This is a genomic window from Azospirillum ramasamyi, assembly GCF_003233655.1.
Lineage (GTDB): Bacteria > Pseudomonadota > Alphaproteobacteria > Azospirillales > Azospirillaceae > Azospirillum > Azospirillum ramasamyi.
In genome coordinates this window covers 892,319-949,989 of record NZ_CP029829.1, presented here as the reverse complement: position 1 = coordinate 949,989, position 57,671 = coordinate 892,319, and the positions used below count along the sequence as shown (strand labels likewise).

The window sequence follows — 57,671 nt, the reverse complement described above, 5'->3', positions numbered from 1 at the left end:
CGGGATCGTCTGGACGCTGGAGAACCCGAATCGGGGCTTGGTGGAACCGGACGAGGTCGACTTCCGCCGGGTGCTGGAGATCGCCTCGCCCTATCTGGGCGAGGTGGTCGGAGCCTATGGCGACTGGACTCCTCTGCAGGACCGCAACACCCTGTTCCCGGAGGATATCGACGAGAACGATCCCTGGCAGTTCAAGAACTTCCGGGTCATTTGATGCAGGTTGCATGAAGTTCCGCGGCTCCTGCCGCCGCTCCGGCGGCGGGGGCTGCGGCGTTGCTGCCACAGGGCGGACGGCGACACGGTGACATTGCCCGCGGCAGGGTCTTGAAACCGTTGACTTGGGCTTTCGCTTCCCCCAATCGTTCCGCCATGCCCAAGCACGTCTCCCGGCGCGCCCGCGCCAAAGTTCCGACCGCCGCCAATCCCATCCTGCGCTCCGGCATCGTCGGGCTGATGGTGGCGTGCGGGGTCGCCGTCGTGGATCTGGCCCTCACCGACACGGCGAGCGCCCAGTCGCCGTCCACCCCGCTTCCCGGAACGAAGCCGGCGACACCCCAGGCCGCTGCCCAGGCTACCGCCCAGACGGCCCCCCAGCCCGCCACCGGGCAGGGAACCGCGGATGGAAATGCGGGCGGAAGCACCAATGGCGCGGCGCAGAATCAGGAACCGGTGCTGCTCACCGCCGATCAGGTCACCTTCGACGAGGAGAACAGCCTCGTCACCGCCAGCGGCAATGTCGAGCTGGCGCAGGGCAAGCGCAGCGTCCGCGCCGACAAGATCTCCTACAACCAGAAGACCAAGGTCGTCACCGCCACCGGCAATATCCGTCTGGTGGAGCCGTCGGGCGACATCGTCTTCGCCGACTATGCCGAACTGACCGACGATCTGAAGGACGTGTTCATCGAGAACATCCGCGTCCTTATGACCGACAACGGCCGCATGGCCGGCACCGAGGGCGAACGGCGCGAGGGCCGGCTGACGCGCGTCAACCGCGGCGTCTACAGCCCCTGCGACCTCTGCAAGGAGGATCCGTCCCGGCCGCCGCTGTGGCAGATCCGTGCCGTGCGCATCGTGCACGACAACGAGGAGCACGAGGTCCGCTATCGCGACGCGACGATGGAGATCTTCGGGATTCCCGTCGCCTACACGCCCTACCTGTCGCATCCCGACCCCTCGGTCGACCGCAAGAGCGGCTTCCTGACGTCGTCCTTCGGCAACAGCTCCAACCTGGGCGCTTTCGTCAAGACCCATTACTACTGGGACATCGGGCCGGACCAGGACGCCACCTTCGACCTGAACTACTACACGCAGCAGGGTCCGCTGCTGGGCGGCCAATACCGGAAGCGCTTCGAAAACGGCCGGCTGGAGCTGGAGGGCGCCATCACCCGCGGCGACGGCGGCAACAGCACCACGGCGCCGAAGGAAAAGCGCAACCGCGGCTATATCGCCGCGCGCGGCCTGTTCGACATCAACGATATCTGGCGCGCCGGCTTCGACGTCAAGCGCGCGAGCGACCCGACCTTCCTGCGGCGCTATTACGATTTCCGCGAGGATTATCTGACCAGCAAGGCCTTCGTGGAGGGCTTCCGCGGCCGGAACTATGCGGCGGTCACCGGCTACAGCTTCCAGGACATGCGCTACGGGAACCCCATCCCCGAGCCGGTCGTCCTGCCTTATGCGCAGTACAACGCGCTGGGCGAGCCGGGAAGCCTGTTCGGCGGCCGCTGGTCGCTGGACACCAGCCTGCTGAATGTTGCGCGCCTCCAGGGTGCCGGCCCCGATACCCAGCGCTTCGTCGTGCAGCCGGGTTGGGAGCGCAACATCGTTTCCAATGCCGGCTTCGTCACCACCCTGTCGGGCAGCGTCCTGGTCGCCGGCTACGCGGCGCAGCAGTTCAACAACAACGACCCGACGGTCCGCGGGGACGACAACGTCAGCCGTTTCCGCTTCTTCCCGCAGGCGCAGGCGACCGTCCGTTATCCACTCGTCCGCTATGGCGAAAGCTCCTCCCAGCTGATCGAGCCGATCGGGCAGCTGACCGTCGCGCCGAAACTGCCGAACGGCCGGCTGTTCCCGAACGAGGACAGCCTGGACATCGAGTTCGACGATGTGAACCTGCTTCAGCCCAACCGCTTCACCGGCATCGACCGGCTGGACGACGGCATGCGCATCACCTACGGCCTGCGCACCGCGATCTACGGCAACACCCAGGGGTCGGCCAGCCTGTTCCTGGGCCAGAGCCGCCGCCTGACCGAGACCGGCGCGGGCTTCACCGGCGGCTCGGGCCTGGAGGACAGCGTGTCCGACTATGTCGGCCGCCTGGACCTGCAGCCGGCGGACTGGCTGGACGTGAATTACAGCTTCCGCATCGACCATGAATCGCTCCGGCCGCGCCGCCATTCGCTGAACGCCTCGGCCGGCGTGCCTCTGCTGCGGCTGTCCACCTCCTACACCTATGTCGACCAGACCACGTCGCGCAGCGCGGTGAACCGCAATCGGGTGGAGCAGGCGTCGTTCGGCGTGTCGTCGCAGTTCACCGACCATTGGAACCTCGGCGTCAGCCACACCCAGGCGATGGAACCGCAGCCCGGTCCGCGCTCCAGCCTGGCGGTCCTGTCCTATGCCGACGAATGCCTGATCTTCCAAACCATCGCGCGGCGCGACTACACGGTCAGCACCACCGGCGAGCAGGACGGCAACACCATCTTCTTCCGTCTGGTCTTCAAGAATGTCGGCGAGTTCAAGAGCCCGGGCCTGAACGCCAGCTTCCTGGGCGGCAGTTCGGCCAACCAGTAAATTCAACGGGCCACAGCCGGAAGCCACAAGTCATCACGGCAGATCGGACGGCCAAGGGGTTGCATCCCTTGGCCGTTGCCGTTAGCCATAGCGCCCGACGTAGACAGCCCGCCGTGACCGATATCATGACCCTGGGACGTTACGACTACGAACGACGGTACCGCCGGCGCATGCGGGCCGGCGTGATCAAATTCCTGCTGCTTGCCGCACTGGTTCTCGGTGTCGGGCTCTTCTCCTACCAGATGGGAATCGAGCAGCTGAAGGGCCGCGACGTGACCCTGAGGGAGGAGATCGCCACCCTGTCCCGCCAGAAGGCGGAACTGGAGCTGCTGGCCACGCAGATGCAGAACGCCGCCCGCACCGCGGAGGCGCGTGCCGCCGAGCTGGAAGACCGCCTCCAGCGGGAGGTGCCGACCGGCGACCTCGCCAAGCTGACACAGCTGGTGTCGGAACGGCTGAAGAGCGGGCTGGACGCCAACCGCCTGTCCTTCGTCATCTCCCAGGCGCAGGTTCAGCGCAGCTGCCAGCCGGCCGAAACCAAGCGCTTCACGCTCAGCACTCCGCTGCTGAAGGGTGGGACGCGCGGCGTGACCTTCGGCAACGGCGCCGTGAGCGTCACCGGCGAAGGCCAGTCCGCCCAAAACGCGCAGGGCAACGCCGAAAGCTGGTTCGATCCCGGACAGCCGGTGACCATCCGCATCACCGGCATCGGCGGCAAGACCGCGACGGTCAGCGGCGTGCTGCCGCTGCACCAGTCGCTTGTGGTCGACAACACCGAATACCGCTTCACCATCGCCCCCGCCCAGCGCTCCTTCGTGGAGGTCACGGCGGACCGCTGCGCCTATCCCTGATACCGCCGCGACGGCGGCGGAGGCGGCGGCGGCGGCGCGCATCTTGGCGCGATAAAGCCTGCGTGGCGTTTGAACGCAATACGGCAGGTCAATTCATTGGCCTGCCGGTATGAGGCGGAACCGTGAACCCGCGCGGCGGTCCGCCCGCCGCATGGATCTCCCACATGGCGAGGTAGGCGGCCTCGATGGAGCGGGCGAAACGGTCGGTGTCGAACAGCGGCGCGGACGCACGCGCGTCCTCCAGCCGCCGTTTCAGCGCGGCCAGTTCCGCCGGCGTTTCGGCCAGACGCCGCGCCGTCGCCTCATAGGCATCCCAATCCGGCACCGCCAGTTCCGGCAGCCCGACGGCCCGCAGCAGGCTGGCGGCGACCCGCCCGGCGAAGGATCGGCCCGGCACCGTCAGCACCGGCAACCCGGCCCACAGCGCGTCGCTCGCGGTCGTGTGGGCGCCGACCGGGCTCGAATCGAGGAAAAGATCGGCCAGCCGGTGCCGCGCCAGATGGGCGGGGCCGGGCAGCCGGGGGGCGAAGACCAGCCGCTCCGCCGCGGTCCCACGCTCGACGGCGGCGCGGCGCAGGTTGACGGCGGCCTCCGCCGGTCCCTCAAGCAGCCAGAGCACCGATCCCGGCACCCGCCGCAGAATGCGGCACCAGCGGCCGAACAGCTCCGGGCCGATCTTGTAGGGCGCGTTGAAGGCGCAGAACACCACGCACTCCCCCGGCAGGCCGCAATCGGCACGGCTGGGCAGCGGCCCGATCGCGCGCTTGCGGTCGTTGGGCTGGTAGCTGTCGGGCAGATGGACGATGCGCTCGCTGTAGAAGCGCTGATGGTCGTCCGGCGCCACCGCAGGATCGGCGATGACGTAGTCGATGGCTGGACTGCCCGTCGTTCCCGGATAGCCCAGCCATTGCGCCTGAACCGGCGCCGGCCGGCGGGCGGCGATGCCGGGCCGGGCGCCCTGGGTATGCCCCTTCAAATCCACCAGTATGTCGATTTCCGCCCGGTGGATCGCCTGCGCCGCCGCATCGTCGGTCATGGCCGACAGATCGAGGAAGCGGTCGAACCCCGTGGTCAGCCGCCGGCGCAACGGCCCGCCATCGTCTGGACCATAGGAGCAGCCGACGATCTCGAAACGCCCGCGGTCGTGCCGCTCGATCAGTTCGGCGATCAGCAGCGCGGTGGCGTGCTCGTGGAAGTCGGCGGAAAGGTAGCCGATGCGCAGCTTTGCGCCGCGGATGGTGCGAGCCGGGAAGGCCGGTGCGACGCCGCGGGTCTTCCAGGCGGCATAGCGTTCGGCGCAGGCCCGCTCCAGCTCCGGCCCCGCCCCTTCGCCGAGGAAGATCCAGGGATGGACCTGCCGGGTCCGCCCCTCCCGCACCAGCCCGGCAAGCCGGGCTGACAGCGCCTCCAGCCCATCCCAGCGGCAGAGATGCCGGCGCTGCTGCACCAGCTGCGCCAGCACCCCGCCGGGATCCGGCAGGCCGATGCGCAGGGCGCGCTCGAATCCCGTCAGGCTGGCGGCATCGTCCTTCGCTCCGCCGCGCTGCCCCCGCTCCTTCAAGGTCAGGGCGAGGTTCGCCTGCCCCTCCGCCAGATCGGGCCTGAGGCACAGGCAGGCCCGGAACCCGGCGACGGCGCGGTCCAGGTCGCCGCGGTCGCGGTGCAGAGCCGCCAGGGCAAGCCGCGCCGGCGCCAGCATCGGGTCGAGCGACAGCGCCCGGCGCAGCGCCGCCTCCGCCTCCTCCAACCGGCCGAGTTCACGCAGCAGGACGCCCTGGTTGCAGGGCGCCGGTGCGAAGCGCGGCATCAGCCGTGCGGCCTCGCCATAGGCCGACGCGGCCTCCGCCGGGCGGTCAAGCGCCTGCAGGGTGACGCCCCAGTTGAAATGGTTGCCGCCGAAATCCGGCAGCCAGGCGAGCGCCTTGCGGTGATGGACCTCGGCCTCCGCCAGCCGGCCCTGACGGCGCAGCGCCTCGCCGAAGTTGGAGCGGGCGACCGCCTCCTCCGGCGTGCCGCCCTGCCCTGCCGCATCGAGCGCGGCGAACAACGCCGCCAGCAGCGCGCCGTCGCCGGGCTTGCCGGCCAGACGGCGGCGCAGGTCGGCGACGGTGGCCGCGTCGGTCACTTCCGCTGCCACTGGCCGGCGGCGTTCATCACGAATTGGCCGGCGGGGGTGCGCTCGATCAGCTGCTGGCCGGCGACCGCCTGAACCTTGTCGAGCGCCGTGCCGTTGCCCTTGGCGATCTCGCGGTAACGGGCGAGCCGCTGGGCGTTCACCTGCTCCGCCAGCGCCTGGGCCGATGCGGGGGCGCCGGGGACGGCGCCGACCAGCCCGTCCGGACGCTCGCCGATCTGGCCGGCGGCCTTGGCGGCGGCCAGCGCATCCTGCGCGAAGGCAAGCTGCGGCAGGGCAAAGGCCAGCAGCCCCGCGGCCATGGCGGACAGGGCCAGCCGGTTGAAGCGGCGGCGGGCGATGGGTTGGGTCGTCATCACTTCTTCCCCTTGGCGGGAGAGGGCACGGAGTCCGTCGGCAAGCCGAACAGGGCGGGGTCGTTGCGGATGGCGTCGTCGACGTCGCGTTCCAGCTTGACCCGCACCTCCTGCTCGATGCGGACATTCAGGTTGATCTCGATGGGCTTTTCGGGCGCTTCGATCTTGACCGTGGGGGTGCAGGCTGCCGCCGCGATTGGCAACAGCAGGGCGGCCATCAGGCGGGCGGATGCGAATTTGGTTATCATGGTGGCGATCAGGGGTCCTTCTGGTCGAAGCCGGTCATGCGGTCCCGCAGCGTGTCGGGGATCCGGTAGACGTCGAGGTTCTGGCGCAGAATCCGGTCGAGCGCGCCGGACAGCTTAAGGTTAAGCGCAACCGGATGGCCATCGTAGAATGACGGGTTGGCGCCGCGCAGCGACAAACCGGCGCTGAGTTCGCCGCCGGCCTGCCCGTCGATGGTGATCCGCAGGCTGTCGTACCGAAAATCGGTCAGCGCCCCCATCAGCATGGCGGTGGGGCTTCCCTCCTCACCCTTCAGCGCGGCGGGCGGGTTGGCGGGATCGTAGCGCAGGGTACCGGGGGCGGCGGATTCCAGCACGCCGCCGTTCAGCGTCACCATGTCGTCGGCGAAAACCACCGGCAGGGTGCCGGCCAGCTTGCCGCTCGCCTCCAACCCATCGACGGCGATCAACTCCAGTAGCTTGGCCGCGTCGATTCCGTCGGCATGCAGGGTGACGCTTCCCTTGGGCGCGGCGGGCGCCAGCTTGAACGGATCGGCGCGCAGCGTGCCGCCGGCCCAGCGCCATTCCGCGCGGCCCACGTCCAGCCGCCCGTCGCGCCCATAGCCGAACAGCAGTGTGCCGTCGGTCAACGGAATGCCGACATCGAGCAGGCCGACGGACAGCTTCTGCCCGGCCGGGATCACCGGCGGAGACAGGCTCGACAGGGTGACCGTACCGGCCACGCCGGCGACCGTCACCGGCCCGGCGACGCCGGCCACCCCCTTCACCGTCGCCTGCCCCGTCGTGGTCATGCCCTTGGCGTCCCAGGCGACCGTCGCCTTTCCCGACAGGGTGCCGGAGGCCTTCTCGAGAAAAGTCGCCGCCAGCGGTGAAACGGCGGCCAGTCCCGGCCCGTCCGGGGCAAGCGCGACCGGCTTCGCCACCACCTCCACCCGGCCGGCGCCGGCGGTCTGGTCATGGCTGCCGGCCAGCGTGACGGACAGCAGGCCCTTCGCATCCTTCGCCGTGCCGTCGATGGCCCAAGGCCCCTCCCCCTCCTGGACGGCGCGGAGGATGACGGCGAGCGGCACGACCGGAGCCGGCCTGGCGGTGTTGGTCAGCGTGGCGACGGTGGCGTCGGCGTGACGCCCGTTCCCGTCCTGCCCCAGCCGCAGCACCAGCCGGTCGGCACGCAGGCCGCCGGCCGGCACGTCGAGCCGCGGAACCCTCACCTCCGCGGCGATGGTCATCGCCGACGGCGACCAGCGCAGCAGAGGTCCATCCGGCACGGCGCAGACCGTCGCCTCCTGCGGGAAGACCAGCGTCTGGCCGTTGATCGTCAGCTTATCCACAAGGGCGGGCAGGCAGCCGTCGGGGGTGACGGTCAGCGTCCCGCCATCCATCCCCACCCGCAGCGCGCCGGACAGCGCGACGCGGCCGGACAGCGGCAGGTCCAGCGTCTGGGCCGCGGCCTCCAGCGGCCCGCTGCCCGCGGTGAACTCCAGCCGCAGCCCGTCCCAGCCATCGGCGATCCGCAATCCGGTGACGGCAACCTCGGCTCCGGCGAACCCTGACTCGTGCAGCAATTCGGTCGCGATGCCGCCGATCAGGGCGGGACCGGCCAGAATGGCACCGCCAAGGCCGACGACGCCCAGCGTCACCGCAACCGCCGCCGTTCCCGCTATCGCCCGTCCCAGCCTCACCCGCCGTCCCCTCCCCGCTCCTGCGATCCGAATGGCTTGCCACGTCCTTGCCGCGATGAACACCCGGACAAGCGTCCGTCATCCGTGACTTTTTGGCGGATCGCCGCCGCCCGCCAGCGCGGCTTTGCATTCCGCCGCTTTTCCCCTATGGTCCGTGACGCGAATTTAGGCTCATCGGAGTATTTCGCATGAAGCGGTGGACCCGCGCGTTGCTGGCGGCGCTGTTCGCCACAATCTTCACTGTCTCGTTCTTTACAGTCTCGCAAGGGGAGGCGAAGGCCTTGGATCCGGAAAACACCATCTACCTCGACCTCAAGGACGGTCGCGTGGTGATCGAACTGCGGCCCGACCTGGCGCCGAACCACGTCGCCCGCATCAAGGAACTGACCCGCCAGGGCTTCTACGACGGCGTCGTCTTCCACCGCGTCATCGACGGCTTCATGGCCCAGACCGGCGACCCGACCGGCACCGGCATGGGCGGCTCCGGCAAGAAGCTGAAGGCCGAGTTCTCCACCGCCCCGCACATCCGCGGAACCCTGTCGATGGCCCGCGCGCAGGACCCGGACAGCGCCGACAGCCAGTTCTTCATCTGCTTCGCGCCGTCCAGCTTCCTTGATCGCCAGTACACGGTCTGGGGCCGCGTGGTCGAGGGCATGGAATTCGTGGACATGATCAAGAAGGGCAACCAGTCCCGCAACGGTCAGGTCACCGACCCGGACAAGATCATCAAGATGCAGGTCGCTGCCGACGTCAAGTAACGGCATAGCTCCGGCTGGCTGGAAACGGGGGATCGGTGCGCCGGTCCCCTTTTTCATGCCCGATTCACGCCGCTGCCAGCCACATCACCGTCAGCCGCCGACCAACGCCGTGGTCATCGCGCGCAGCAGATCCTTCATCGACTGCGGCCGGTCCTGCCAGCGCATCGCCAGCCCGGACATCAGCACCTTCTCGAATCCCGGCGGCAGCGCCGCCCCCAGTTCCGACAGCCTCGGCACCTTGTCGTTCATGAAGCGGGCGGTGGCGTCCGGCGGGGTGCGGCCGGTCAGCGCCAGATAGATCGTGGCGCACAGCGCATACACGTCCGACCAGGGCCCCTGGCGCCCCTCGTTCGAATACTGCTCCGGCGGAGCATAGCCTGGCTTCAGGATGACGGTCAGCCCGGCGCCCGGCCGGGCCGTCTGCCGCGCGGCGCCGAAGTCCAGCAGCTTGCGGTCGCCGCCGTTGGTCAGGAAGATGTTGTCCGGACTGACGTCGCGATGGATCAGCCCCTGGTCGTGGATGGCCTGCAGCGCCTTGGCGATGGGCGTCACCACCGACAGCGTCCGCCTGACGTCGATCCGACCGCCGCAATCGGCCAGATACTTCTTCATGGTCCGGCCTTCCAGCAGCTCCATCACCAGATAGGCGGTGCCGTTCGCCTCGAAGAAATCCTGGACGCCGACGATCTCGCGCACCTCGCGCAGGCGGGCCAGCGTCCGCGCCTCCTCCAGGAATTTGGTGAGGCCTTCGGCGAAGGTTTCGGCATGCTCGTCGGAGAAGGGAGAGACGGCGGCGCCGTTGGGAAGCCGCGCGATCAGGTTGGCCGGATAATATTCCTTGATCGCCACCTTCACCCGCAGCCGGTCGTCCCAGCCCAGATAGGTGGCGCCGAACCCGCCCTGCCCCAGCACCCGGCCTGCGCGGTAACGGCCATGCAGAAGCGTGCCGGGCGCCAGATGCACCCCCGGCCGGTTGTCCGACTTCGCCGGAAAGCCGCAGCCGGCGCAGGGACCGGGCCTCATCCGGGCGGTATGGCAGTTCGGGCACAGCTCTTCCGAAGCCGTCCGGGCGGCCGCGGCAGGCAGCGTGCCGGCCGGAACGGCATCCACCGTTGCCAGCGCTGCGGCGGGCATGGCGGCGATGGCCGCGGCGGCCGGATCGCAGACGGTATCGACGCTGCGCGGACCCGGCTGACGCGCCGCCGGCACCGGCATTGCCATTGGCATCGCCACAGGCATCTCCCTTGGCATCGCCACCGGGGGCGGAGCGGGCACGGTGGCAATCTGGCGCAGACGGTCGAGCAGATGCAGCAGCCGGCGCACCTCGGCCTGGGCGACGTCGCTGTCGGGCTGGGCGATCTCGGCCTGGAACTGCGGCTGGCGGACGACCTCCAGGATCTGCTGCCGCATCAGCGGCAGGGCGCCGTCCTCGCGCACCAGGCCGGAACAGGCGACCTCCGCCAGCCGGATGATGCGGCGGCGCAGAACCGGCTCCACCTGCTTCAGCCGGGCGGTAAGCTGGCCGCTCTTCACATACTCGTCGACGGAGCGTTCGGCACGGGCGGCGATCCGCTCGCAGTCGTCGGCCGGCAGCGGGGCGGAGCGGATGGCCGCCAGCGCGCGGGCGAAGTCGCGCTCCAGCAGCGCCGTGTCCGGCGTCTGCACCAGCATGTTCTCGATCAGCATCTCGTTGCCGACCGCGGCGTCCAGCGAGGCGAGGATCTCGTCCGCATGGCGTTCTCCGGCTGGGGCGGCGGCGACGCGGGTGAGATAGTGGATACGGCAGATCAGATCCGGCTGCCCTTCGCTGAGGCCGATGATGGAGCGGCGATAGGCGCTGGCCCCGCCCTGCTCCAGCCGGCGCGAATAGCGCACGGTCAGCGCATCCGCCATCGCGGCCCCGCCGACCAGCCCGTCGCGGGTCAGCAGATGCCCGGCCAACGTCTTCAGCAGTTCCGCCTCCTGATCGAAGGCGCCGCGACCCAAGGGCTGGGGCGCCTTCAGCCGCCGGCGGATGCGGTCCAGAACGGCGGCCTTCGCCATGGGCAGCTTGCCCTGCCGGAACAGGGCGTTCAGCACGCCGATGCGAGTCGGCCCCATGGCCTCCATGCCGATCCGGCCGAACAGCATGTCGCATTGGGTGGACAGCAGGGTTCCGGGCAGCAGGTTGGCGCCGAACAACTCCGCCTCCGCGGCGGCGGAGGCCAGGACATCGCCGATCACCCCGTCCACCACGGCGGCCAGCCCTTCGTCCCGGTCCCACTGGTGCAGTTCCAGCAGCCGGTCCAGCTTGCCGCCCCAGTTCCTGATCTCCACCAGTTCCAGGGCGACCGCCACCCGCAGATCGTAGCCGGCGTCGCCGGTCGGCGTGGCGGTTCCCTGCGACAGCAGCCAGTCCACCGGCCCGCGCCCGCGCGGCATGGCGGCAAAGGCGGCCTGGGCGGCGCGCGCCCTGGTCCAGCTCTCATCCACGGCGCTGCGGATGGCCTGACGGCGCTTCATCTGCTCCTGCCCCGGCGCGCGGGCCTGCACGGCGGCGACCTTGCCGATCGCGGCCTCGACCAGCGTTCCCTGTTCCAGGCAGGCTTTCAGCGGCTTGGCGAGATGGATCAGTTCGGTAGGGGTCAGGCACAGCGGGTCCAGATATGGGCGCAGCACGATGCCGATCACCGTCCGCGCCGGCAGCGCGTGGTAATCCGCCAGGACGCCGCACAGCTCCGCCTCGTCGAGCGATCCCATGGCGGCCTGCGGCGAGGGCATCGCGCGGCTGAGCGGTGAACTGGACACTCCCGACCTTTCCTGCCGATGACCTGCCAATGACGTGCCGGATACGCCCGCCGGATGCCATGGGACGATCTGCAACAACGGGGCGCCGCCCGCGTTGACATCCGTGGCTGCATGCACCCCGGCCTGCGCCACATCGTCACCGGTGGACGGTAAAGGAGGGGTGTACGATGCCCACATTTTTCGTCAAACATTCGAAAACTGTGTCAGCGTTGCGCCATTTGCGGTAGCCGTTCCTTGCGGTCTTCCCATGTGCGATAAAGCCGGAACGCTGACCTTGGGAGAAGCGCATGAGTCGGACCGGCACCATCATCGCGTTGCGGCACGGGGCCATGACGCTCACCGCGGCTCCGCACATCGGCGGTTCGCTGGCGAGTTGGAGCCTGTCGACCCCCGGCGGTCCGGTCGATCTGTTCCGCCGCGCCTCCGACCATGCACTTGCCGGCGACTTCGCCCCGGACATGGCCTGCTTCCCGCTGGTTCCCTTTTCCAACCGCATCGGCGGCGCCCGTTTCGTCTTCCAGGGGCGGGAGGTGGTGCTCGCCACCGATCCCGGATCGCCGCACCGCATCCACGGCCATGGCTGGTCCAACCCCTGGACCATCGAGGCCGCAGCCGACGATGCGCTCCGCATGGGTTTCGCCCACCGCGCCGACGACTGGCCCTGGAGCTACCGGGCGGCCCAGACCGTGGCGCTCGACGGTGAAGGGCTGACCGTCACCCTCGACCTGATCAACGAGTCCGACAGCGACATGCCGGCCGGGCTGGGGCTGCATCCCTATTTCGTCAGGTCGCCGGGCAGCATCGTCACCGCCGACCTGCGCGGCGTCTGGGACAATGACGACACCATCCTGCCGTCCCGCCGCCGCCCCCTGCCCGCCGCCTGGGATTTCCGCCACGGCGTGGTGATGGACCATGCGGCGCTGGACAACGGCTTCACCGGATGGTCCGGTACGGCGACGCTCGACCGCCCGCGGGACCGGCTGCGCCTGACCATGATCGCCGACGGGCCGGTCGGCCATCTGATCGTCTACGCCCCGCCCGGCGAGCCCTATCTGTGCCTGGAGCCGGCCACCCACATGACCGACGCGCTGAACCGCCCGCAGGAACCGGATGCCGGCGTCATCGCCCTGCCGGCGGGGGAGCGGCTGTCGATGACCGTCCGCTTCCTCGTATCACGAATCTAGAGAACCGCCCTTTGCACCGAGTTCGCGGGCCAGGCCAATGAAGGCCTTGAAGGCGGCGGAGGGATTGCGCCGTCCGGAATAGTAGAGGCAGAGCCCGGAACGCGGCGGCGTCCAGTCATCGAGCACGCGAACGAGATGTCCCGCCGCCAAATCGGCTATCACGTCCTGTTCCATGAAGAAGCCGAGACCAATGCCTTCCAGGGCGGCGATCCGTGCCAGACTGGCCTCGTCCAGGGTGACCGGTCCATCAACATCGATCTGTGCCGGTTGCCCGTCTTTCTCGAATTGCCACCGGAAAAGGGCTCCATTCGGCAGGCGGACACGAATGCATGGGTGATCAAGGAGGTCGGGCGGTACGCGCGGCCTGCCGTGCTTCCTGAAATATGCCGGCGATCCGACAACGGCATATCGCTGCGGACGCCCCAATGAAATCGCGATCATATCGCTGGGGACGAGGTCGGTCACCCGGACACCGAAGTCGAATCCGTCGGCGACGATATCCACCAGTCGCCCCTCGGTAACAAGGTCGACATGCACTTGCGGATGGCGGCGGAGAAACTCCAGCACCAGCGGCGAGAGGATTTCGCGCGCCGCTGTGGCGAAGGCGTTGATGCGCAACGTGCCTGACGGAATCGTCTGCTGCGACCGCACGGCTTCCAAGGCACCGTGAACATCCTGCAACGCCGGCCCAACCTGCTCGACGAACACCCGCCCCGCATCGGTGAGCGAGACACTCCGCGTCGTCCGGTTGAACAGACGGACGCCGAGGCCCGCTTCGAGCTTTCCGATGGCGTTGCTGAGCGCGGTCGTCGACATGCCCAGATCGAGCGCCGCGGCGCGGAACGAACCCCGGCGTGCGATGGCGATGACCGCATCCAGATCGTTCAGTTCAGCCCGACGCATTGTCCCGCCAATCAAAACACCTCATCCCGCTTTATCCCGGTTATCGAAATCTGTGTCCACATTTACTTTGATGAAAGCAAAGGACATTTCGATCAGGAGGAATGGCGCAATGATTCTCCCTTCACCGATCCTGGCCTACATCGACGCAGACAAGAGGAACGATGGGGGCGCGCTGATCGATGCCTTCTCGCCCGACGCCGTCGTCAGGGATGACGGCCAATCACATGTCGGTCGGGATGCCATCGGCGCGTGGTGGCGCATGGCCAAGGCCAGATACCGGCACAAGATCGAACCGCTGGAAGTGACTGAAATGGGCGATACCGCCAATCTCCTCGCCAAGGTGACCGGGCAATTCCCGGGCAGCCCCGCCACAATGACCTTTGCGTTTCGGATCGAGGGCAACCGGATCACCGGCCTGGAGATCAACCCATGACCCCGTTCATCAGTCTCGAAGGTAAGCGGACGCTCATCACGTCGGGCACGCGCGGCGCCGGTGCGGCCACCGTCGCGCTGTTCCGCGAACTGGGAGCCCGTGTGCTGACCGCCGCCCGATCCCGTCCCGACACGCAGGACAAGGAGATGTTCGTCTCCGCGGACCTGACGACCGCGGAGGGGTGCGCCACGCTCGCCGCGGCAGTGCGCGAACGCCTTGGTGGAGTCGATATCATCGTGCACATGCTGGGTGGCTCCTCCGCACCAGCGGGTGGATTCGCGTCGCTGAGCGACGCAGTGTGGAACACGGAACTTGATCTCAACCTTATGCCCGCCATCCGGCTGGACCGCGAGCTCGTGCCCGCGATGGTGGCGCAGGGCCGCGGTGTGGTCATCCATGTGACTTCCATACAGCACGAACTGCCGTTGCCGGAGGCCACGACAGCCTATGCCGCCGCGAAGGCCGCGCTCTCGACCTACAGCAAGAGCCTCTCCAAGGAAGTCTCGCCGAAGGGCGTGCGTGTGGTGCGCGTTTCGCCCGGCTGGATCGAAACCGAGGCGGCGGTGCGGCTGGCGGAGCGGCTCGCGAGGGAGGCCGGCACCGATTACGAAGGCGGCAAGCGAATCATCATGGACTCGCTTGGCGGCATCCCCATCGGCAGGCCATCCAAGCCGGAAGATGTCGCCAACCTGGTCGCTTTCCTCGCTTCCGACCGGGCCGGGACCATAACCGGCACCGAATACGTCATCGACGGCGGTACCGTTCCCACGGTGTAGACCTGCCTATGAGCCGGGTTTGTCGGCGCAGGCGATTCCGCTTGCACCCACCACCCGTCCTAGCGGCAGCGGACGAATTCCGCCGCGAAGGTGGCGGGCGCGGCCATGCGCAGGACCAGCCGGTCGAACCGCGCCGAATCGGCGGGCAGCAGACGCAGGGTGGCCAGCGGCGCGGGGGCCGTCTCCGTCGCCCCTTCGGCGGGCGGCAGCGGCTGCACGGGTACCTCCCGCAGCGGGTCGCCCTCGGCCGGCAGGCGGCCGGTCAGCGGGAATTGGGGCACCCGCGCATCCACGGCGGTCAGGGTCCGGTCGGCGCCGATCTCCAGATAGGAGGTGCGGCAATCGTCGATGGCGGTGCGGTGGTTCGGATCGGCCTTGGCCCAGCGCCCGGAGAAAGCCGCCAGCGTCGCCTTGCGGTTGATCGGCGGCACCGCCCTCTGCAGCTCCACGAAGCGCGGCGCGGCTGCTCCGGTGATGGCCAGAGGCAGTTCCGCGACCGGGCGGGACCGTGCCTTGCGTTCCGCCTCCAGCGCCGCGGTACGCTGACGGATGACCCGCAGCAGGCAGCCGGTGCGGGACTTGGTCGCCTTGGCATCGGCAAGATCCTCGGCGGTCACCGGGCAGGCATCGTCGCGCCGCGCCCGCCAGACGATCTGGCCGGCCTCGATCGCCGCCCGCCCGGTGGCGTCGGTGGTTGCGCCCAGCGCGGCCAGCGCCGCCTCCATCGCTGCAACGGCAGCCACCAGTCCGGCATCGCGGCACAGCAGCTGCGCCGACGGCGTCTCCGCCGCAGCGCAGTTCGCCGCCGCCTGCGCCGCTTTTTCTTCCGCTGTCTCCGCCGCCTCCGGGACCGGCGTCTCGGCCAGGGCCGGGGCCGCCGCCAGAACCACGAGCATGGAGCCGGCGGCCAGAAGGCCGCTCACCAGGGACAGCACAGGCATGGCAGAAAACCTTGGAATGGTGGGGCAGGACATCATGACGCGGGAAAGGCTTCCAGCGCCGCCTTGACCTGACGCTGGAAATCCTGGTCGGTGCGATAGCGCGTCACGACCGACTTGTCACGCTCCACGAAAAACAGCATGTCGTTGCGGCTGGGCAGCGCGCGCGGGTTCGGCTTCTCCAACAGCTCGCCGTTCCAATCGATCCGCGCCATGAAATAGACCGCACGGGCGAACAGCATGAAAAGCTTGTTGTCCGGGGCAAGCCTCTCCCGCCTCAGCAACGCGAAGTAATAATAATTCCGGCCATGGAAATAGTTCGTATAGATCGCCTGAAGCGCCGCGAATTTTTCGTCGGGGCTGTTAACCTTCTTGATCTGTTTCTCCAGTTTGAATCCCGCGAAGAAATACTCCCGCGCCTCATTCTCGAAGGAAAAGGCGCTTCCCTTGATCAGGGCCATTTGCTCGCCATACCGCTTCAGCGCGCGGGTCATCAGCAATTCGATGAACCGCCGCTCCGCCGCAAAGCCATCGGGGATGTTCGGCAGCATCTCGAACACATGGCGCAGATGATAGGGATGGCGCACGACGACGACGGGGACCGACAGCTTCTTCTTCACCGGTGCGCGCTTTTCCGCCACCAGCGTCACGGCAGGCGACAGCGAGGCCATGGTCGCCTGGATCGTGTCGTACAGCTTCCAGCGCAGCCGGGTCTCCGCCGACTGGCTGCCCAGGTTCATCCGGGCGAGGAAACGCTTGACCCGACTGCCGAACGTCTCCTTGGGCAGTTTGTGCGTCGGCAGGTTGGACACGACCAGCGGGTTGCCGAGTATGTCGGCCGGCGGGGGCAGCGGCTTGAAGTTGAAGTATTTCCCGGTGACGACACCCCGTCCGGCGCCGCCGTGGCCTGCGTCGCCCATTCCACCCATCCCCCGGTTGCCGCCCAACATCGAAGAAGCCGCCACCGACATCATCCGGACGCGAGCCCCGCCGCAGCGATACCCCATTCGCTTAGGATATAAAGGGTAACGCGAACAGAAGAAAGCCGCAGCGCACGTCCCCGGCAACTTCGTGACTTTTTCGCAACTGCGGTAGGATCGGGGCCGGGCCGCCCTGTCGGGCAGGATTTATCGGTGTTACCGTTGCAACCGCGACCCCGGACCAAACCGGAGCGCGAACATCATCGAACAGGCATGAGGCGGGGTTTTCCATGGCGATCCACGTCGCGCTGAATCACAAGACGATCTATCGCTACGACCGGCCGGTGTCCCTCGGCCCGCAGATCATCCGCCTGCGCCCGGCGCCCCATTGCCGGACGCCGATCCTCAGCTATTCGCTGAAGGTCACGCCGAAGCAGCATTTCCTGAACTGGCAGCAGGATCCGCAGTCCAACTTCCAGGCCCGCTTCGTTTTCCCGGAAAAGACGCGCGAGTTCATCGTCGAGGTCGATCTGGTCGCCGAAATCGCCGCGATCAACCCCTTCGACTTCTTCCTGGAGGAGAAGGCGAGCCACATCCCCTTCACCTACGAAGACTGGCTGCAGCGCGAACTGCGCCCCTATCTGGAGACGGAGGAGGCGGGGCCGGAACTTGCCGCCTACCTCGGGAACATCCCGAAGGACAGGACGCCGACCATCAATTTCCTGGTCGCGGTGAACCAGAAGTTGCAGCAGGACATCGGCTACGTCATCCGGATGGAGCCGGGCATCCAGACCTGCGAGGAGACGCTGACCAAGCGCACCGGGTCCTGCCGCGACTCTGCCTGGCTGCTGGTGCAGATTCTGCGCAACCTCGGCCTTGCCGCCCGATTCGTCTCCGGCTACCTGATCCAGCTGACCGCCGACCAGAAGGCGCTGGACGGCCCGTCCGGTCCGGAAAGCGACTTCACCGACCTTCATGCCTGGACGGAGGTGTTCCTGCCCGGCGCCGGCTGGGTCGGGCTGGATCCCACGTCCGGCCTGCTGGCGGGCGAGGGTCACATCCCGCTGGCCTGCACGCCCGACGCCTCCTCCGCCGCGCCCATCTCGGGCCTCGTCGACGAGGCGGAGGTGGAGTTCGGCCACGAGATGTCGGTCACCCGCATCTACGAGGCGCCCCGCGTCACCAAGCCCTATGCCGCCCGGCAATGGGCGGCGATCGAGGCGCTGGGCCACCGGGTGGACGAGGATCTGAAGGCGGAGGACGTCCGCCTGACCATGGGCGGGGAGCCGACCTTCGTCTCCATCGACGACATGGACGGCGCGGAATGGAACACCGCGGCGCTGGGTCCGCAGAAGCGGAAGATGGCCGCCGACCTGATCCACCGGCTGATGGCCCGCTTCGCTCCCGGCGGCCTGCTGCATTTCGGCCAGGGCAAATGGTATCCCGGCGAATCGCTGCCGCGCTGGGCGATGACTCTCTACTGGCGCCGCGACGGCGAGGCGCTGTGGGCCAACAGCGACCTGCTGGCGCGCGAGGATACCGATTACGGCCACACCGCCCAGGATGCCGGCGTGTTCCTGGTGGCGCTGGCGAAGCGGCTGGGCCTCGCCCCCAATCTCGTGCTCGGCGCCTATGAGGATTCCTGGCACTACCTGCGTAAGGAATCGCAGCTTCCAATCAACGTCGATCCGCTGCACAGCAAGCTGGACGACAAGGAGGAGCGCGAGCGGCTGGCCCGCGTCTTCACCCGCGGCCTCAACGAACCGGTGGGCTTCGTCCTGCCGATCAACCGCCGCATGACCCAGCAGGGCCCGGTCTGGCTGTCCAGCACATGGCCGTTGCGCCAGGAAAGGCTGGTGCTGCTTCCCGGCGACAGTCCGGTCGGCTATCGCCTGCCGCTGGGATCCCTGCCCTGGGTGTCGAAGTCCGACTATCCCTATGCCTGGGAAACCGATCCCTTCGAGGAGCGCGGCCCCCTGCCCCCCCATCCGGTCCAGCGCCGGCAGGAGATCCGCGGCGCCGTCCAGGAATCCGACCGCGGCGTCCACGCGGACAAGCGCGCCGCCCAGCGCCAGCGCATCATGGCGGAGGTGCGCGACGAGATGCCGGAGGACGGCAAGTCGGCGTGGTGGATCGTCCGCACCGCTCTGACCTGCGAGGCGCGCAACGGCCGCCTTCACCTGTTCATGCCGCCGATGAGCACGCTGGAGGATTATCTGGCGATGCTGGCGGAGATCGAGGCGACGGCGGTCGAGCTTGAGATGCCGGTGGTCATCGAGGGCTACCAGCCGCCGAAGGATCCGCGCCTGAACTCGCTGGCCGTCACTCCCGACCCCGGCGTGATCGAGGTGAACATCCACCCCGCCCACAGCTGGGACGATCTGGTGCGCAACACCATCGCTCTCTACGAGGATGCGCGCCAAAGCCGCCTGGGGGCGGAGAAGTTCATGATCGACGGGCGCCATTGCGGCACCGGCGGCGGCAACCACGTGGTGATGGGCGGCGCCACCGCGGCCGACAGCCCCTTCCTGCGCCGGCCCGACCTGCTGCGCAGCCTCATCACCTACTGGCAGAACCACCCTGCCCTGTCCTACGTCTTCTCCGGCCTGTTCATCGGCCCGACCAGCCAGGCGCCGCGCGTGGACGAGGCGCGCGACGACCAGCTCTATGAGCTGGAGATCGCCTTCAACCAGATCGACGAGGCGGCGGCCGGCGGCAACTGCCCGCCCTGGCTGGTCGACCGCGTGCTGCGCAACCTGCTGGTCGACGTGCAGGGCAACACCCACCGGGCGGAGTTCTGCATCGACAAGCTCTATTCGCCGGACAGTTCCACCGGCCGCCTCGGTCTGGTCGAGTTCCGCGCCTTCGAGATGCCGCCGCATGCGGAAATGAGCCTGACCCAGCAGCTTCTGATGCGGGCGCTGGTCGCACGATTCTGGAAACACCCCTACAAGGGCCGGCTGGTGCGCTGGGGCACCGACCTGCACGACCGCTTCATGCTGCCGCATTTCGTCCAGCAGGACATGGCCGACGTGCTGCAGGATCTGCGCGACCACGGCTATCCACTGGAAGACAGCTGGTTCGCGCCGCATTTCAACTTCCGCTTCCCGGTCTACGGCCATGTCAGCCAGCGCGGCATCACCATGGAACTGCGCATGGCGCTGGAGCCCTGGCACGTGCTGGGCGAGGAACCCGGCGGCGGCGGCACGGTGCGCTATGTCGACAGTTCGGTGGAGCGGGTGCAGGTCCGCGTCAGCGGCCTGATCGACGCCCGCCACGTCATCACCTGCAACGGCCGGCGCGTGCCGCTGATCCCGACCGGGGTGGAGGGCGAATTCGTCGGCGGCGTGCGGTACCGCGCGTGGCAGCCGCCGTCCTGCCTGCACCCGACGATTCCCGTCCACACCCCGCTGATCTTCGACATCCTCGACAGCTGGGCCGGCCGGTCGATCGGCGGCTGCACCTATCACGTCATGCATCCGGGCGGCCGCAACTACGAGACCTTCCCGGTTAACGCCAACGAGGCGGAAGGGCGCCGTCTGGCCCGCTTCTTCCCCTTCGGCCACACCCCCGGCCCGATGGACGTCCCGGCGGAGGAACGCAACCCGCAATTCCCGATGACGCTTGATCTCCGGCGGGGATAAGCCACCACCCGATGCAACCGTTCCCTCTTTCGGGGGGGGTACGGTTGCATGTCCGCCTGGTGATCAACTTTTCAGCGTCATAGCGCGATATAATTTCGCGTGAATAGATTATCAGCGGTACCCTCCTCGGTCGAAGGCCCATGCGCCACGTCACCGAAAAAGGGAACAAGAGGGATGAAAACTCCCGTATACGCGACCCTGGCCGCCACCGCGCTGCTGCTCGCCTCCTGCGCCGAAGCGCCCCAGCCACCGCGCGCCGTGCCGGTCAAGCCGCCGACCGAGGTCAACGGCCTGTGGTATCTGGACCAGGGCTGGTCGCAGGAAGCCCGCCAGTGGTACTACACCACCAGCCAGGGATCGCAGATCATGCGCTATGACTGGTTCATGGCGCTGGAGGATCCGCAGACCAAGCAGCCCTTCGTCAAGAGCATCACCCGCTACGGCTATCGCGCCAATACGTCGGCCGAGTGGAATCCCGACCTGCTGCCGGTCGGATTCGTCAAGGACGTCGATCCCAACAAGACCGAATGGTTCGGCATGACCTGCGCCGCCTGCCACACCGGCGACGTGACGGTGAACGGCAAGACCATGCGCATCGACGGCGCGGTCACCACCGGCGACCTCTACGGCTTCATCAGCGGGCTGAGCAACGCGGTCCGCGTCACCGTGACCAGCGACGACGCCTTCCAGCCCTTCGCCGCGCGCGTGCTGGGCGCCAACGCCACCGTCCAGCAGAAGCTGGCGCTGTACGACGCGCTGAAGGATTTCGACAAGTCATTCGCCGACTTCGTCGCGGCCAGCACCCCCGACACGCCCTGGGGGCCGATGCGCACGGACGCCTTCGGCATGATCTTCAACCGCGTGTCGGCGATCGACCTGAATCTGCCGAAGAACAACCGCGCGCCCAACGCCCCGGTCAGCTATCCCTACCTGTGGGACGCGCCGCACCAGCCGCGGGTGCAGTGGAACGGCCTGTTGCCGAACGCAACCGCCTTCGATGCGCTGGGCCGCAATGCCGGCGAGGTGCTGGGCGTGTTCGGCAAGGTGACGCTGAAGCCGCCGGCCAACGCCGCCCACTACTATTACAAGTCCACGGTCCGCGGCCGGAATCTGGTCGACATGGAAAACCAGCTGCGCAAGCTGCGGTCGCCGGTATGGCCGGACAGCCTCGCCGGCAACGTCGACATCGTGAAGGCCGCGGCCGGCGAGCCGATCTACAAGGAAAACTGCGAGAGCTGCCACGCGATCATTCCGCGGGGCGAGACCTACACAACGGCCCCCATCCAGATGGTGCCGTTGTTCAACTGGGCGGATCCGACGAATGCCGTCGCGGTGGTCACGGCCTTCACCACCATCTGCACCCAGGGCGTCGATGCCGCCGTGGCCGCCAAGATGATCACGGTCAACTACGATGCCGATCCGAAAATGGCGGTCGATGCACTGTGCCGCAAGGTCGACACCGGCGTCCTCGCCAAGGTCGCCATGCCGCCGCAACGTCTCGGCGGCACGCCGCTGACGAACCCGGACCTCGCCGCCAACCTGCTGTCCAACGCGGTGATCGGCGCCATCTTCGGCGATCTGGTGCGCGAACCGGGCCTGCTGGCCGATCTGCTGAAGGGCGACAACGCCCCGGCGCCGTGGCTGACCGCCAGCGCCCCCACCAACTGGTCGCCGCAATCCCGGACGAAGGCCGGCACGCTGGACACCACGCCCTTCGTGAAGCCCGGCGCCAAGCTGACCGCCGACCACCAGAAGGTGATCGCCGCCCTGACCGACCGCGGCCGGAACGAGCCGACCGTCGGCGCCGTCCCGGACGGCGGCAGCGCGGCGAAGGCCCAGGTGAAGACCCAGGCGAAAGCCGCCGCCGCTCCTGCCAAAGCCGCAGCATCGGGCACCCCTCCCTCCGACGTGGAAGCGCTGGCCGCCACCATCAAGCAGCTGATGGCATACAAGGCCCGTCCCCTGGACGGCGTTTGGGCGACGGCGCCCTACATGCACAACGGTTCGGTTCCCAACCTGTACGAGATGCTGCTGCCGGCGTCGCAGCGGTCGGCGACCTTCCGCATGGGCAGCACCTCCATCGACCCGGTCAAGGTCGGCGTGGATTCCTCGGCGGCGGGCGCCACCTTCGTCTATGACACGGCGAAGCCCGGCAACCGCAACACCGGCCACGAGTTCGGCGCCGGCCTGAGCGACGTGCAGCGCTGGCAGCTGCTGGAATACCTGAAGACACTCTGACCTTCGGCGGTTCTCCGCAACGTCCGGCAAGCCGGAGCGTCGCTTCATGCGGCGCTCCGGTATTTTGTTTCGTGGACAAGCCGTCCGACCGGCCCGCCGGCGGGCGGATCGGCACGGATTGTTTCCTCTTTCGGATTGATACGCGGTCCGCCAGCCTTGCATCGCAGCACGTGGACGTTCAGACTGTTGCTCCGTTCATAGGCAAAAAGCATCAGTCAGACCTTGTCCCAGCCCGATCAGCCTTTCCGCGCGCCGGCGTCCGTGGTCCCGTCGGGGATGCCGCCGGTTCCCTTCACACAGGGATCGCTGTTCGGCGAGGCCGATGCCATCGGCTATGGCTCCGGCCAGGTCTATGACGAGATGGTGACCGGCCAGGGCCGGCTGCGGCCGCACTGGCAGACCTTCATGAGCACGTTGGGTCCGCTCGACGCCGGACAGATGGCGGAACGGTGGGAAGAGGCGCGGCGGCTGCTGCACCAGAACGGCGTCACCTACAACATCTACGGCGATCCCAACGGGATGGAGCGCCCCTGGCCGCTCGACATGATGCCGCTGCTGCTGCCGGCGCATGAATGGAAGGCCGTCGAATCGGGGCTGATCCAGCGCGCCTCGCTGCTGAACGCCATCCTGACCGACCTGTACGGGCCGCAGACGCTGACCCGCTACGGCCGGCTGCCGCCGTCGGTGATCCATGCCGACCCCGGATTCCGCCGCGCCGTCCACGGCATCCGCGTGCCCAACGACGTCCACCTGCATTTCTACGCCGTGGATCTCGCCCGCGCGCCCGACGGGCGCTGGTGGGTGCTGTCCGACCGCACCCAGGCGCCGAGCGGCAGCGGCTATGCGCTGGAAAACCGCGCGGTCATCGCCAAGGTGCTGCCCGACAGCTTCCGCCATTGCCAGGTGGAACGGCTGACCGGCTTCTTCGACACCTTCAAGGAAACGCTGCTGTCCCTCGCCCCCCGGGGCAACGGCGCCCGCGGCCAGCCGCGCGTGGTCCTGCTGACTCCCGGCCCCTACAATGAGACCTATTTCGAGCATGTCTATCTCGCCCGCTACCTTGGGCTGACCCTGGTGGAGGGAGCGGACCTGACGGTGCGCGACCGGACGGTGTTCCTGAAGACGCTGTCCGGGCTGGAACAGGTGGACGTGATCCTGCGCCGGCTCGACGCCGACTTCGCCGATCCGCTGGAACTGCGCGCCGACAGCTCGCTGGGCGTGGCCGGGCTGATCGAGGCGGTGCGCGCCGGCAATGTGGTGATGGCGAACGCGCTGGGTTCCGGCCTGATGGAATCGATGGCGATGAAGTCGTCGCTGCCGACGCTCTGCCGCCATCTGCTGGGGGAGGAGCTGCGGCTGCCCGGCGTCGCCAGCTGGTGGTGCGGCAACGACGCCGAGCGCGCCTACGTCATCGACCATCTCGACGGTCTGGTCGTCAAGCCCGCCTTCCCCTCGCTGTCCTTCGAGCCGATCTTCGGCGCCCAGCTGTCGGCCGGCGAGCGGTCGGCCCTGATCGAGCGGATCAGGCGCCGTCCCTGGTATTTCGTGGCGCAGGAACAGATGGCGCTGTCCACCGCCCCGGTCTGGCAGGATGGCCGGCTGCAGCCCCGCCCGCTGGTGCTGCGCGTCTTCCTCTGCGCCACCCCCAGCGGCGGATATGCCGTGATGCCCGGCGGGCTGACCCGCGTGGCCAGCGAATCCGGCCGGCTGGTGGTGTCGATGCAGAGCGGCGGCGGCAGCAAGGACACCTGGATCCTGGCGCCGCGGCGTGCCGACGTCGCCTCCACCCAGCCGCGCCCGGCCCCGGCGACGGAGCCGACGGCCAGCGGCGCCCGTCCATCCGCCAACGACCTGCCCAGCCGCGTCGCCGACGGCCTGTACTGGCTCGGCCGCTATGCGGAACGGGCGGAGGGTGCGTTGCGCCTGCTGCGCGCGACGCAGAGCCGGCTGATCGACAGCAACATGCCCGGCGCCACCCTGCAGCTCCGCCCGCTGCTCGACCTGCTCAGCTCGCTCGGCATGATCCCGCCGGACATGGTGCGGGTGACGGAAAGCGGCGCCAACCGCGGCCTGCGCGAGGCGCTGTACGCCGCCGTCACCGACCCGGACCATCCCAACAGCCTGCGCGCCCAGGTTCTGCGCCTGCACCGCACCGCCTATTCGGTGCGCGACCGCCTGTCGATGGACATGTGGCGGGTGGTGTCGGCCATCGACCGACAGACCCTGCCGCCGAAAGGGCGGATGGACGCGGCAACCCTCCTGCTGCGGCTGGACGACGTGATGATCACGCTGGCCGCCTTCTCCGGCTTGGAGCAGGAGAGCATGACCCGCGGCGCCGGCTGGCGCTTCCTCGACATCGGGCGGCGCATCGAACGGTCGCTGCACATGATCGCGCTGATGCGCGGCGTCCATATCGCCGACCTGGACCGCCAGGACGAGCCGATGCAGGCGGCCACACTGGCGGTCCTGCTGGAACTGGGCGAGAGCGTGATGACCTACCGCGCCCGCCATCTGACCAGCGTCGAACGGACCCCGGTTCTCGACCTGCTGCTGGGGGAGGAGGCGAACCCCCGCGCGCTGGCCTTCCAGCTGGCGGCGCTGGACCGGCATCTGCGGGCGCTGCCCAGCCAGGGCGTGGGCACCGGCACCGATCCGACCGGCGGGGCGCTGGCCATCGTCGCCGCCGCACGCAACGGGCTGGAGCGGACCGACGCGCTCGCCTCCGTCGAGGCGCTGCGGGTGCTGCTGGACACGCTGGCGATGTCGCTGCCGGATGTGTCGAACTTCCTGGCGCACGCCTATTTCAGCCATGCCTTCGCAAGATCGGCCTGACCCGATGACTCCTCCCACTCCGCTTCCCGACAGCGGCGCTTCCACCACGCGCTACCGCGTGCGCCACGCCACCGCCTATGATTATGGCGAGGATGTGCCGATCTCCCACCACCTGCTGCACCTGACCGCCCGGCCGCACCCGCGCCAGCGCATCCGGCGCAGTCAGCTGACCATCGAGCCGGTCCCGGCGGTGCGGTCGGACCGGGTGGATTACTTCGGGAACACCGTCACCTATGTCGCCGTGCAGGAGCCGCACCGGACCTTCTCGATCGTCGCCGAAAGCGAGGTCGAGGTGTTCGAGCCGCCGGCATTGGCGCCCGAGGGCTCAGCCCCGTGGGAGCAGGTGCGCGACAGCCTGCGCGGCCTGTCCGGCCCGGATGACGGCGCGGAGATCACGCAATACTGCTTCGACAGCGCTCTGGTCGCCTCCAGCCCGGAACTGCTGGACTATGCGCGGGGCAGCTTCACCCCCGGCCGTCCGGCGGTCGCGGCGGCCATCGACCTGATGCACCGCATCAATCGGGATTTCGCCTTCGACCCCACCGCGACGACGGTCGCCACGCCGCTGGCGGCGGTGATGCGCAACCGCCGCGGCGTCTGCCAGGATTTCGCCCATATCGCCGCCGGCTGCGTCCGCGCGATGGGGCTGCCGGCCCGCTATGTCTCTGGATACCTGCGCACCCTGCCCCCGCCGGGCCAACCCCGGCTGGTGGGCGCCGACGTCAGCCATGCCTGGGCATCGGTCTGGTGCGGAGAGGCCGCCGGCTGGCTGGACATCTGCCCGACCAACGCCTGCGTCGCCAACCGCGACTTCATCACCATCGCCTGGGGCCGCGATTACGACGACGTCAGCCCGGCCCGCGGCGTTCTGGTCGGCGGCGCCGGCCACGGCCTGACCGTCAGCGTCGACGTCGAACCGCTGGAAGACTGAGCAGCGCCGCCTCTTGCCGCGTCACGCCTCCAGCGGCAGGTCGAGCATGCGGTGCAGCGTTTCACAGATGATGCGCGGGTTTACCGGCTTGCTGAGAATCTCCAGCGGCTTCCAGCGATCATGCTTCAGGTCGCTGTCCTCCGTCAGATAGCCGGTCATCACCACCACCGGCAGCGCGGCATCGCGATTGCGAATTTCGCGGATCAGGGTCTGGCCGTCCATGCGCGGCATGCGCAGGTCGGTCACCAGCGCATCCACCTGCTCACGGCCGTAGCGATCCAGCGCCTCCGCCCCATTGGCGGCGACGGTGACGCGGAAGCCCTTGAGCGACAGGAAATCCTCCAGCGCCATCGCCGCGAGAACCTCATCCTCCGCGATCAGGATGTGTAATGACTCATGCATGTGACAGCTCCCTGTCGGAGGAGGAGACCGGCTGGCTGGGCAGGGTTATGGTGAAGCGGACGCCGCGGCGCCCTCCCTCCAGATCGACGTTGCGGGCATCGATGCGGCCACCCATGCCGTCGATGATGCCGTAGCCGATCGACAGGCCGAGTCCCGCCCCCTTGCCGACCTCCTTGGTCGTGAAGAAGGGATCGAAGATCTGGGGCAGAACCGATGGGTCGATGCCGCCACCGTCGTCCGTCACCTGGATGGCGACATTCTGACCGTCGGAATCGTCGCTGACCACCACCATGATGCGTCCTCCCTCCCCGCCCGTTGCACGAAGCGCGATGATGGCATCACGCGCGTTCGAAAATAGGTTGAGGATCACCTGCTCCAATTCAAGTGGGCGACCGATCACCGGGCGATGGGCCGACGTGACGCTCTCCACGATCTCGATCCCTTCCAACTCGTACTGGTGGCGCAACAGCTCCACCGCGCTCTGGACGGAATGGGCGGGGGTGAAGGCCTGCGTGCCGCCGCCGTCCCGGCGGCCGAAGGTGCGGACATGGTCGATCAGCTTGGCCATGCGGTCGGTCTGCTCGATCACCAGGGTCAGGGAGCGTTCGGCGCGCTCCGGCTCCAGCAGATTGTCGCGCAGGCGGGACAGCATGTTCTCCGTCCACAGGCGGATGACGTTCACCGGCTGGCTCATCTCATGCGCCATGCCGGCGGCCAGCGTGCCCAAGGTCGCCAGCTTGGAAGTCTGGACCACCTCCGCCTGCAGGCGCTTGCTTTCGGTCACGTCGCGGCCGCTGCCCAGGAGCTGCACGACCCGCCCGGCAGCGTCCTTCACCGGAACCAGCATGGTGTGGAAGACGCGCTTACCGGCCGGCAAGTCCAGCGTCTCTTCGTAATCGATGGTCTTGCCGCTGTCGCGGCAGGCGGTGTAGCGGGGAATGATCAGATCGGCCACCTCCGGCGCCACGGCGTCCCGGACACGGCGGTCGCGCAACCGCTCGGGGTCCAGTCCTCCGATCCGCGCCAGCGCCGGGTTGATCGCCTCGAAGGCGAAATCACCGTCCGGCAGAACCTGGACGATGAAGAGCGCCTCGCCCAGATGGTTGAAGAAGCCGGAATAGCGCGTCTCCATCTGGCGCCGGATGGCGATTTCCTGCTCCAACGCCCGGTTGGTCGCTTCCAGCTGCTTGGGGCTGGGCAGAGCTAAAATGCGCGGCATCAGCCACCACAGGGCCGCGGCGGTCGCCAGCGACGCGAAGGCGGTGATTACCTTGATCAGCCCCTCCAGCACGTAATCGGGGTTCCACAGCGTCCAGACGGCGAGGAAATGGGTGGTGCCGCAGGCGATGATGAAGAGGGCGAACAGAAGCGCCATCCATCCGAATTCGAGATCGCGCCGGCGCAGGACGAAATAGATCAGCGCCACCGGGATGGAGAAATACGACAGGCCGATCAGCATGTCCGAGGCGACATGCAGCGCCAGGATGTCGGGCCGCCACAGCAGGCAGACGCCATGCGGCACCAAGCCGCTGGAGTCGAGAAATTCGTCCAATCCCAACGCCATGACCGCCTCTTTTCCAACCTTCTCCGTCCAACGGAGCTTATTGATTAAGTGTCGAAATCGTTAAGCGTACCCGCACACGTTCCGACACACGACCTGCCACGTCAAGCCATCCGTCCGGTTGGAAAGTCCGGTCAATAATCCACCCGGAAAAAAGAAAGCCCGCCCCCGGATTCAACCAGGGGCGGGCGATAGGAGAAGCATATTGTCCGTCAGGCCGCTGTGTGGACCTTGCGGTTCTGTTCGCGCGTCTTCAGGAAGCGCAGCGCCGGGAAATCCTCCTGCGCGCGGTTCAGGTGCCAGGCGTTGCGGGCCAGGAACACCAGGGCGCCGTCGTGATCCTCCGCCAGCGCCGAGCGGTTCAGCTCGATGAACTTCTCCAGCTGGACCTTGTCGTCGGTCTCGACCCAGCGGGCGGAGTCCAGGCCGGCGCCTTCGAAGCGGGCGGCGATGCCGTATTCCGCCTCGATGCGCGAGGCCAGCACTTCGAACTGCAGCTGGCCGACGACTCCGACGACCCAGTCGGCGCCGGTCAGCGGCTTGAACACCTGGGAGGCGCCCTCTTCGGCGAAATGCTCCAGCGCCTTGCGCAGGTGCTTGACCCGCATGGGATCGTCCGGGCGGACGCGCTGCAGCAGTTCGGGTGCGAAGCTGGGCACGCCGGTGAAGCGCAGTTCCTCACCCTCCGTCAGCGTGTCGCCGATGCGGAGGCTGCCGTGGTTGGGGATGCCCATGATGTCGCCGGGCCACGCCTCTTCAGCCACCTCGCGGTCACGGGCCAGGAACAGCACGGCGTTGTTCACCGCCATCAGCTTGCCCGAGCGGATGTGCTTCAGCTTGGCGCCGCGCTTGTAGCGGCCGGAGCAGATGCGGACGAAGGCGATGCGGTCGCGATGGTTCGGGTCCATGTTGGCCTGGACCTTGAACACGAAGCCGGTGACCTTCTCCTCGTCCGGCTGGACGGTGCGGGGATCGGCCGGCTGCGGGCGCGGCGGCGGGGCGTTCTCCGCCAGACCGGACAGCAGCTCGCGCACGCCGAAATTGTTGATGGCGGAGCCGAAATAGATCGGCGTCAGATGGCCGGCGCGATAGGCCTCCAGGTCGAAGGCCGGCATCAGGCCGCGCGCCATCTCCACCTCCTCGCGGAGCTTGGCGACGGCATGGGCGGGCAGCAGCTCGTCCAGACGGGGATCGTCCAGGCCGTTGCACTCGATGCCCTCGTCGATCTCGTCGCCCTTGCTGCGGTCCATCAGGATCAGCCGGTCGCGGATCAGGTCGTAGCAGCCGAGGAAGTCGCGGCCCATGCCGATCGGCCAGCTGGCCGGCGTGACCTCCAGCGCCAGCGCGCTCTCGATCTCCGAGATCAGGTCGAAGGGATCGCGCGCCTCGCGGTCCATCTTGTTGCAGAAGGTCATGATCGGCACGTCGCGCAGACGGCAGACTTCGAACAGCTTCAGCGTCTGCGCCTCGATGCCCTTGGCGCCGTCGATCACCATCACCGCGCTGTCGACTGCGGTCAGCGTGCGGTAGGTGTCCTCGGAGAAGTCCTCGTGGCCCGGCGTGTCGAGCAGGTTGAAGGTCCGCCCGTCGAAGTCGAAGGTCATGACGGAGGCAGTCACCGAGATGCCGCGCTCGCGCTCCACCTTCATCCAGTCCGACTTGGCGCGCCGCTGCTCGCCGCGCGCCTTGACGGCGCCGGCCATCTGGATGGCGCCGCCGAACAGCAGCAGCTTTTCCGTGAGCGTGGTCTTACCGGCGTCGGGGTGCGCGATGATGGCGAAGGTCCGACGGCGGGAGACGGCGTCCTGAAGTTCGGACATGCGCGAGGTCCCGTACAGAGGCGTGATGAGGTGCGAACGGCGAAAGGGGCCGACAGGCGAAACTCGCCCATCGGCCCCCGTCTCATTACATAGCAGTGCCGGCCCTGGGATTCCAGAGCATTGGCCGGGCTGCTTACAGAGCCAGCTCGGCGATCTGCACCGCGTTCAGGGCGGCGCCCTTCAGCAGCTGGTCGCCGCAGACGAACAGGTCGAGGCCGTGGTCGCCGAACACCAGGTTGCTGCGGATGCGGCCGACCTCGACGTCATACTGGCCGGTGGCGTTCAGCGGCATCGGGTAGGCGCCGTTGGCCGGATCGTCCACCACCTTCACGCCGGCGGCATCGGCCAGGACGGCGCGGGCGGCATCGGGCGTGACCGGCTGGATGGTTTCCAGCGTGATGGCTTCGGAATGGGCGCGGTAGGTCGGGATGCGGACGGCGGTGCAGCTGACCAGCAGGTCCGGCACCTCCATGATCTTCCGCGTCTCCCACGTCACCTTCATCTCCTCCTTCGTGTAGCCGTTCTCCTGGAAGGCGTCGATCTGGGGGATCAGGTTGAAGGGGATCGGGTGGCGGAACACGCTGTTGGTGACCGGCTTGCCGTCCAGCTGGTTGCGCGTCTGCTCCTCAAGCTCGGCCATGCCCTCGGCACCGGCACCGCTGGTGGCCTGATAGGTGGAGACGATGGCGCGCTTGATGCCGAAGGCCTTGTGCAGCGGACCGAGCGCCACGACGGCGATGGCCGTGGTGCAGTTCGGGTTGGCGACCAGACGGGAGCCCTTCGCATACGCCTCGCGGAAGACGTGGGCGTTGATTTCCGGGACGATCAGCGGAATGTCGGCGTCGTAGCGGAAGGCGGAGCTGTTGTCGATCACCAGCGCGCCGGCCGAGGCCAGATCCTTGGCATGCGCCTTGGCGAAGTCGCCCGACACCGCCAGCAGGACAACGTCATAGCCCTTCACCACCGCGGCGTCGAAAGCCTGCAGGGTCAGGGCGCCGTAGGGGGTTTCCTGCACCTTGCCGGCGGAGCGCTCGGAGGCGAACAGGCCGAGCTCGGCGACCGGGAAATTGCGGTCGTGCAGGACCTTGACCATCTCGCGGCCGACGGCGCCGGTGGCGCCGACCACGGCGACGCGGAGGGACTTGGAGGAAGCGGAGGCGTTGTTGCTGCTCATGTCGGGGTTCCGTCCTGTCTATCGCACTGTTGATCGGACCGGCCTATCGGTCGTTCGGACAGCGGACCCCGGATACGACGAGGCCCCGTCCGTTGTCCGGCGGGGCCTGCCTCGTGGAAGAAACGCTGGTCGATCCGATCAGCACGCACCACGACGCTTCCCGCCGAAGCGAGTCGCTTTTTTGGTCGCAGTGGTGGTGATGGCCTTGCGGTTCATGCTGGTCGTCATAGCCCAATGGAGTGGGCTTGTAAAGTGCCGGTTGCGGTTGCGTGACCGCTGCGCAGTGCCCCCGCCCCGACCCTCCCCCGCCGGCCACTCCCCCGCCGGGCGGGAGAGGGCCCGGCGGGGCGCAATCTCCCAGCGGAAGAGAGTTACCGGAACCCCTCGCCGTCATGGTTGGGATGCACCGGGTGTACGTCCCAGATCTCCTTCGCGTACTCGCCGACCGTACGGTCGGACGAGAACCAACCCATGTTGGCTGTGTTCAGGATGGCCTTGCGGGTCCATTCCTCCTGGTCGCGGTACAACTGCATCGCGGCGTCCTGCGCCCGGCAATAGTCGGCGAAGTCCGCGGTCACCAGGAAATGGTCGCCGCCGTCGGTCAGCGCCTGGACGATCGGGTGGTAGCGGTTGCGGTCATCCGGCGAGAAGGCGCCGGTGGAGATCATGTCGAGCGCACGCTTCAGGCTGGGGTTCGACGCGATCACCTCGCGCGGGTTGAAGCCGCCGCTGGCACGCAGGTCGTTCACCTCCTCCGCGGTCATGCCGAAGATGAAGATGTTTTCCGGCCCGACATGCTCGCGGATCTCGACGTTGGCGCCGTCCAGCGTGCCGATGGTCAGCGCGCCGTTCAACGCCAGCTTCATGTTGCCGGTGCCCGACGCCTCCATGCCGGCGGTGGAGATCTGCTCCGACAGGTCGGCGGCCGGGATGATGATCTCCGCCGCGGTGACGTTGTAGTTCGGCAGCAGCACGACTTTCAGGTTGTCGTGCACCGACGGGTCGTGGTTCACCACCTTGGCGACGTCGTTGATCAGTTTGATGATCAGCTTGGCCATGTGGTAGGACGGCGCCGCCTTGCCGGCGAACACCTTGGTCACAGGAACCCAGCTGACCGTCGGGTTGTCGCGCATCTCGTTGTACAGCGCGATGGTGTGAAGCACGTTCAGCAGCTGGCGCTTGTACTCGTGCATGCGCTTGACCTGCACGTCGAAGATGCTGTCGACCAGCACCTCCTCGCCGGTCTGGCGGGCGATATAGGCGGCAAGGCGCTTCTTGTTCTTGCGCTTGGCCCTGCGGAACTCCTCGCGGAACACCACGTCGTCGGCCTTGTCGCGCAGGGCCGCGATCTGCGACAGGTCGGAGATCCAGCCCTCGCCGATGCGGGTGGTGATCAGCTCCGACAGGGCCGGATTGGCCTGCTTCAGCCAGCGGCGCGGGGTGATGCCGTTGGTCTTGTTGTTGATGCGGTCCGGGAATTCCTCGTGGAAGTCCGCGAACACCGTCTGTTTCATCAGCTCGGTGTGCAGGGCCGACACGCCGTTGACCTTGTGCGAGCCGAGGAAGGCCAGGTTGCCCATGCGCACGCGGCGCTCGCCGCGCTCGTCGATCAGCGACAGGCGCGACAGCCTGGCATTGTCGCCTTCGGCCCGCGCCTTGGTGCGGTTCAGGAACTTGGCGTTGATCTCGTAGATGATCTGCATGTGGCGCGGCAGCACCCGCTCGATCATCCGCACCGGCCAGGCTTCCAGCGCCTCGGGCAGCAGGGTGTGGTTGGTGTAGGCGAAGGTGGCGCGGGTGATCTCCCACGCGTCGTCCCAGCGCAGGGCGTGCTGGTCGACCAGCAGGCGCATCAGCTCGGCGATGCCGATGGCCGGATGGGTGTCGTTCAGCTGGATCGCCGCCTTGTTGGGCAGGTTCTCGAAGCTGGAATGGTGCTGCAGATAGCGGCGCAGGATGTCCTGCAGCGAGGCGGAGGTGAAGAAATACTCCTGCTTCAGCCGCAGTTCCTTGCCGGTCTCCGTCGCGTCGTTGGGGTAGAGGACGCGGCTGAGATTCTCCGACAGGATCTTCTGCTCGACCGCCTTCATATAGGCGCCGTCGTTGAAGTGGCCGAAGTTGAAGTCGCGGGTGGCGCGGGCCGACCACAGGCGCAGCGTGTTGATCGTCTCGCCGCCATAGCCGACCACCGGCGTGTCGTAGGCCATGGCCAGCACGCGGTCGGCATCGACCCAGCGATAGGCGCGCTCGCCCACGCTGTCGCGGAACTCCTCGACGCGGCCATAGAACTGGACCGGGTACAGCACCTCCGGACGGGCGAACTCCCACGGGTTGCCGAACTGCAGCCACTGCTCCGGATACTCGACCTGCCAGCCGTTCTCAAAGCGCTGCTCGAACAAGCCGAACTCGTAGCGGATGCCATAGCCGTAGCCGGGCAGCGCCTGCGAGGCCATGCTGTCCAGGAAGCAGGCGGCCAGACGGCCGAGGCCGCCGTTGCCGAGCGCCGCGTCCGGCTCCGCATCGACCACATCCTCCATCGACAGGCCGAGGCGGTCGAGCGCCTGGCGGCACTCCTCCATGATACCAAGGTTCGACAGGCTGTTGGTCAGCAGACGCCCGATCAGGAACTCCAGGGACAGGTAATAAACGCGCTTGGCGTCTTCCTGGTAGTAGCTGCGCGTCGTGTCCATCCAGCGGTCTACGACGCGGTCGCGCACGGCCAGCGCCACGGTGTGGAACCAGTCGCGGCGGGTGGCGGCACGGGCATCCTTGCCGACCGAATAGACAAGCCATTCCAGGAACGACCGTTTCAGGCCGTCGACATCCAGGCTGCGGCGTTCGATGTCGCGAGATTTAAATCGAGCGTCCATGTCCTGACTTTCTGGTTGAAAGGCCAATGGGAGCGGGCGGCTGGAAGGACAGTGCTCCAAAGGGGGGCCAACATGGGGCGAAGTGTCGGCACTGTTGGTTAAACAAAGCTTTCCCCCACTAGGAGCATACTGTCTATTCACTGTGGTAAAAGGGGGTAAAGTGGCATCCCCTCCCCATATTCCCGTCAACGATGCGTCACGAAATCGCTCCTGTCCACTGCGATGCAACATGCATCGTCATCCGCCGCGCCAAAGCGGCCGACATCCCCGCGTTGCTGGCGATCGAGGAGCAGAGCTTCGCGACCGACCGGATGACGCGCCGCAACTTCCGCTATGCAATCCTGAAAGCAAAAGGTGTGGTCCTTGTGGCCGACTGCCAAGTGGGCAATTGCCAATCGGGCGGTCACCCTCCCGGCGACGGGCGCCGGCCGGTGGCCTACGGCGTGCTGGGCTTTCACGCCGGAACGTCCCTCGCCCGCCTAACCTCCTTCGCCGTGGAACCGGGCAACCGGGGCCGGGGCATCGCCCGCCGCCTGCTGTCGGCGCTGGAGGATGCCGCTGCGGCCCATGGCTGCGCCGGGTTGCGGCTGGAAGTCAGGGCGGACAATGCGGCGGCGATCGCCCTCTACACCGCCGCCGGCTACCGCCGCTTCGCGGTGTATCCCGCCTATTACGAGGACGACATGGCGGCGCTGCGCCTGGAAAAGCCCCTGCAGACGCCCTCCCCGGCGGCCTCCTGACTGTTGCGTTCCGGCACCAATCGGCGCGTTCGATGGTGGTAAGCCCCGCAAGCTGGGGCGCAGCCGGAATCTCCGCGATCTGCCACCGATGTCACTCTTTCCGAATCCTGCGGTGGAACATCCGCGGCGCACGGCGCGTTTAGCACCCGACACGATCAACGACGGGCAACAACGGGACCGCCGCAATGACGCCACCGCCGACCGGATCGTACCGAGATATCCCTGTGAGATCGCCGCAGGGGGTGTCCAAGAGAGTGCCGGCCAGAATTCCATGACGGGCAACCCGATGACGGGCCGGCATATGGCATCCCGTCGGACCGCCTGACGCCGCAGAACCAATAACAGCTTCGATCCTCAGCCATTCGAACCGGCTGCGCCCCCCTCGCGCGCCGGAACAGCAAACGCCGTCCCTGCTTTGCGCCCCGCCGCCGATAGAAGGGCGCCGCCGCTCAACCGGCCGGCCGGGGCGACCAGACCGTGGAGGAAGGAATGACCATGGCGTACTCGTTCGAAAACGAACTGATCCGCTGCATGCCGAACCTGCAGCGCTATGCCTGCAAACTGACCCGCGACGCCAACGCCGCAGAGGACCTGCTGCAGGACTGCCTGGCACGCGCCCTTTCACGGCAGCATCGTTTCGAACCGGGCACGAATATGCAGGCGTGGTTGACCACCATGCTGAAGAACCTCCATTTCAACAACCTGCAGCGCGACCGCCATGTGACGAAGGTGGAACTGTGGGACGGCGCCATGTCCGTCGATGCGGCGCAGATGTCGCGTCTGGTCTTCCGCGACGTCGACCGCGCCTTTTCCTCCCTCACCCCCAGCCAGCGCAAGGTGGTGAAACTGGTCGCCATCGAAGGCCGTCCCTATCAGGAGGCGGCGGAAACGCTGAACGTCTCCATCGGCACCATCCGGTCCCGCCTGTGCCGTGCGCGGGAACGGCTGAACAACCTGATGACCGCCTGATCCCTTCCCCTCCGCGGCCGGTCCTGTCCGGCAGCACCATGCACCCTCCGCAACCTGTTGCGGGGGGTGCATGCTTGCGGGCACAAGGTCACGCACCTGAAGGAACAATATCTCGTCTGCGCTTGCCGAGAATTTAACTAAAGCCAGCACACCTAAAGCGGGTATCGCACTATTATCAAAATGTTGCGAGTTATCTCGGAGATGTTTGGCGTTCAAAAAACCTGTAGCGATCTGCCAGACAGCCGATCTGTTAAGTCATTTTTCATATGATAAGCTTCTATACATTCACCCTCTGCGATTCGATTGAGCCTCGCATCGATCGCACCCGGAAAAAATCAGTTGGGCAAAGTGTGGGTGGTAGCAATGAATCCGTTGTCGCGAATCGGGATCGGCCCGAAGATCTATTTTGTCGTGTTTCTTCTCAGTGCGGTGGCGGTCGGATCAGCCGCCTTCATGGCCAATACGATGAACCGCGTGGACGGAAATTATTCCGACCTGATCGCCAAGGATATCGAATTCGCCCAGAAGGTCGAACGGATGCGCGGCGACGTCGCGAATCTCGGCCGCTTCATGAACAGCATGCTGCTGGTTCAGGATTTGGCAGAACTGCCTCCGCTCATAAAGACGCTAAGCGGAATCCAGGCAGGGATCGTGGAGTCCAATGCCGTCGTGACGCGTCTGGCCAAGCCGGAGTCGGCGGCTGCCGTCGCCCGGATGTCCGAAATGTTGGAATCCATCGGGCGCACCCTGCCCAGCGTTCTGGCGTTCAAGGAGAAGGGTGACCATGTCGGCGCCACCGTCCTGTATGCCATGGACTGCCGCCCGCTGGTGGTGGAGACATTCAACATCGCCGCGAAACTGGCGGACGAGGTGAATGCGGGTGTTCAGCAGTCTGCCGGCCAGCTCAGTGTTGAGGCCGATGCCGTCATTACTTGGGCGATCGGCGGAATGATCGTCGCCATTCTCCTTGTCGTCGCTACCTCGGTCGTCATCGCCGTCGTCGGCATCCGCCGCCCGATCACGGAACTGAACGACGTGATGGAGAAGTTGGCCAAGGGCGACGCGACCGTGACGGTCACCGGGGCCGATCGCGGGGACGAGGTCGGGTCGATGGCCCGCACGGTGGAGGTCTTCAAGCAGAACCTCCTCAACAACCGCCGCATGGAGCAGGAGGCCAAGGAGGCCGAAGCCCGAACCGCCGCGGAGAAGGTCCGGACGCTGAACGCCCTGGCCGACAGCTTCGAGTCGAGCGTGCAGGGCGTGGTCGGCGCGGTGTCCTCCGCCGCCACCCAACTGCAGAGCAATGCGGAGAGCATGTCGTCCACCGCCGAGGAGACGACGCGTCAGGCCGCCTCCGTCGCCGCGGCCAGCGACCAGACCCTCAGCAATGTCCAGACGGTGGCCTCCGCCGCCGAGGAACTGGCGAGTTCCATCAGCGAGATCGCCCGCCAGCTGGAATCCGCCACCCGCATGAGCCGTTCCGCGGTGGACGAGGCGCAGCGCACCAACGACACCGTGGAAAGCCTGGCTCAGGCGGCCGAACGGATCGGCAGCGTCGTGCAGCTGATCCAGGAGATCGCCAGCCAGACCAATCTTCTGGCGCTGAACGCCACCATCGAGGCGGCGCGCGCCGGTGAGGCCGGCAAGGGCTTCGCAGTCGTCGCCAGCGAGGTGAAGAGCCTCGCCAACCAGACCGCGCGGGCCACCGAGGAAATCTCCGGCCAGATCCAGGCGATCCAGAAGGAGACGCATGGTGCCGTCGGCGCAATCCGGGGCATCGCCGACACGGTCCAGCAGGTCAACCAGATCGCCACCTCCATCGCCTCCGCGGTGGAGGAGCAGACCGCCGCCACCGGCGAGATCTCCCGCAATGTCCAGCAGGCGGCCCAGGGGACGGCGGAGGTATCGCGCAGCATCACGGGCGTCAACGACGCCTCGCAGGAGGCCGGGCGGGCCGCGACCGAAGTGCTCCACGCCGCCGGCAGCCTCGGCACGCAGGCGCAGAGCCTGAGCGAGTCGGTGAACGCCTTCGTTGCCCGCATCCGCGCGGCCTGACCCAATCGCACGAAGAAAAGGCCCGCCGCGCCGGATGAGCGCGGCGGGCCTTTTTTCGCCTTGCCGGTGGGCGTTAGCCGTTGACCACCGTTCCGCCGTTCGGGTGCAGGACCTGGCCCGACATATAGGAAGAGTCGTCCGACGCCAGGAAGACGAAGGACGGCGCCACCTCGTCCGGCTGGCCGGCCCGCTTCATGGGCACGTTGCCGCCGAAATTCTCGACCTTCTCCTCGTCGAAGGTCGAAGGGATCAGCGGGGTCCAGATCGGCCCCGGCGCCACCGCGTTGACGCGGATGCCGCGGTCGGCCAGCGCCATCGACAGCGACCGGGTGAAGGCGACGATGGCGCCCTTGGTCGCCGAATAGTCCAGCAGCTGCGGGCTGCCCTTATAGGCGGTGACCGAGGTGGTGTTGATGATGCATGCGCCCTCGTGCATGTGCGGCAGGGCGGCCTTCACCATGAAGAACTGCCCGAAGATGTTGGTACGGAAGGTACGCTCCAGCTGTTCGGCGGTGATGTCCTCGATCGAGTCCTGCGGGTGCTGTTCGGCCGCGTTGTTGATCAGGATGTCGATGCGACCATACTCGCCGACCATGCTTTCCACCGCTTTGCGGCAGGTTTCCTCCTGACCGACGTCGCCGCTCAGGATGGTGCAGGGCTGGCCCTCCGCCTCGACCAGCCGGCGGGTCTCGCGGGCGTCTTCATCCTCGTTCAGGTACAGGATGCCGACCTTGGCGCCCTCGCGGGCGTACAGTACGGCGATGGCGCGGCCGATGCCGCTGTCGCCGCCGGTGATCAGCGCCACCTTGTCGCGCAGCTTGCCGCTGCCGCGGTAGCCGGGGCGGGTTTCCGACGGCTGGGGATTCATCGGCGCCTGATGGCCGGGCCGGCTGTCCTGGTGCTGCGGCGGCTGCCTGCTCTCCTGCTGAGCCACGGGCAATTCTCCTTTCACAGTACCCCTGACGGGGCGCGGATGGGTCGCGTTGCACAATCACAACAGCCCCGATTGCGTCGCGTTCCGGCTCGCCGCCGGCTGGAACAATCCGCGATACCGTCCTGTTACTTGGCCGGGCGACGCGAAAGAGGATGGCGGTGCCGGATTGCTCGCCTCGAAAGGGAGCAGTGATCGCGCCGTTTGTCGGACTGGTTATGGCCGAGGATCATGCCCATAAGAACGGGTAGACGTCCTTTCGGCCGATCTTTCCGGGAACGGTGGAGCCACCGGACGTGTCACGGTTGATCGTGTCCCAGGGGAAAAACCCCCGCGACCCATCCGGGAACGACAGAGATGAAGCGTGTGACGATGACCGATATCAACGCCTATCTGGACGGCGCCCTCGACGAGCGGGAGCGCACGGAATTCGAGAGCGTGGTCGAGAGCGATCCCGACGCGAAGGCGCTGCTCGCCCAGCATCGCCAGCACGTGGAGGAGCTTCATCGCCTGTATGACCCGGTCCTGCACGAACAGGTTCCTTCCCGCATGCTGGAGTTGCTGCGCAAGCGGAAAGGCTGATCCCTTGCGATTTTCCTCTCCGTTCCGCAGCGCCATGCGCTATGGGATGCGGTGATGCTCCCCTTTTTGGGGGCGTTTCGGACGGATGAGGCATGGCGCGCAGAAGAGCGGAGCCGAGCATCCTGCTCGGCCCCATCCTGTATTTCCGAGGTGAGCAGCGCGACCGCTGGTGGCTGTCGGCGCTGTTCGTTCTGGACGGGGAGGTCGAACCCGACGACCTGAGGGTAGACGGCGTCACCCTGCCGGTTCCTCCCCGCCACCTGACGGTCTGGCGCCGCCGCCACGTCTGGCGCTTCGATTTCGCCGTTCCCCGCGGCATGCGCGACACCAATGTCGCTTATGGCTTCCCCGACGGACCCAGTTGGACAGTGGTCGTTCCGGGCCGTCATTCATTCCCCCGCATGGCCATTCTGTACGGAAGCGGATTGACCGGCGCCACTAACGGCGGCCGGGTGGATGGCGTCCGGGCGGATGGCGGGGCGCCGCCGCCCTCCGCACTGTGGTCCGACCTCCTCGCCGGGCATGCCGCCGACCGCTACCACCTGCTGGTCCAGGCCGGAGGACAGGTCGATGGCGATGCCGTGCTGGCTGCCGCCCCGCAGGCCGCCTCTCTGTTGGGCGACACCGCCCGCCGGCTCGGTCCGCCCCTGCCAAGCGTGGCGGAGGAGTTTGCGTCAGCCGGGTTCGACCGCATGCTGCGCGGGTGGAGCGGTGCCGCGGCTGCGGCCGTGCTGGCCTCGATCCCCTCGGTGATGATGTGGGACGGCTCCGACCTCGGCCGGCTGCTGGCCGGCGCCTGGGGCGGCCGGGAGGACAGCGATTCCGCTTCGCGCAGCCTGCGCCCGCTGCTGGTGGCGGCCCGCCGGCAGGCCCAACTGTTCCAAACCGGCTCCGTCGCCGATTCTCCGCCCGATTGCCTGTGGGGGGCCGCCTGCGGAACGCTGGCGCAGGGCTTCATCATGGGAGAGGCCGGGTTGCTGGCGCTCGACCTGTGGACCGACCGCAATGCCCGCCGCATCCTGTCGGAGCGCGACTGGAGCCTGTTGCCGACCTGGCTCGACCGCTTCGCCGCTTGCCGGCACCTGATCCTGGTCAGCGGCACTCCGCTGCTGGTTCCCGCCGCAGCCGCGCTCGACCGGCTGGGAGGGGTGCTGCCGGCGTCCCTGAAGCGCCGTCTGGCGCGGGGGCTGGGCGATCACTGGACCGCGCCGGGTCGCCATGCCGAATGGGAGCGGATGCTGCGCAGCCTCGCCGATTTTTCACGGCGGACCGGCTGCCGCATCACCGTCGCCTCGCGCGGCCTGTCGGGCGCCGCCGGCCGGGGGGTGTTGCGCGGCGGCGGGCTGGAGATGTGGCAGCTCTATGCCCCCCGTTTCACCGCCCCTCCCTCCGCCGCCGCCCGGCCGGGCTGGCGTGCCCGGCTGGCGGAGCCGCTGGCGACCCGGCCGGATCACCCCCTGCCCGCCCACCGGTTCGAGATGCCGCCCTTCACCAACGGCGGCCGGCGGCTGCTGCACGGTGCGGGATGGATCGCCTGCAGCTTCGACGGCAAGGGCCAGCTTCATGCCCGCTGGTGCCTGCCCGCCGACGCCGGCCGCTACGCCCAGGCCATCTAGCGCGACACCGCAGCCAATCAGCCGTCATGCCGGCTCCTTATCCGCGCTCAACGTGCATATCCGGTTGAAAATCCTGCTTCCGCGCGTCTAGGCTGCCGCCCCCACCCCTTTTCCGCAGGCCGCCATGACCCGCCGTTTCGCCCTGACCTGGCCGCTGTCCGAGATCCATGGATGGGGGCTGGTCGGTGTTCATACCGCTCTGTACCTGGAAGCGCAGGGCATGCGCCCGCTGTTGCTCGACACTCCGGTGATGGACAGCCTGCGGCCGGAGAACAGGGCGGCGCTTCAGGCCCTGGAAGACGAGCATCGCCGCTACATGGAGGCCGCCGCCGCCTGCGGCGCCAGCACCATCTTCATCCCGGATGCCGACGTCCTGCATGGACTGGGCAACGGGTTCGCGGCCGGCGAGCCTTCCAGCCGCTTCCGCGGGCAACGCAACATCGGCGTCATCGCCTTTGAGGACACGAACTTCAGCGCCGAGGTTCTGGCACGCGCCCGCGCCTTCGACCGCATCGTGGTGCATTCCACCTACAACCGCGACCTTCTGCTGGAACAGGGCTTCGACACCGTCGGCCTCGCATTCCAGGGCGTCGACCCGACGGAGATGCGGCCGTTGCCGCCCTCGGGGCGCTTCGGCGACCGGTTCGTGGTGTTTTCAGGCGGGAAGCTGGAATACCGCAAGGGACAGGACATCGTGCTGATGGCCTTCCGCGCCTTCCAGCAGCGCCATCCGGAGGCACTGCTCGTCACCGCATGGCAAAGCCCTTGGCCGCAAACGGCCTTCACCATCGCCGAATCGCAGCTGACCCGCACCCCGCCGAACATCGGACCGGACGGACGGCTGCAGGTGGTGGAGTGGGCTGCGCATTACGGCCTGCCCGCCGGATCGGTGGTCGACCTCGGCCTCGTCGGCCGCGCCAACATCGCTGCCGTGATGGCCGATTGCCATGCCGCGGTCTTCCCCAACCGGTGCGAGGGCGCGACCAACCTCGTCGCCATGGAGGCGATGGCCTGCGGCGTCCCGGTGGTGCTGTCGGCCAACACCGGCCATCTCGACCTGATCGGTTCGGCCGGGGAGCCGCGCTGCTGGCCGCTGACGAAGCAGACCCAGCTGTTCCACAAGGGCGACCGCAAGGGCTGGAAGGAGTCTTCGGTCAACGAGCTCGTCGCTCATCTGGAAGCGATCCATGCCGACCGGGAGGAGGCGAAACGCCGCGCCGACCGCGCCCTCGCCTTCATCCAGGGCGAACGGACCTGGACGCATTTCGCCAGGTCCTTCGTCGAGGCCTGCGGCGCCTGACGGCGCCAACCCGTCATTGGCGCCGCCGTCCCCCCTTTACCCGGCGGCGCGTTCCGCCACGAACAGCAGCCCGGCGACCGGCACGCCTTTTTCCCGCCGCGGCGCGCAGGACTCCATCAGGCGCAACGCGAAGCCGGCCTCCTCCGCGTTGCGGCGGACATACGCCTCGGTGTGGGCGTAGCGGCGGGTGATGCCGAGGGCGAACTCCAGGGCCGACCCTTCCGGCAGGTGCTCCACCGTCGCGGCGAAATGGCCACCCTGCGGCAGGGCGCGGGCCGCCGCGGCGAAGACCGGAGCGAGATCGCCGATGTAGACCAGCACGTCGGCAGCGACCAGCAGGTCCCAGCCGCCGGGCGTCCGCTCCATCGCCTGCACCACGTCGCCGACGCAAAGTTCATCATAAAGGCCGCGCTTCCTAGCCTTCTCCACCATGCGCGGCGACAGGTCTACGCCGGCCAGATGCGCCGCCAGCGACTTGAAGGTGACGCCGGCCAGCCCGGTGCCGCAGCCGAGATCGAGGATCCGCAGCCCCGCCGCCGCCGGAACGACTCGGCCCACCGCCGCCCGCAGATGGTCGGGCGCCGCGTAGCCGAGCTTGCCGACGAGTTCCTGGTCGAAACGGTCGGCATAGCGGTCGAACAGGGCGCGGACATAGGCGGCGGACAGGTCGGCGCCCTCCCCGGCCTCCAGCGCCGCGATCAGCCGTTCCATCGGCGCAGCCTCGTCCCCGTCGGCGACATCCCGCGCATGGCGGAGTGCGGACAGCGCCTTCGCCGGTTCGCGCAGCGCCAGCCAGCAACGGCCCAGCGCATGGTGGACCCCCGCATCATCCTCATGGCGCCGTGCGAGCGGCTGCAGCAGTTCCACCGCCGCCAGCGCGTCACCGGCCATGGCCAACGCCTCGGCCAGCGCCAGCACGGTGTCGCGGTCGTTCGGGCGCAGGGCCACGGCCTCCCGGAACTCCTCCAGCGCCTCGTCCTGCCGGCCCAGCGCGGCCAGGCAATGGGCGAGTCCGAGTCGCACCGTGGCCGAATCGCTCCGTTCGCCTGCCAGCACTCTATATAAGGCGTGCGCCGCATCGAATTCGCCGCACTTCCGCAGGGCGTCGGCCAGCGTCAGCCGCCATGTCCGATTGGCCGGTTCCAGCGCCACGGCGCGCCGGTAGCAGGCCGCCATCCGATCCGTCAGGCCCGCCTCGCCGCAGGCGTCGGCCAGCGCCGCCCAGGCCTCCCCATTGGCGGGATCGGCGGCGGCGGCAACTTGAAACCCGTGGATGCACCCGGCAAAATCCCCGGCATAGAGCCGGTCGTAACCAAAGCGGAACAGTTGATCGAGTTCTGGAGCGGGAAACGCTCCAACTAAGGACGAGTCCGCGGGCAAGGGATGGATTCCTTTGAGGTCGAGCCTGCACGACCGGGGTGCCCCGGCCCGTGAGGCTCGGCATCCGCCTGCCGCGATCCAGTGGCGATCTGCCCATGGCGGCACCCTCGAACCCGACCCGCCCGAGTCCAGGGAAACAAGGCGGCGGAGGTTACTGCCCCAAGTTGATGCGCCGCGCAAGGGGGGAGCGAAAATGATCTGGACGTGTGATTCCGGCGACACGCGGTCGCAGTAGCCCCTTTTTCATCCCCCGTACGGACGGCAGGGTAGGACCATCGGAACACCCCTTTCGATTTCGCCGGCAAATGTGGCGATTCAAAGGCTTATGGCCGCAACCGAAGGGTCTAGATCGCCGGTGGGGCGCCTCCGCGTGACATCTGACGGCCGAAAGCTGTGGTATTACCAGGGTGCAAGGCGGTTGACGCTGGATCAGTTTTTTGGAAGTGTGGCCCCGGCGCCCGATTGGGAGGCGTCGAACATCTGGGTAGGAGGCGGTCGCCGTAAGCGACTCGGTGACCGGAACAACGGCCCCGCGCGGGGGGCCAAACAGCCGCCGTGTAACACGGGGCGACATCAGAAGGAGATTTGGGATGCGGGAACGAAATCAGCGCGGATGCGCCACAAGGGGTGGACGCTTCGCACTGGCTGCGGGACTGCTGACGGCTCCTCTGGTGGCGCTGACGATGGCGCTCCCCGCCCAGGCACAGACCGCGAGCCCGTCGCTCGCCAAGGAAAGCTGCGTCCCCCACGCGGTGGAAGCCGAACAGAAGCTCGGCATTCCCTCGGGCATGCTGGTGGCGATCGCCCTGGTCGAAAGCGGTCAGGATGGTGCGCCGCATCCCTTCGCGATGAGCGTGCAGGGCCGTCCCTACTACGCCCGCAACATCAACGATGCCGCCCGTCACCTGCGCGACCATCGCGGGCAGCCTCGCTCCAACACCTATGTCGGCTGCATGCAGCTGTCGGTCGCCTCGCACCGCGGCGAGTTCCAGCCGCTCGAGAAGATCGTCGAGCCGCGTGACAACGTGTTCTATGCCGGTCAGCTTCTGGTCCGCCTCCATGGCGAGGAAGGCAACTGGAAGACCGCGCTCGCCCGCTACAACGGCAGCTCGGGACGCCGCGCCCAGGCCTATGTCTGCAAGATCTGGCAGAGCCTGTCCGAACTGGATGCGCAGAGCGCGAAGCTGCTCGCCTCGCCCCGTTGTGAAGACACCGATCCGGTCAGCGTTGCCCCCGGCACCCGCCGCAGCTTCCGCAACGCCCAGCAGGTCGCCGCGATCAACTGATCCCCGCATCGGCAGCGGCGCCGGCATGACCGCTGGCGCGAAGCGGCGTGATCGGGTAAACCCCGACGCATGAACTACCGCCACATCTTCCACGCCGGCAACCCGGCCGACGTGATGAAGCACGCTGTCCTGGCGCTGATCCTCGATCATCTGCGCGCCAAACCGGCGCCGTTCTGCGTGCTCGACACCCATGCCGGAATCGGGCGCTACGACCTGACCTCCGAACCGGCCCGCAAGACCGCGGAAAGCGACGACGGGATCGGCCGGCTGTGGGGACGGCCGGCTCCCCACCCGGGGCTGGCTCCTTATCTGGATGCGGTGCAGGCGTTGAACCCGGACGGCGCCTTGCGCTGGTATCCCGGCTCTCCCCGGATTGCCCGCGCCGCCTTGCGCCCGCAGGATCGCATGGTCCTGGTGGAGCTGCATCCCGACGACGCCCGCAGCCTGAAGTCGGAGTTCGCCGACGACCGGGCCGTGTCCGTCCACCAATCGGACGCCTACACCGCACTGAAGGCCCATCTGCCGCCCAAGGAGAAGCGCGGACTCGTCCTGATCGATCCGCCCTTCGAACAGCCGGACGAGTTCGCCCGCATGGCGGAAGGGCTGGCTCTGGCCCACCGCCGCTGGTCCACCGGCATCTTCGCCCTGTGGTATCCCATCAAGGAGCGGGCGGCGGTCTGGCGCTTCCAGGACGCGGTGGAGAAGACCGGCATCCCCAAGGTGCTGATCGCGGAACTGACGTGGCATCCCGAGGACACCCACCTGCGCCTGAACGGCTCCGGCCTGCTGATCGTCAACCCGCCCTGGAAGCTGGACGAGACGCTGCGCGCCATGCTGCCGGCCCTGCACGACGCCCTGCCCTCGACCGGCGGCGGCGCGTCGGTGAGTTGGCTGACGCCGGAAGCATCTTAACCAGAACAATGCCGGAGGCGTCGTAACAGAGCCAACGCCGGAAGCGTCGCGAGCGAAGCATCCGGCGCATAAAAAGAACCCCGGTCCTTGCGGGCCGGGGTTCAGGTCAGGATGGAGACCGTTCCTTTTCGGATGGCGGATGTGTGGAGTCCGTCGGATGCGCATCCACGTATCCGACGGACTCCAAGCTATCGGTTTTTCCACACTCCAAAGCGAATTTGCATTCGCTTTAGATTCATATGACCTCATTCGCCGGTCGGGCTTCGGCCGCATGAGCGGCCGGGAGCGCCGTCGCGGTTCAAAGCGGATTGCAATCCCCTTTAGAAGCGGCGCTCGGTCTGCTGGGCCGCCCCTTCGAGGCGGGCATTCAGCTTGCCGATGGCGGTGCTGGCGGTGTTGGCCGACAGCTCGGAAATCTTGACGCTGCGGCTCAGCACCAGCTGCATGTTGTCCTTCAGCATCCGGCTCTGCGTCGCGTAGAAATCCGGGACCGTGCGGCTGCGCATCAGCGCGTTCATGCCTTCGGCATTGCGGCTGGCGACTTCCTGGGCCAGGCCCATCCATTCGCGCCAGGCGTTCTGCCAGCCATCGGCCAGCACGCCGCCGCACTGAACCATGACGTCCATGGTCTCGCGCGTCTGGTTGGCAACCTCACCCTGAGCTTCCTTGGACAGGCCGAGAGCGCGCTGCAACTGCTCCGAGGTGCGGCCGGCGACGTCGCTGGCCGTGCCCATCACCGTGCGGGCGGTTTCGGCGGTGCGGCGGGTCATGTCGGCACCGGCGCCCATCACCTTCTGGCCGGCTTCCGCGCCGGCGTCGGCGGCATGACGGCCGGTCTCGGCCGCCTCATCGCCCATCGAGCGGGCGGCATCGGCAGCCCGGCGGGTGGCGGCTTCCCCGGCGCGGGTCATCTCTTCCGCCGTGCCCTTCGCACGGTGGGCGGTGTCACGCGTGGTGGTCGTGGTGTCTTTATCCGTAGCCATGCGGGATGCTCCTCGAATGCGTTCGTCCGGGTGGACGCTTCTTCCCAAAACTCGCGCCGGTCATTTTGCTGCACCGCCGCACGCGTTGAGTCGTATAACACTCGACAAGCAGAACGTTCCATGGAGCAAATTAATAATCCCGCACACTTTCTTTCGAGGTATGCGGTATCTTGTAACCGTGGGGCCACTTTATCGAAAGAACTCTTTCGTCATTCGTGTTTCTTGTTTGAAATATTTCATGGTTCAGCGTTTTTCGTAAGCCTCGCCTGGATTTCTCCGGCCCGGCCACCCGGCCGCCTGCCTTGGCGGGCCTGTGCCTGCGGGGTCGCAATCGCGGCCCATGCCGCCGAGCGCAAGCTGGAAGCAACGCTCGGCGGTATCAGTCGCGCTTTTACTTGGGCAGCTTGCAGCCGCTCTCTTCGAAGGTGGCGAAGGCCTCGTTGCCGGGAATGGTGCGCAGGATTTCGTAATAGTCCCACGGTCCCTTCGATTCCGACGGCTTCTTCACCCGCGCCAGATACATGTCGTGGACCATGCGTCCGTTGGGCAGGATGGTGCCGTTCTGGGCGAACATGTCGTTGACCGGCATTTCCTTCATCTTGGCGGCGACGGTCGGCCCGTCATCCGTACCGGCGGCCTCGACGGCCTTCAGGTAATGGCGGACGGCGGAATAGCTGCCGGCCTGCACCATGGTCGGCATCTTGCCGTGGCGGTCGAAGAACTTCTTGGACCAGGCGCGGGTCTCGTCGTTGCGATCCCAGTAGAAGCCGGTGGTCAGCACCAGATCCTGGGCCACCTGCAGCCCCAGCGCATGCACGTCGGACAGGAAGATCAGCAGACCGGCCAGCTTCTGCTGTCCGCTCTGCGTCAGGCCGAATTCGGACGCCTGCTTGATCGAGGTGATGGTGTCGCCGCCGGCATTGGCCAGCCCGACGATCTTGGCGCCCGACGCCTGCGCCTGCAGCAGGAAGGAGGAGAAGTCCGCGGTGTTCAGCGGCGCCTTGACCGAGCCGACCACCTTGCCGCCGGCCTTCTTCACCTGGGCCGAGGTGTCCGCCTCCAGCTGGTGGCCGAAGGCATAGTCGGCGGTGATGAAGAACCAGCTGTCGCCGCCCTCCTTCACGATGGCCTGACCGGTGCCGACCGCCAGCGCGCGGGTGTCGTAGGGCCAGTGGAAGCCGGTGGGGGAGCAGGCGTCGCCGGTCAGGCGCGACGTGGCCGGGCCTTCCATCAGGAAGATCGTCTTCTTTTCCTTCGTCACTTCCTGAACGGCCAGGGCGACGCCGGAATTCGGCACGTCGACGATCACGTCCACCCCGTCCTGGTCGATCCACTGGCGGGCGAGGTTGGAGCCGATGTCAGGCTTGTTCTGGTGGTCGGCGGTGATGATCTGGATCGGCTTGCCCAGGATCTTGTTGCCGAACTCCTCCGCCGCCATGCGCGCGGCGATCGCCGATCCCTCGCCGCCGAGATCGGCGTAAAGGCCGGACCGGTCGTTCAGCACACCGATCTTGACCATATCGCCGGACAGCTTGCCCTGCTGGGCATCGGCCGGTCCCGTGGACAGGACACCGATCGTCAAGGCGGCCAGGGCGGCACCGGTCAGAAGACGTGCGATCATGCGTGAATTCCTCCCCTCAGCGTTGCGTTGCGCATGGTTTCGGGCGGCTTGCCGGACGGGTTCGTCAGGCGGCCTCCCCGCGCGGTCGCGCCGGCCGATGGGTCCGGTTTGCCGGAACCGTCCGGCCGTTCGCGCCGCCGCTTCCCAACCACTATGCAGGGGCATCATGTTGTAGGCGAAGCGGAATTTCAGCCTCACAAACAATTTTCATCAAGACTCGGGCGAAACACCCGCTTTTCCCATTCGGGGGTGTATGGCGGCGGCCGGCGGCGGGGCGAGTCCCTGCCGGCGCCGGTCGATCAGCCGCATGATCGGCGTCACCGTCGTGCCATGGACCAGAATCGAGAGAAGCACGATCAGCCCGGTCACCGCCCACAATGCGTACGGCACGTCGAAATCGGCGGCGTTCAGGGCATAGGCGACGTAATAGATGCTGCCCATGCCGCGGATGCCGAAGAAGCCGATGGCCAACTTCTCCCGCAACGGCATCGGCACGCCGGCCAGACCGGCCAGTCCCGCCACGGGACGCACCAGGAACAGGATCGCCACGGCCGCGCCGACCGCGCTCCAGGACAGCGCGTCGATCAGCCCATGGGCCAGCGTGCCGCCGAAAAGGACCAGCATCAGCATCATCATCAGCCGCTCGGTCTGTTCGACGAAGTCATGCAGGCGTTCGTGATACTCGTGGTCCCGCTCGGCATCGCGCAGCGCCACCGCAGCGACGAACACGGCGACGAAGCCATAGCCGTTGACCAGTTCGGTGACCCCATAGGCGATCAGGGTGACGCCGAGCGACACGAAGCCATCGCCGGTCCGCGACAGGTTCGCCCGATTCGGCACACTGAAGGTGACATAGCCGAGAAACCGTCCGACCAGCCAACCCACCCCGACCCCGGCGGCCAACCGCCAGAGGACGTCCAGCAACGCCCAATGCTCCAGCATCTCCCAGGGCGAGTTGTTGTTCAGCAGGGCGACGCCGACGGCGAGATGAACGAAGGGAAAGGCGAGGCCGTCGTTCAGTCCGGCTTCCGAGGTCAGGCTGAAGCGGATCTCGTCCTCCTCCCCCGATTTCGGCGGACCGACCTGGATGTCGGAGGCGAGGACCGGATCGGTGGGCGCCAGCGCCGCCCCCAGCAGGATCGACGCCGCCGGCGGGAAAGCCAGCCAATACCAGCCGATCAGGCCGATCATCAGGATCGACAGCGGCATGGTGATGCCCAGCAGCCGCCATGTGACGTTCCAGCGCCGCCAGCCGACGCGGCGGTCCAGCTTCAGCCCCGCTCCCATCAGTGAGATGATGACGATCAGTTCCGTCAGTCGCTCCGTCGCCTCCGGAAAGGCAAGCGGCTCAGGGTTGTCCAGCCGCAGAAGTCTGAAGGCCGCGAATCCCAGCGCCACGCAGATGATCGGCAGCGACAGCGGCAGTTCCTTCAGCACCATCGGCAGCCAAGCCACCAACAGGATCAGGAAACCAAGCCCAACCATGAAGACGATGTAGGACATGCGCCGCCTGTTCCAGAGAATGCCCCCGACGCGGTTTGCTGTCTGGACATCGTCCGGGCACGCAGGAACCTAATCCCGTCAACGCCAAAAGATGCGGGAAGGTTCAGCGACAAAAAGGAACACTGCGGAAAGGCAGCGTAGATGCCGGCTCGTCGGATTTTGCTTCCCTGCCCCGTCCCGCCGGACTTCCACGGGAAACGCCCAAAAGAACGCGAATAGCCGCAAAGGGACGGGAAGTATTGCTGGATGCCGCCCGCGGGAGCCGGAACCGCGGGCGGCAGTCGCAAAATCGGCCTTTCTTCAGGCCGCAGACGTCATCGGAAAGCCGCTGTAGTCGAGCGAAGCCGACCAGAAGCGTTCCAGCTTGCGCAGGGTCTCGTTCGCCTTGGTCAGTTCCTCGTCGCTGAAACCGGCCTTTTCCAGGGCGGCCAGATGACGCTCGAACATGACGCTGATCTTCTCGCGCAGGTCCAGGCCCTTTTCCGACAGGCGGACGCGGACGGAGCGGCGGTCGTGCGGAGAGCGCTCCTGTCCGAGATAGCCGTTCTCGACCATCTTCTTGACGTTGTAGGAGACGTTGGAGCCCAGGTAATAGCCGCGCGCGGTCAGCTCGCCGACCGTCATCTCGTCTTCACCGATATTGTAAAGGATCAGACTCTGGACATTGTTTATGTCCTGGATCCCAAGCCGGTCGAGTTCGGTCTTGAGCACTTCGAGAAAGTGGCGGTGAAGCCGCTCGATCAACAGAATGCTCTCATAATAAGGTTTGCGCACCGCGGTCTCCTTTGGCTCTAAACCGGCCGTTCCCCGCGCAAGGACGACACCGGGACCTTAAAGCGAGATTAACCGATCATTCGTCGGCAATCATCCTAATAATTCCGGAAAAAGTCCGGCACAACCCGTCTGTACAGGTCACTTTCGCCAAGTGCCACCTCATCCGAATGTTTTCTATCGGGTGAATGTAGCGGTATAACCGGAACGGAATGGCCCCGGAGACCGCGCCGGGGCCGACTCCCACAGCTATTGCGTCAGTCGCGGAACACCAGATCGCCGCCCGCGGGTTCGGCGAAATGACGCTCCACGTCGGACGGCCCGACATCGGCCAGATCGGCCGGCTTCCATTTCGGATTCTTGTCCTTGTCGACCAGGACCGCGCGGATGCCTTCGTAGAAGTCGTCCCCGGCGAGGCAGGCGAGGCTGAGGCGAAGCTCCTGCACCATGCAGGCTTCGAAATCCAGCTTGCCCCCGCGGCGCAGGGCCGCCAGCGTCACCTTCAGGCTGGTCGGCGACACCCGGCGCAGCGTGGCGATCTGCCGGGCCGCCCACTCCGTCCCCTCGGCCTCCAGCGCCTTGATGATCGCCTCGACGCTGTCGAAGCCGTAGCAGCGGTCGACCTCGGCGCGAAGCGCGGTCACCGCCGCCTCTCCCGCCTCGCCGCGATGGGTTGCCACCGCCTCGTCCGCCGGGACGCCGGCCGCCAGACCCTCGATCAGCGCGTCGATGCTGCCGCTCGGCACGAAAGCGTCGGCGGCGCCGATCGCCAGCATGTCGGCGGCCTTCAGCCGGTCGCCGGTCAGGCCCAGCCAGATGCCGACCTGCCCCGGCAGCCGCGGCAGGAAATAGGTGCCGCCGACATCGGGATAGAGGCCGATGCCCGTCTCCGGCATGGCGAACAGGGTGCGTTCGGTGACGATGCGGTGGCTGCCGTGCACCGACAGGCCGACGCCGCCGCCCATGGAGATGCCGTCGATCAGCGCGACATAGGGCTTGGACAGGCGCTTGATCAGCCGGTTCAGCACATATTCCTCGCTGAAGAAGGCGCGGACCGGTGCCGTGTCGCCGCGTCCCTCCTTCGCGGCCTTGCCGGCCTCGTACAGGCTGACGACGTCGCCGCCGGCGCAGAAGGCCTTCTCGCCCGCGCCGCGGATCACGACGGCCTTGACCTCCGGGTCGGCATTCCAGGCCCGCAGCTGCGGATCGAACAGCCTGATCATGCCCAGCGTCAGGGCGTTCAGGGCCTTCGGCCGGTTCAGCGTGACGAGGCCGATGGCGCCCCGACGTTCGAACAGAATCTCAGCAGCGTCGCTCATCGTCTTGTATTTTCTCGATTATCGTTGGAATTCGCGCGGTATCGGGCCACCCGCTCCGCCCCCCTGATGCATCCCCGATGCGACGGCGAAATACGAAGGCGAAGCTTGCGGCTACCGCAGATGATACGGGAGCCGGCGTTTCTGTCAAATCGGCCATACGGCACCGGATGTTCGCAAGCGCCGCCGCACAACCGGATAAGGAACTTCCGCGCCCCTTGGACCGTTGCGCTCACGCTCTCATCTGTTCCGCACAGCCCCCGAGGCGCAGAGCTCCCGAGATGCAAAGCCATCGGCGGTTCCACAGTCGGCAGTTCCACAGAAGGTTCGACACCATGCCGCTTCGCAATCCGGCCGGTCGGCCATGAAAGTCGGTATCATCCTGAACCAGCAGGCCGGCTCGCTGGTCGACCGCCCCTTGGACGGGGCCAAGCAGTCGATCCGTGCCGCCTTCGAACGGCGTGGCGCCGAGGTCGACCTGCACGCCGTCGACGGCGCCCAATGCACGGAGACGATCCGGCGGGTGCTGGACTCCGATGCCGAGATCGTCGTGGTCGGCGGCGGCGACGGCACGCTGCACAGCGCGGTGAAGCTGGCGCTGCCCACAGGCAAGCCGCTGGGAGTGATTCCCCTGGGTACTCTCAACCTCCTGGCCCGCGATCTTCATGTTCCACTTGAACTGGAAGCGGCGGCGGAGGCGCTGGCCGCCGGCCGGGTCCGCGTCATCGACGTCGCCGAAGTGAATGGCGAGCCCTACACCAACAGCTCGATCCTCGGCTTCTATCCCCAGGTGGTGCAGGAGCGTGAGCGCCAGCGCAAGCAGCACCGGCTGCTGAAATGGCCGGGTGCCGCGCTGGCCATGGCGAAGACGCTGTACCGGCTTCCGCTGCTGGACGTCCGCCTGGATTGGGGTGAGGGGCCGAAGCGGATGCGAACGCCGATCCTGGTCGTCTCCAACAACGTCTACGACGACGGCTTCGGTCTGGTCCTGACGCGCCAGTCGCTGGATGCGGGAAAACTTGGGGTCTACGTCGCCCGTGAACGGAACGCCTTCGCGATGCTTCGGTTGATGGGACGGCTGGTCGCCGGATCCTGGAAGCAGGACGAGGCGCTCGACACCTATGCGGTCACCAGCCTGACGGTCCACAGCCGCCGCCATCGCCTGAAGATGGTCAACGACGGCGAGATCCGGAAGCTGCACGCGCCGCTTCACTACCGGATTCGCCCGGGAGCACTGAAGGTTCTGGCACCCGGCTGAGAGAAAGGATGAAGCTGGCGTGAAACGGCTCGCTCACATTTCCGACCTGCATTTCGGACGGATCGATCCGCATGTCGTCGAAGGGCTGCTGGCCGACCTGACGGTCCAGGCCCCCGACCTGATCGTCATTTCCGGCGACTTCGTGCAGCGGGCGAAAGTGCGCCACTTCGAGGAAGCACGGGCCTTCCTGGAGAAATTGCCCTTTCCATACATGGCTGTACCGGGGAATCATGACATCCCGGTTTATAATGTGTTCAAGCGCTTCACCGACCCGTTCGGCAATTACCGGCGCTACATCACCAGCGATTTCAGCCCGCTGCATGTCGACAACGAGATCGCTGTGCTGGGCATCAACACCACCCGCCCCGTCATCATGGATTTTTCCGAAGGGCGGATGAACAAGAAGCAGATCGCGCGGGTGCGCGAGGTGTTCTGCGGCATGCCCGACACCGTGTTCAAGGTGCTGTTCACCCACCACCCCTTCCTGCCGCCGCCGGACATGCCGAAGACCCAACTGGTCGGTCGGCACAAGCTGGCCTTGCCGGCGCTGGAAAGCTGCGGCGTCGACCTGCTGCTGGCCGGCCATCTGCACAAGGCCTATTCCGGCGACATCATGAGCTTCCATACCCAGATCGCCCGCTCGATCCTGGTGGCGCAGGCCTCCACCGCGACCTCCACCCGGCTGCGGAACGAGACGAACGCCTACAACCTGATCACCGTCGACATGCCGACCGTGACCTTCGAGGTGAGGTCGTGGGAGGGTGCCGCCTTCACCGGCGGACTGGTGTCCACCTATCGCAAGCATGGGCACCGCTGGACCTTGCAGGCGCAGGACACCGGATTCCGCCCCGTGTCCAGCGATCCGGCCGCCGCCCCGTGGAATACGGCCGACCGCCTTTCAACTGGGCACGAGCGGGACAGGGCATGAGGCATTCGCAAGGCTGCCGGCCCATCCCGGGGGATGGCTGGTGCCCCCATGGCTTGAGTTCACTACGCGGCAAGGCGTAGGATCGCCGCACTCGTTCTAAGTGCATGGTCTCCCGATGCCGATCTCCCTTCCCGCCGCCTTCCCGCGCACCCGTCTGCGCCGCAACCGCGCCGACGCCTGGACCCGCCGTCTGGTCGCCGAGCACACGCTGACCGTCGACGACCTGATCTGGCCGGTCTTCGTGATCGAAGGCGAGAACCGGCGGGAGCCCGTCGCCTCCATGCCCGGCGTGGAGCGCCTGACCATCGACCTGCTGTGCGAAGCGGTGGCGACGGCCGGTTCGCTCGGCATCCCCTGCATCGCCCTGTTCCCGGTCGTCGGCTCGGATGGCAAGTCGGAAGATGCGGCGGAGGCCTACAACCCGGAAAACCTGATGAACCGCGCCATCCGCGCGGTCAAGGCGGCGGCGCCGGAAGTCGGCATCCTGGGCGACGTGGCGCTCGACCCCTATACCAGCCACGGCCATGACGGCCTGCTGCGCGACGGCTACATCCAGAATGACGAGACCGTCGAGGTCCTGATCCGACAGGCCTTGTCGCAGGCGGCGGCCGGCGTCGACATCGTCGCCCCGTCCGACATGATGGACGGCCGCATCGGCGCCATCCGCGACGCGCTGGACAAGGACGGCTACCATCTCACACGCGTCTGCTCCTACGCCGCGAAATACGCCTCCGCCTTCTACGGGCCGTTCCGCGACGCGGTGAACTCCGGCGGTTTCCTGAAGGGCGACAAGACCACCTACCAGATGAACCCCGCCAACACCGACGAGGCCCTGCGCGAGGTCGCTTGCGACCTGCAGGAAGGAGCGGACATGGTGATGGTGAAGCCGGGCCTGCCCTATCTCGACGTCATCCGCCGGGTGAAGGACCAGTTCGCGGTTCCGACCTTCGCCTATCACGTGTCGGGTGAATACGCGATGCTGCGCGCCGCCTCGGCCAATGGCTGGCTGAACTACGACAAAGCCCTGCTGGAGACCCTGATGGGCTTCAAGCGCGCCGGCTGCGACGCCATCCTGACCTATGGCGCGGTGGACGCCGCGAAACTGCTCAAGCAAGGCTGAGAGGTCGAAACCTTCTTCGAGCCGTCCCGGGGCCGCGGACCGATCCGCGGCCCTTTGTCGTCCTGGGGATCCCACTCATATCATCGAGCGTAAAGTCTGACACATCAGACTTTACGCTCGCCCTCAGACGGCGGGCGCGGCCGTCCGGCCGCTTGCCTTCGCAGGCATGGGCCTGCGGGGCCGCAGTCGCGGCCTTTACCTCCGAGCATAAGTCAGGACTTACGCTCGGCGGTATCAGCGGAAACGCCCCGTGATGACAAAGGCCACCGTCTTCCGCCCGCTCCTGCCGACCGCCGCTCCCGCAGCCGTCGGCGTCAGCCCGTCGAACCTTCGCGACCGCTGGCCGTCGCCGTGCCATAGGCCCGCACCAGCGCCGCCACCGAATCGGCGATCACCCGCTCGGGATCGGCGGTGACCGGGAGGCCCAGCATGGTCGGCCAGAACAGCACCTCCTTCAGGCCGCCCATCAACTGGGTCGCCGCCACATGCGGGTCGGGCGCATTCAGCCGCCCGCGCGCATGCTGGGCGGCGATGTAGTCGTCGAGCAGCGCATAGGCCTGCCCCTTTTTGCCGTCCAGATAGATCTGCGACAACTCGGGAAATCGCTGATGCTCGGCGATGACGAGGCGCAGCAGGCCGCGCACCTCCGGGCGGCGCATATGGACCAGCATCGACCGCAGGAAGGCGGGAAGCGCCTGTTCCGGCGGCTGGTCATGGCGCAGGGTCTGGCCGCCGTCGCTGTGGAAGCCCTCATACAGCCCGGAGACAACGGCCTGGAACAACTCCCGCTTGCCGGGGAAGTGATTGTAGACGGTGCGCTTGGACACGTTGGCGTCGGCGGCGATGGCGTCCATCGACGACGCCTCGTACCCGTGGGTCAGGAAGGCGCGGGTTGCCGCCTCCACCACCGCATCCCGCTTCGCCGAACCACGCACAGCATTCCCCTCCCGAGACATCGACATCCATTGGCGGTCAAGTAAACTGCACCGTACAGTGCAATTTAGTGCCGCAGATTCTCAGGGTAATCCGCCAGACAGCGGCACGGGAGGGGTAAAGCGATGAAGCAGCGCAACATATCCAGCGCGGACGGGTGGCACCGCCGGAAACTCACCCGGACACTGGCAAGGTTCCAATCCCCCCGCCACCGGACGGACCTTCGGTCCGCCGAGAGCGGGTGAGGAAAGTTGGAGGAATCCGCCCCGGCCAGCGCCTATCGAAAGGCCCTTACTTCGGCGTCCCCGCCCAGACCTGGAATTGCGTGGTCTCCAGCAGCATGTCGCTGTGTCCGAAGGCCGCCTTGAACAGCTTGCCCACGCCGGCCGTCCGCTGGGTCACCGCCACAAGCGTGCCGCGCAGCTTCAGATACTGCTTGGTCCCCGCCACCAGCGCGTCCAGCATGCCGAAATCCTCGTCCTTGCCGCGGTGGAGCGGCGGGTTGGACAGGATCAGGCCGAAACGTTCGCGGGTGCCCAACCCCGTCAGCCCGTCGCTCAGCACCAGTTCGGCGTCCGGCACATTCTGGCGGGCGGCATGCAGCGCCACCGCATCGATGTCCAGCAGGGTCAGAGGGGCATCCGGCTGACGTTCGCGCACGGCCCGCGCGATCACCCCGGCGCCGCAGCCGAAATCCAGCACGCGGGTGCCGGCGGCGATCTCCGGCAGCACCTTCAGCAGGCATTCGGTGCCGGCGTCAAGATGGCCGTGGGCGAACAGGCCGGGATAGGACACCAGTTCCAGCGTCCGGTCCGGCAGGGTCAGGGTGACGGTCTGCCGCCAATCCTCCAACTCGCCCTTGGCCGGCGCGTCGGTGCGGCGGGTCAGCAGCAGCCGGGCGCGGCGCTTGATGATCAGCGTTTCCGCGTCCCCGGCCAGCCCGTCGAGATGCTTGGGCGCGCTGGTCACGCCTTCGTCGTTGCCGCCGGCGATCCACAGCGGCGCACCGGGGGCGAGGCGCGAGGCCAGAGCATGCAGCGCCATCTCGAATCCGGCCCAGCCGCGCGGCAGGCGCAGCACGGCGCCGTCGAACGGTCCCTCGGCCGGCCAGGGCGTGGCCGTCCGTCCGCCGCCCTGGTTTGCGGTGGCGAGCCGGTTCCACACCACCACCTCCGCCCCGCCTTCACGCAGAGCCTCGGCAATGGCGCCGTCGCTGTCGAAGGCGACGAGGA

At 67.3% G+C, this 57,671-nt stretch carries 44 protein-coding genes (2 of these 44 running past the window's edge); 22 read left to right on the top strand and 22 right to left on the bottom strand.

Annotated elements, in window-relative coordinates:
• The 3 genes from DM194_RS04320 to DM194_RS04310 form a co-directional block, all read left to right on the top strand.
• Positions 1-214: the 3' portion of a homospermidine synthase gene (locus tag DM194_RS04320; protein WP_111066088.1), read on the top strand. It extends 1,208 nt beyond the left edge of the window; only the last 214 of its 1,422 coding nucleotides appear in the window; its start codon lies off the left edge, out of view; its stop codon occupies positions 212-214.
• Between the two features lie 155 nt (positions 215-369).
• Entirely contained in the window at positions 370-2,796 is a 2,427-nt protein-coding gene (locus DM194_RS04315) for an LPS-assembly protein LptD (protein ID WP_111066087.1), read from the top strand.
• A 113-nt stretch (positions 2,797-2,909) separates the two neighbouring features.
• Positions 2,910-3,647, top strand: a complete 738-nt coding sequence (locus tag DM194_RS04310; protein WP_246024286.1) for a hypothetical protein — start codon at positions 2,910-2,912, stop codon at positions 3,645-3,647.
• A gap of 88 nt (positions 3,648-3,735) precedes the next feature.
• On the opposite strand, the gene DM194_RS04305 is transcribed toward DM194_RS04310, so the two are convergent.
• Genes DM194_RS04305 through DM194_RS04290 form a run of 4 tightly spaced genes read right to left on the bottom strand, consistent with a single transcriptional unit; the run spans position 3,736 to position 8,064 of the window.
• Complete coding sequence (locus tag DM194_RS04305; RefSeq protein WP_111066085.1) at positions 3,736-5,772, bottom strand: O-linked N-acetylglucosamine transferase, SPINDLY family protein; 2,037 nt, start codon at positions 5,770-5,772, stop codon at positions 3,736-3,738.
• Complete coding sequence (locus DM194_RS04300; RefSeq protein ID WP_111066084.1) at positions 5,769-6,137, bottom strand: YdbL family probable chaperone protein; 369 nt, start codon at positions 6,135-6,137, stop codon at positions 5,769-5,771. The genes DM194_RS04305 and DM194_RS04300 overlap by 4 nt, the downstream gene beginning before the upstream one ends.
• Complete coding sequence (locus tag DM194_RS04295) at positions 6,137-6,385, bottom strand: YnbE family lipoprotein (RefSeq protein WP_111066083.1); 249 nt, start codon at positions 6,383-6,385, stop codon at positions 6,137-6,139. The genes DM194_RS04300 and DM194_RS04295 overlap by 1 nt, the downstream gene beginning before the upstream one ends.
• Before the next feature lie 8 nt (positions 6,386-6,393).
• A complete protein-coding gene (locus tag DM194_RS04290) occupies positions 6,394-8,064 on the bottom strand; it encodes an intermembrane phospholipid transport YdbH family protein (RefSeq protein ID WP_111066082.1) in 1,671 nt (556 codons plus the stop codon).
• A gap of 188 nt (positions 8,065-8,252) precedes the next feature.
• Between DM194_RS04290 and DM194_RS04285 the strand changes: the two genes are divergently transcribed.
• A complete protein-coding gene (locus DM194_RS04285) occupies positions 8,253-8,822 on the top strand; it encodes a peptidylprolyl isomerase (protein WP_111066081.1) in 570 nt (189 codons plus the stop codon).
• Between the two features lie 90 nt (positions 8,823-8,912).
• On the opposite strand, the gene DM194_RS04280 is transcribed toward DM194_RS04285, so the two are convergent.
• A complete protein-coding gene (locus DM194_RS04280; protein ID WP_246024285.1) occupies positions 8,913-11,609 on the bottom strand; it encodes a serine/threonine-protein kinase in 2,697 nt (898 codons plus the stop codon).
• Between the two features lie 287 nt (positions 11,610-11,896).
• On the opposite strand from DM194_RS04280, the gene DM194_RS04275 reads away from it, so the two are divergent.
• A complete protein-coding gene (locus tag DM194_RS04275; RefSeq protein WP_111066080.1) occupies positions 11,897-12,793 on the top strand; it encodes an aldose 1-epimerase in 897 nt (298 codons plus the stop codon).
• Here DM194_RS04275 and DM194_RS04270 read toward each other — a convergent pair.
• Positions 12,782-13,696, bottom strand: a complete 915-nt coding sequence (locus tag DM194_RS04270) for a LysR family transcriptional regulator (protein ID WP_111066079.1) — start codon at positions 13,694-13,696, stop codon at positions 12,782-12,784. The genes DM194_RS04275 and DM194_RS04270 overlap by 12 nt on opposite strands.
• A gap of 109 nt (positions 13,697-13,805) precedes the next feature.
• On the opposite strand from DM194_RS04270, the gene DM194_RS04265 reads away from it, so the two are divergent.
• Both DM194_RS04265 and DM194_RS04260 read left to right on the top strand, forming a co-directional pair.
• Complete coding sequence (locus DM194_RS04265) at positions 13,806-14,129, top strand: nuclear transport factor 2 family protein (protein ID WP_111066078.1); 324 nt, start codon at positions 13,806-13,808, stop codon at positions 14,127-14,129.
• Positions 14,126-14,905, top strand: a complete 780-nt coding sequence (locus tag DM194_RS04260; RefSeq protein WP_111066077.1) for an SDR family oxidoreductase — start codon at positions 14,126-14,128, stop codon at positions 14,903-14,905. Before DM194_RS04265 ends, DM194_RS04260 begins: the two co-directional genes overlap by 4 nt.
• A 59-nt stretch (positions 14,906-14,964) precedes the next feature.
• On the opposite strand, the gene DM194_RS04255 is transcribed toward DM194_RS04260, so the two are convergent.
• Both DM194_RS04255 and DM194_RS04250 read right to left on the bottom strand, forming a co-directional pair.
• The gene (locus tag DM194_RS04255; RefSeq protein WP_111066076.1) at positions 14,965-15,846 is read right to left on the bottom strand and encodes a lysozyme inhibitor LprI family protein; all 882 of its coding nucleotides are present in this window, start codon (positions 15,844-15,846) and stop codon (positions 14,965-14,967) included.
• Between the two features lie 32 nt (positions 15,847-15,878).
• Entirely contained in the window at positions 15,879-16,910 is a 1,032-nt protein-coding gene (locus DM194_RS04250) for a hypothetical protein (protein ID WP_246024284.1), read from the bottom strand.
• A gap of 143 nt (positions 16,911-17,053) precedes the next feature.
• On the opposite strand from DM194_RS04250, the gene DM194_RS04245 reads away from it, so the two are divergent.
• The 4 genes from DM194_RS04245 to DM194_RS04230 all read left to right on the top strand — a co-directional run bounded on the left by DM194_RS04245 (position 17,054) and on the right by DM194_RS04230 (position 26,408).
• Entirely contained in the window at positions 17,054-20,407 is a 3,354-nt protein-coding gene (locus tag DM194_RS04245) for a transglutaminase family protein (RefSeq protein ID WP_111066074.1), read from the top strand.
• Positions 20,408-20,581: 174 nt separating this feature from the next.
• Entirely contained in the window at positions 20,582-22,645 is a 2,064-nt protein-coding gene (locus DM194_RS04240; RefSeq protein WP_111066073.1) for a di-heme-cytochrome C peroxidase, read from the top strand.
• Between the two features lie 222 nt (positions 22,646-22,867).
• Positions 22,868-25,477 (top strand): circularly permuted type 2 ATP-grasp protein, encoded by a 2,610-nt coding sequence (locus tag DM194_RS04235; RefSeq protein WP_246024283.1) that lies wholly within the window; start codon positions 22,868-22,870, stop codon positions 25,475-25,477.
• A gap of 4 nt (positions 25,478-25,481) precedes the next feature.
• The gene (locus DM194_RS04230; protein ID WP_111066072.1) at positions 25,482-26,408 is read left to right on the top strand and encodes a transglutaminase family protein; all 927 of its coding nucleotides are present in this window, start codon (positions 25,482-25,484) and stop codon (positions 26,406-26,408) included.
• 21 nt (positions 26,409-26,429) lie between these two features.
• On the opposite strand, the gene DM194_RS04225 is transcribed toward DM194_RS04230, so the two are convergent.
• From DM194_RS04225 to DM194_RS04205, 5 genes are all read right to left on the bottom strand, one after another.
• Complete coding sequence (locus tag DM194_RS04225) at positions 26,430-26,810, bottom strand: response regulator (RefSeq protein WP_111066071.1); 381 nt, start codon at positions 26,808-26,810, stop codon at positions 26,430-26,432.
• Entirely contained in the window at positions 26,803-28,374 is a 1,572-nt protein-coding gene (locus tag DM194_RS04220) for a sensor histidine kinase (protein ID WP_111066070.1), read from the bottom strand. The genes DM194_RS04225 and DM194_RS04220 overlap by 8 nt, the downstream gene beginning before the upstream one ends.
• A 209-nt stretch (positions 28,375-28,583) precedes the next feature.
• Positions 28,584-30,191, bottom strand: a complete 1,608-nt coding sequence (locus DM194_RS04215; RefSeq protein ID WP_111066069.1) for a peptide chain release factor 3 — start codon at positions 30,189-30,191, stop codon at positions 28,584-28,586.
• A gap of 133 nt (positions 30,192-30,324) precedes the next feature.
• Entirely contained in the window at positions 30,325-31,365 is a 1,041-nt protein-coding gene (locus tag DM194_RS04210) for an aspartate-semialdehyde dehydrogenase (protein WP_111066068.1), read from the bottom strand.
• A gap of 371 nt (positions 31,366-31,736) precedes the next feature.
• Positions 31,737-34,235, bottom strand: a complete 2,499-nt coding sequence (locus DM194_RS04205; protein WP_111066067.1) for a glycogen/starch/alpha-glucan phosphorylase — start codon at positions 34,233-34,235, stop codon at positions 31,737-31,739.
• A gap of 191 nt (positions 34,236-34,426) precedes the next feature.
• On the opposite strand from DM194_RS04205, the gene DM194_RS04200 reads away from it, so the two are divergent.
• The 3 genes from DM194_RS04200 to DM194_RS04190 all read left to right on the top strand — a co-directional run bounded on the left by DM194_RS04200 (position 34,427) and on the right by DM194_RS04190 (position 37,999).
• The gene (locus DM194_RS04200; RefSeq protein ID WP_111066066.1) at positions 34,427-34,975 is read left to right on the top strand and encodes a GNAT family N-acetyltransferase; all 549 of its coding nucleotides are present in this window, start codon (positions 34,427-34,429) and stop codon (positions 34,973-34,975) included.
• 495 nt (positions 34,976-35,470) lie between these two features.
• Entirely contained in the window at positions 35,471-35,944 is a 474-nt protein-coding gene (locus tag DM194_RS04195) for a sigma-70 family RNA polymerase sigma factor (protein WP_085089358.1), read from the top strand.
• Positions 35,945-36,355: 411 nt separating this feature from the next.
• On the top strand, positions 36,356-37,999 hold the full coding sequence (locus DM194_RS04190) for a methyl-accepting chemotaxis protein (RefSeq protein ID WP_246024282.1): 1,644 nt from the start codon (positions 36,356-36,358) through the stop codon (positions 37,997-37,999).
• 73 nt (positions 38,000-38,072) lie between these two features.
• On the opposite strand, the gene DM194_RS04185 is transcribed toward DM194_RS04190, so the two are convergent.
• Positions 38,073-38,933, bottom strand: coding sequence for an SDR family oxidoreductase (locus tag DM194_RS04185; protein ID WP_111066065.1), 861 nt, complete (start codon positions 38,931-38,933; stop codon positions 38,073-38,075).
• Positions 38,934-39,302: 369 nt separating this feature from the next.
• On the opposite strand from DM194_RS04185, the gene DM194_RS04180 reads away from it, so the two are divergent.
• The 3 genes from DM194_RS04180 to DM194_RS04170 all read left to right on the top strand — a co-directional run bounded on the left by DM194_RS04180 (position 39,303) and on the right by DM194_RS04170 (position 42,428).
• The gene (locus DM194_RS04180; protein WP_246024281.1) at positions 39,303-39,512 is read left to right on the top strand and encodes an anti-sigma factor family protein; all 210 of its coding nucleotides are present in this window, start codon (positions 39,303-39,305) and stop codon (positions 39,510-39,512) included.
• Between the two features lie 92 nt (positions 39,513-39,604).
• Positions 39,605-41,128 carry a hypothetical protein gene (locus DM194_RS04175; RefSeq protein WP_111066063.1) on the top strand — a complete coding sequence of 508 codons (1,524 nt, stop codon included), beginning with the start codon at positions 39,605-39,607 and terminating at the stop codon, positions 41,126-41,128.
• Between the two features lie 124 nt (positions 41,129-41,252).
• Positions 41,253-42,428, top strand: a complete 1,176-nt coding sequence (locus DM194_RS04170) for a glycosyltransferase family 4 protein (protein WP_111066062.1) — start codon at positions 41,253-41,255, stop codon at positions 42,426-42,428.
• A gap of 36 nt (positions 42,429-42,464) precedes the next feature.
• Here the strand turns inward: DM194_RS04170 and DM194_RS04165 are convergent, their stop codons facing one another.
• On the bottom strand, positions 42,465-43,808 hold the full coding sequence (locus tag DM194_RS04165) for a tetratricopeptide repeat protein (protein WP_111066061.1): 1,344 nt from the start codon (positions 43,806-43,808) through the stop codon (positions 42,465-42,467).
• 590 nt (positions 43,809-44,398) lie between these two features.
• Here DM194_RS04165 and DM194_RS04160 point away from each other — a divergent pair.
• Together DM194_RS04160 and DM194_RS04155 are read left to right on the top strand one after the other, a co-directional pair.
• On the top strand, positions 44,399-45,094 hold the full coding sequence (locus DM194_RS04160) for a lysozyme family protein (protein WP_111066060.1): 696 nt from the start codon (positions 44,399-44,401) through the stop codon (positions 45,092-45,094).
• Between the two features lie 69 nt (positions 45,095-45,163).
• Positions 45,164-46,006: a 23S rRNA (adenine(2030)-N(6))-methyltransferase RlmJ gene (locus DM194_RS04155; protein ID WP_111066059.1), complete on the top strand. Its 843-nt coding sequence runs from the start codon at positions 45,164-45,166 to the stop codon at positions 46,004-46,006.
• Positions 46,007-46,326: 320 nt separating this feature from the next.
• On the opposite strand, the gene DM194_RS04150 is transcribed toward DM194_RS04155, so the two are convergent.
• The 5 genes from DM194_RS04150 to DM194_RS04130 all read right to left on the bottom strand — a co-directional run bounded on the left by DM194_RS04150 (position 46,327) and on the right by DM194_RS04130 (position 52,203).
• Positions 46,327-46,989: a phasin family protein gene (locus DM194_RS04150; protein WP_111066058.1), complete on the bottom strand. Its 663-nt coding sequence runs from the start codon at positions 46,987-46,989 to the stop codon at positions 46,327-46,329.
• A 391-nt stretch (positions 46,990-47,380) separates the two neighbouring features.
• Positions 47,381-48,610, bottom strand: a complete 1,230-nt coding sequence (locus DM194_RS04145; RefSeq protein WP_111066057.1) for an ABC transporter substrate-binding protein — start codon at positions 48,608-48,610, stop codon at positions 47,381-47,383.
• 210 nt (positions 48,611-48,820) lie between these two features.
• Positions 48,821-50,113 (bottom strand): cation:proton antiporter, encoded by a 1,293-nt coding sequence (locus DM194_RS04140; RefSeq protein WP_111066056.1) that lies wholly within the window; start codon positions 50,111-50,113, stop codon positions 48,821-48,823.
• A gap of 300 nt (positions 50,114-50,413) precedes the next feature.
• Positions 50,414-50,887: a MarR family winged helix-turn-helix transcriptional regulator gene (locus tag DM194_RS04135; RefSeq protein ID WP_012974024.1), complete on the bottom strand. Its 474-nt coding sequence runs from the start codon at positions 50,885-50,887 to the stop codon at positions 50,414-50,416.
• A 254-nt stretch (positions 50,888-51,141) separates the two neighbouring features.
• The gene (locus DM194_RS04130; RefSeq protein WP_111066055.1) at positions 51,142-52,203 is read right to left on the bottom strand and encodes an enoyl-CoA hydratase/isomerase family protein; all 1,062 of its coding nucleotides are present in this window, start codon (positions 52,201-52,203) and stop codon (positions 51,142-51,144) included.
• 361 nt (positions 52,204-52,564) lie between these two features.
• Here DM194_RS04130 and DM194_RS04125 point away from each other — a divergent pair, with 361 nt between their 5' ends.
• The 3 genes from DM194_RS04125 (at position 52,565) to hemB (ending at position 55,506) form a co-directional block, all read left to right on the top strand.
• Positions 52,565-53,458, top strand: coding sequence for a diacylglycerol/lipid kinase family protein (locus tag DM194_RS04125; RefSeq protein WP_111066054.1), 894 nt, complete (start codon positions 52,565-52,567; stop codon positions 53,456-53,458).
• Positions 53,459-53,477: 19 nt separating this feature from the next.
• Entirely contained in the window at positions 53,478-54,386 is a 909-nt protein-coding gene (locus tag DM194_RS04120) for a metallophosphoesterase family protein (protein ID WP_111066053.1), read from the top strand.
• A gap of 115 nt (positions 54,387-54,501) precedes the next feature.
• Positions 54,502-55,506, top strand: coding sequence for a porphobilinogen synthase (hemB, locus tag DM194_RS04115; protein WP_111066052.1), 1,005 nt, complete (start codon positions 54,502-54,504; stop codon positions 55,504-55,506).
• A gap of 314 nt (positions 55,507-55,820) precedes the next feature.
• Here hemB and DM194_RS04110 read toward each other — a convergent pair whose 3' ends face one another.
• A complete protein-coding gene (locus tag DM194_RS04110; protein ID WP_246024280.1) occupies positions 55,821-56,441 on the bottom strand; it encodes a TetR/AcrR family transcriptional regulator in 621 nt (206 codons plus the stop codon).
• Between the two features lie 289 nt (positions 56,442-56,730).
• Positions 56,731-57,671 carry the 3' portion of a class I SAM-dependent methyltransferase gene (locus tag DM194_RS04105; protein ID WP_111066051.1) on the bottom strand. Its footprint extends 94 nt past the window's final position, so 941 of the gene's 1,035 nt are visible here — the last part of the coding sequence; its start codon lies off the right edge, out of view; it ends in the stop codon at positions 56,731-56,733.

What these genes read in the sequence shown, in the direction of transcription:
- DM194_RS04170 (WP_111066062.1), top strand. Translation starts at nt 41,253, where the DNA reads ATGACCCGCCGTTTCGCCCTGACCTGGCCGCTGTCCGAGATCCATGGA.
- DM194_RS04210 (WP_111066068.1), bottom strand. Translation starts at nt 31,365, where the DNA reads ATGAGCAGCAACAACGCCTCCGCTTCCTCCAAGTCCCTCCGCGTCGCC.
- DM194_RS04155 (WP_111066059.1), top strand. Translation starts at nt 45,164, where the DNA reads ATGAACTACCGCCACATCTTCCACGCCGGCAACCCGGCCGACGTGATG.
- DM194_RS04175 (WP_111066063.1), top strand. Translation starts at nt 39,605, where the DNA reads ATGGCGCGCAGAAGAGCGGAGCCGAGCATCCTGCTCGGCCCCATCCTG.
- DM194_RS04255 (WP_111066076.1), bottom strand. Translation starts at nt 15,846, where the DNA reads ATGCCTGTGCTGTCCCTGGTGAGCGGCCTTCTGGCCGCCGGCTCCATG.
- DM194_RS04200 (WP_111066066.1), top strand. Translation starts at nt 34,427, where the DNA reads ATGCGTCACGAAATCGCTCCTGTCCACTGCGATGCAACATGCATCGTC.
- DM194_RS04285 (WP_111066081.1), top strand. Translation starts at nt 8,253, where the DNA reads ATGAAGCGGTGGACCCGCGCGTTGCTGGCGGCGCTGTTCGCCACAATC.
- DM194_RS04260 (WP_111066077.1), top strand. Translation starts at nt 14,126, where the DNA reads ATGACCCCGTTCATCAGTCTCGAAGGTAAGCGGACGCTCATCACGTCG.
- DM194_RS04195 (WP_085089358.1), top strand. Translation starts at nt 35,471, where the DNA reads ATGGCGTACTCGTTCGAAAACGAACTGATCCGCTGCATGCCGAACCTG.
- DM194_RS04130 (WP_111066055.1), bottom strand. Translation starts at nt 52,203, where the DNA reads ATGAGCGACGCTGCTGAGATTCTGTTCGAACGTCGGGGCGCCATCGGC.
- DM194_RS04240 (WP_111066073.1), top strand. Translation starts at nt 20,582, where the DNA reads ATGAAAACTCCCGTATACGCGACCCTGGCCGCCACCGCGCTGCTGCTC.
- DM194_RS04140 (WP_111066056.1), bottom strand. Translation starts at nt 50,113, where the DNA reads ATGTCCTACATCGTCTTCATGGTTGGGCTTGGTTTCCTGATCCTGTTG.
- DM194_RS04160 (WP_111066060.1), top strand. Translation starts at nt 44,399, where the DNA reads ATGCGGGAACGAAATCAGCGCGGATGCGCCACAAGGGGTGGACGCTTC.
- DM194_RS04315 (WP_111066087.1), top strand. Translation starts at nt 370, where the DNA reads ATGCCCAAGCACGTCTCCCGGCGCGCCCGCGCCAAAGTTCCGACCGCC.
- DM194_RS04265 (WP_111066078.1), top strand. Translation starts at nt 13,806, where the DNA reads ATGATTCTCCCTTCACCGATCCTGGCCTACATCGACGCAGACAAGAGG.
- DM194_RS04125 (WP_111066054.1), top strand. Translation starts at nt 52,565, where the DNA reads ATGAAAGTCGGTATCATCCTGAACCAGCAGGCCGGCTCGCTGGTCGAC.
- DM194_RS04275 (WP_111066080.1), top strand. Translation starts at nt 11,897, where the DNA reads ATGAGTCGGACCGGCACCATCATCGCGTTGCGGCACGGGGCCATGACG.
- DM194_RS04300 (WP_111066084.1), bottom strand. Translation starts at nt 6,137, where the DNA reads ATGACGACCCAACCCATCGCCCGCCGCCGCTTCAACCGGCTGGCCCTG.
- DM194_RS04205 (WP_111066067.1), bottom strand. Translation starts at nt 34,235, where the DNA reads ATGGACGCTCGATTTAAATCTCGCGACATCGAACGCCGCAGCCTGGAT.
- DM194_RS04230 (WP_111066072.1), top strand. Translation starts at nt 25,482, where the DNA reads ATGACTCCTCCCACTCCGCTTCCCGACAGCGGCGCTTCCACCACGCGC.
- DM194_RS04220 (WP_111066070.1), bottom strand. Translation starts at nt 28,374, where the DNA reads ATGGCGTTGGGATTGGACGAATTTCTCGACTCCAGCGGCTTGGTGCCG.
- DM194_RS04215 (WP_111066069.1), bottom strand. Translation starts at nt 30,191, where the DNA reads ATGTCCGAACTTCAGGACGCCGTCTCCCGCCGTCGGACCTTCGCCATC.
- DM194_RS04145 (WP_111066057.1), bottom strand. Translation starts at nt 48,610, where the DNA reads ATGATCGCACGTCTTCTGACCGGTGCCGCCCTGGCCGCCTTGACGATC.
- DM194_RS04225 (WP_111066071.1), bottom strand. Translation starts at nt 26,810, where the DNA reads ATGCATGAGTCATTACACATCCTGATCGCGGAGGATGAGGTTCTCGCG.
- DM194_RS04270 (WP_111066079.1), bottom strand. Translation starts at nt 13,696, where the DNA reads ATGCGTCGGGCTGAACTGAACGATCTGGATGCGGTCATCGCCATCGCA.
- DM194_RS04150 (WP_111066058.1), bottom strand. Translation starts at nt 46,989, where the DNA reads ATGGCTACGGATAAAGACACCACGACCACCACGCGTGACACCGCCCAC.
- hemB (WP_111066052.1), top strand. Translation starts at nt 54,502, where the DNA reads ATGCCGATCTCCCTTCCCGCCGCCTTCCCGCGCACCCGTCTGCGCCGC.
- DM194_RS04180 (WP_246024281.1), top strand. Translation starts at nt 39,303, where the DNA reads ATGACCGATATCAACGCCTATCTGGACGGCGCCCTCGACGAGCGGGAG.
- DM194_RS04295 (WP_111066083.1), bottom strand. Translation starts at nt 6,385, where the DNA reads ATGATAACCAAATTCGCATCCGCCCGCCTGATGGCCGCCCTGCTGTTG.
- DM194_RS04245 (WP_111066074.1), top strand. Translation starts at nt 17,054, where the DNA reads ATGGCGATCCACGTCGCGCTGAATCACAAGACGATCTATCGCTACGAC.